Below are 52,902 nucleotides of genomic sequence, written 5' to 3' on the forward strand. Positions count from 1 at the left end.
CAGTCCGCCGGTATCGACTGCTGGAAAACGCTCAGTGAATCCGGTTCAGCCAGCGAGGCCGTTAACCGCAGTTCCTCAGCCATGGACATAAAAAACTCCCGTATCGGTATCCCGATACGGGAGTCTGATCTCATGCTCCGCTAATGTATACCGCTTAACTGATCGGTATTAACCCTTGCGGTGGCCTTTTTACTATGTCTGATACCGAAATCTAACAAGCGTAGACGGTGTTATCAGATGCCGATGTCCTCGTCACTGTCCTGTTCCTCATAGGACAGCCGTTCCGAATCGCCATCGCAGACAGGCTCCTTCAGGAACGTTTTGGTGACATCGATTGTGCCGAGATGCTGTATCGTACGGCGACCGATCAACAACGGGTAGGTCAGATCATCCCGGTTCTCGAGGCCGAACTGTTCCTCGTAAACCGTGTCACCGAAACAGATTTCCAACAGTACGACAGGGCGGGTGTCACGTCCTCCCGCACCTATGACCGTCAGGTCGCGAAACAAGGGCCGTTCCAGACGTTTGGTTTTCATTTCACCCTTGTCATTTTTTTCTAAGGCCAGTGTAAAGCGAACCCATTCTTCGTCATCGCGTTCGAAACGTTCAATATCAGTCGCGTGAATGGATGATGTCAGGGCGCCGCTGTCCAGTTTCGCCTTGGCCTCGATATCCAGGGACTCGACACGTGCATGCTCTATCCAGCCGTAGGTTTCCTTGCCCTGTACGTTGGCGGTAAACAGGCAAAACATTGCCAGTAGCACGCCGGAGCCGGTACCAAGCGATCTCATGCTAAAAGCTTCCTCATATTGAAAATTTCCCGTTTAGAAGCCAGCACCAATTGAAGGTTCCTCGATTAATTATCCAGCCACTGCAAATTTGACGAAATGCACAGAAACGCGCAGATATATGCTCAACCTGTCTGCTGCGCAGGCTTATACAGGCGGGTACGCAACCAAAACGCCGCGTTAACCAGTAGGATCAATACCGGCACCTCCACCAGCGGGCCGACCACAGCGGCGAAGGCGACGCCGGACTCGATACCGAACACGGCGATAGCCACGGCAATGGCCAGCTCAAAGTTATTGCCCGAGGCGGTAAAGGCCAGCGTGGTGCTGCGCTCGTAGTCGGCACCGAAGTACCAGGCCAGTATGAAACTGATGAAGAACATTAGTACAAAATAGAACACCAGCGGTACCGCAATGCGCAGCACATCGAATGGAATATCGACTATGGTGCTGCCCTTGAGGCTGAACATCACGACGATGGTAAACAACAGGGCGATCAGCGTCAGCGGGCCGACGCGCGGCAGATAGATTTGCTCGTACCAGTCCCGCCCCTTGGCACTCATCAGCCAGTGACGGCCGAAATAGCCGGCGGCAAAAGGAATACCGAGATAGACCAGCACGCTCTCGACCACCTGCCAGACGCTGACGTCCACGATCTGGCCGGCCAGACCGAACCACTGCGGCGCGACGGTAATGAACAGCCAGGCGTAAAAGCCATAGGTGACGATCTGGAACAGGCTGTTCATCGCCACCAGGCCGGCGCCGTACTCGCTGCTGCCGCGGGCCAGCTGATTCCAGACCAGCACCATGGCAATACAGCGCGCGATGCCCACCAGTATCAGGCCGGTCATGTATTCCGGGTAGTCGTGCAGGAACACGATCGCCAATACGAACATCAGCACCGGTCCGATGAGCCAGTTCTGGACCAGCGACAGGATCAGGATACGGCGATCCCGGAAGACCTCGCCCATGGCTTCATAGCGAACCTTGGCCAACGGCGGATACATCATCAGGATGAGGCCGATCGCGATCAGGATGTTGGTATTGCCGATTTCGAACTGGCCGATGATATCGGCGCTGCCGGGCACCAGCCGCCCCAGCAGCACGCCGGCCAGCATCGCCAGGAAGATCCAGAGGGTCAGGTAGCGATCGAGAAAACCCATGCGCTGACTGATGGCGGTATTCATGTGGGGGTCTGCTCCTTGATGATATCCGGTAGTGCCTGAACAAAATCGCGGATCTGATCGCGTACGCGGCGATAATGCTCGAGTGCTGCGTCTTCGCTGCCGGCGCCGCGTGCCAGGCGCGGCGGATCCTCGAAGCCCCGGTGCAGGACCGTAACCCGGCCGGGGAATACCGGGCAGGCTTCCGCGGCGCTATCGCAGACGGTCACGACCAGCTCGAAGGGAATATCACGAAGCGTGTCGACATGCTTGGAATAGTGTTCACTAATGTCGACACCGCTTTCCTGCATGACTCTGACTGCGCGCGGATCGACACCGTGTGGCGCGACGCCGGCGGACCAGACCCTGAATTGCTCCCCATGCAGATGCCGGGCCCAGCCCTCGGCCATCTGGCTGCGACAGGCATTGCCCGTGCAGAGAAAAAGAATATTCATGTCTATCAGGACGCCTTGTGTTGCTTGCGGCCCAGATCGCGGCAGACTTCGGGCTGGCCGCCGCAGCATTTATCGGTCAGGAAATCCACCAGGCTGCCCATGGCGCCAAAGTCCGCGCTATAGATAATCGAGCGTCCCTCGCGCCTAGAATGCACCAGGCCGGCGCGTTCCAGGTGGGCGATATGGAATGTCAGGCTGGACGGGCTGATCGCCAGCTTGTCGGCGATTCGGCCGGCCGCCATGCCTGCCGGACCGGCCTCGACCAGTCGCTGGAAAATCCCGAGGCGCACGTCGTGGGCAAGCGCGGCAAAGGCATTGATGGCGGTCTGACGTTTCATTATTTCAAATAATATTGAAATATAATGAACAGCGCAACAGCAGTGTCGACTGATCGGATTTCAGCGGGGAACGTTAAAACGCCACCAGGGCATGGCGGCTTGTCTTACGGGCCGGCGGTCGAGATATTGATTTTGTCGCTCCCCGGCAAGTCGATACCGCGTCGCTCCAGCAACGAACCTTCCAGCCGGTAGAGTTCAATCAACGCCTTGCGATGAGCCACGCGGGCCTCCACTTCACCAATCTGGCTTTCTATCAGATCACGCTGGGCCAGTGCGACATCGAACGAAGTCGATTCGCCGACGCGGAATCGCACCTGTTCGGTTTCCAAAACCTGTTCCTGCAGCTCGCGTGTCGCAGTACTGGCGCTGATCTGCTGGCGTGTCCGCTGGACTTCGACAAAGGCCGTGCGGATGTCCAGGGAAACGAGCTGGGCCAGATTCTTGAGGCTCAGCTCGGCCTGATCGCGCGTCGCCCGGGCACTTCGGTAGCGCGCCTCGGCGGCCCGGTTGCGCACCGGGAATTCGAAATTCACCCCCACGCCGCCATCATAGGACGGACCGTCAAAGTCGTCGAACGAGCGATTGAACGAGTTGGAAAAGCTCGACTTGCCAAGCGTCAGGAAGACATCCAGTTGTGGCAGCAGTCCATTCCGGGTCTCGACCACTTGCAATCGGCCGCGCTCGATATCCAGCCGCGCCTGGTTCAATTCCGGCCGCATGCGCATCGCCAGCGCCAGACGTTCGTCCGGACTGTCCAGCGGTACCGCCGTGATCTGTGGGTCAGCAGTGGCACGAATTCGCTGTTGCCAGCCCGTGGCGGTTTTGGGATTGGTCAATTGCAACAGCTGCAGGCGCGTCTTTTCCAGTTCGCTGCGCGCGTCGATGAGATCCTGTTGCCGCAGCGCCACTTCGGCCCTGGCCGAGGACTCCTCGGTTTCGGACAGCTGGCCGACCCTGATGCGCTGTTCGGTCTCATCAAGCTGCTGTTTGGCAACCTCAAGCGCCTTGTTAAAGATCTCTATACGTCGCTGAGCCAGTACATAATCCCAGTAGGTCGACTCGATATCGGCAACCAGGGTCTCCGTAAAGCCGTGCAACTCATAGACCGACAACAACGTATCGACTTCTGCCTGGCGAACTGACGCCAGATTGGCATCGATGCCGGCACCGCGCAGTAACGCCTGGGTCACCGTAATGCCGGCGCGTGTACCGTACTGGCGCTGGGTTCGATCGCTGTCCGTACGGTTCTGACTGAGACTGAGTTCAATATCGGTACCCGTTGGCAGACTCTGACGCACGCCGACGGCTGCATCACTACCGAAGCCTTCCACGGCAAAGGTCTGCTGTGTGGCGCGATCCGACTGCTGCACGGCTTCACGATCGTAGCCGAATTCAGCAAATACGACCGGATCGAATACCGCGCGCTCGATATCTTCAAAGGTCCCCGTGATCACCGGGTTGAGTTGTTCCACCAGCAGTCCCCGGTTGTTCTGCAAACCCTTCAGCACCGCCTGCTCGACCGACAGCTCGAGTACTGGCGCACCGGTTGCGTCAGCGGCAGCCATCCCGGCCGGCTCATGTTCAGGCAAGCCGGGCTTGAGACCCAGCCTGCGCAGATCCTGGCTCACGCCCAGATCCATTTCCGGGCCCAGGGCGTCCGTCTCGGGCTCGTACGCCGGCGGACTGTTGATGTCCACTGGTGTATTGCCCAGACGCTGGGTCGCGGCGGCACCCGGCCTGGCTCCGTCTTCGGCGACGGCTGTGCCGACTTGCAGAGTGAAAACGACCAGTACGTGGCAGACCGTCATTATTACGCACTTGAGATATTTCACCTTTATGCCTCAGCCTGACTGGATGCGTGTAATGCACGCGCGTTGCTGCGATGGACCAGTGAGTACAATACCGGAATGACAATCAATGTAATGAAGGTAGCACTCAACATGCCGCCAATAACCACCCGTGCCAGTGAAGCCTGCGTTTCGCCACCCTCACCCATGCCCAGAGCTAACGGGATCAAGGCAAGTATCGTCGTCAGTGACGTCATCAATACAGGACGCAATCTGTCACGACCGGAGATGCGCGCCACATCCATCGCATCCATGCCGCCTTCGCGATGCAAACGACCGGCATGGTCCACGATCAGAATCGCATTGTTAACAACAATACCCACCAGCATGACACAGCCTATAAATGCTTGAACATTGAAACTTGTGCCAGTCAAAAACAGTGCCAGCAAAACTCCGATTAATGCCAGCGGAACACACATCATGACAATGAGCGGATCGATCAACGACTCGTACAGACAGGCCATAACCATGTAAACCAGGATGATCGCGAGCACAAGGTTAAGCATCAGCTCACTGAATGCTTGCTGTTGCTCCTCGTAGTCACCGCTGATTAGCACCTCCGTATCATCCGGCGTCGGAATTCCCTGTAGCACCTTGCGCACATCGGCAACAACAGCATTCAGATCCCGGCCACCGATATTGGCATCGACATCAACGACCCGCTGCTGATCCTTGCGATCGATTTCGACGGGACGTTCACTGGACTCCGTTCGTACCACGTTACGCAAAACGACCTGTTCATCGTTATCATTCATGACGGTCAGATTGAGAACTTCCTCGATGCTTTTGTACTGGGCACCCTCGAGCTGCACACGTATGGCATATTCGTTACCCGTATCGCCGCGATAATAACCGGTTACACGACCGGCAATGGCCGTTTCCACGGCACGCGCGATCTTGTCAACGGATACACCCATATCCGCTGCCCGCGCCCGGTCGACGCGGAAGATGGTCTGCGGCTCCAGCTCCTCGCGGCTCAGGCGCACATCGGTAATACCCGCAACTGTCTGGATATGTTCACGGATGACGCCGCCCAGTCGATCCAGTGTGTCAAGATTATAGCCCCGAATTTCGATCTCCAGATTTTCCGCATCGCCGCCGGCAATACGTCGAAACAGGAACAGCCCCTGGCCGGCACGCGTTCGGATAACAGCACCGGGTATGCCCTTGAGCTCACGCCGCAGGTCTGCGGCGATATCCTGGCTGCTGCGTTTGCGTTCACTGGCCGGCACCAGGCTGATTTCGATTTCCGCCTCGCTGGGCCTGCCGCGGAAGGAGCTGCCGCCCACATCGACCACCGTGGCCGCTGCTTCCGGCACCTTTTCACGTATGATCGACTCGATCCACAGGGAACGCTCATTGAGGACTTCCAGGCGCGTGCCCGGCTCCATCTGCACTTCGACCCGGACTTCACCCTCATCCGTTTCCGGCATATAGCCGCCGCCGATATATGGCAATAACAGCATACTGGCCAACAGCAAAGCGAACGTCAGCAACAATGTCGCGGCAGGCAGGCGCAGGGCATTGTCCAGCAGGCGTGCATACAGCATCTCCACCCGACTGAAGGCCGCAGCACTGGTTCGCTGCAACCAGTTCTCACTCGTGGAATCCCCGCTGATTGGCTTATGAGCCCTGTTCAGATTAGCCACCAGCATCGGTATCAACGTCAGCGAAACAACCAGCGAACACACCAATGCAAAGCCGATGACGTAACCGATCTGGCGAAACAGTATGCCGGCCATATCCTGGGTAAAAAGCATGGGCAGGAATATAACCAGAGTGGTCAGCGTACTGGCGACGACCGGGGCAGCGACTCGCCCGGTGCCTTCTACGGCCGCTGAAACTGATGAGTACCCTTTTTTCTGACGCAATCGGGTTATGTTTTCTATGACGACGATGGCATTGTCCACCATCATGCCAACGCCCAGGGCAAGGCCGCCCAGCGTCATCATGTTCAATGTGAAGCCGCCAAAATAGATCAGAACGAATGTCGTTATGATCGATATGGGAATGGCTGTCGCCACCACCAGCGTGGAACGCAGGTCACGCAGGAAAAACAGCAGCACCAGTATCGCCAGCCCACCACCATAAAATATCGCCCGGCTGACATTGTTGATCGAGCGCTGGATATAGGCGGATGTATCCATGACCGGCATTATCGTCATCTGCGGATAATCGCGACGCAGCCGCTCCATTTCACGCTTGACGGCTGCGGCCACTTCTACCGTATTACTGCCGGACTGTTTCCTGATGGCCAGTCGAATACCCGATTCGCCGTTAATGCGGATCAGCCGATCCAGCCGCGCATGTGTATCAACAACATCTGCCACTTGATGCAGGTAAACGGGTATGCCGTCCTGAGTGGCAACGACGGTATCCCGTATTTCCTCCAGCCGGGTGAATTCCCCCGGTGTGCGCAGTGACAAATCAAACCGGCCACGCTGAATCTGGCCGGCAGGAACGACCACATTGGCATCCTGAATAGCGGTGCGGATCTGCTCCAGCGAAAGGCCCAATGCCTGAATCTTGTTATCCTTCAGATCAACATGGATCTCGCGCTCCAGACCACCCCATATATCGACCGCAGCAACGCCGGGTATGCGCTCCAACCGATAGGATATGCGCTCATCAACAATCTCACGCTGCTTTATAGGGTCCAGACGGCTGGAGATACCAAGCAACAGGATGGGAAAATCGGCCACATCAAATTTGCGGATACGGGGCCGCTGCATGTCATCGGGCAACTCGTCAATAATACGGTCCAGACGGTCGCGGATGTCATTGGTTGCCACATCCAAATCGGTGCCCCAGACAAAAGACACACGCACGGTGCTTACGCCCTCGCCGGACTCCGAGGATATCTCTTCCACGCCCGGCACTGCGACGACCGCCTCTTCCAGTGGCCGGGTCACGAGCAGTTCCATCTCCTCGGGGCCGACGTTGCTATACTCGGCGGATATGGTCAGCGTCGGATAGGTCACGTCCGGCAACAGATCAATGGGCAGTCTTTTAACGGCGACAGCACCGAGGGTCAGGGCTATCAGGGTGACCATGATCGTGAAGATCGGGCGCGCAACGGTCAGGCGGGCGGGATTCATCAATAATGCCCTCAGGCGCCCGGAACAGCGATCGGCGTGGCGTTTTCGCTTGTATCAGAAATGACAATGGCACTGCCGTCTTCCAGCAGGTGCTGGCCGAGAACCACGACCTCGCCGCTCAATGAGTGCTTCACGATCTCCACGTGTTCGCCCTCACTGATTCCCGTTTCCACGGCGACGAACCGGGCTTGATTGTTGTCCCGGTCAATCAGGAAAACGCCCTGCCTGTCATCGCGCTTTACCAACGCATCATAGGGCACTACGGTTGCCCCGGACTTGTCTTCCAGTTCGACACCGGCACTGATAAACATGCCGGGTTTCAATAAAAGATCAGGGTTCGGGATTGTCACCTCCACCCGGGCCTGGCGCGACGCTTCACGAAACAATGGCGCGATGCGCTTGACCGTACCCTCAAACTGCCGATCCGGATAGGCCTCGGCAACAATGGTGACCGGCTGGCCGATACTCAGCCGGGGATAATCACGCTCGGTTACGTAAATGGCACCAACCAGTTCGCTGATATCCAGCACCGATACGATCGGTGTATTGGCTGAAATCGTGGTGCCTTCGTCAACAAAGCGCTCCCCCACCACACGTTGCCGATCACCGTTTTCCCAGTTTGCGTTTATGTTGGTATACGACAGGCGCACCTGGGCGGTACGCAATGCGGCTTCGGCCTGGCCGACCTGGGCCTCGGCAAGGCTGACCCGGGCGCGCTGGGCAATGGCTTCGGCCTGGACACTATCGAGTTCCGCTTCCGAGGCGATTTTCTGTTCACGCAGTTGCCGGGTTCGTGCAAGTTCTTTCTGGCGGGCCTCCAGACTGCTGCGCGCTTCGGCAAGCGTGGCTTTTGCAACCGCCACCGCCGATTCGGCCTCCTGCACCTGCTGCTGGTGCTCAGCATCATCCAGTCGGGCTATCAGTTGCCCCTTCTCTACCCGATCGCCAATATCCACCAGCAGGCTTTCCAGCTGGCCCGCCACCCGTGGCGCAACTTCAAATTCTGCAGCGGCATGAAGCGAACCGCTATAATGACGGCGATCACTAATATCGGCCTGCTTCACCGGTGCCACTTCGACCGCGACCGCGGCCTTGGGGGTACCAGGCTTGATCACGCCCGGCGGCCCCGACTGTTCAGTTGCCAGCCACGACCACGCATGATAGCCAAGCAGCAGGACAACCAGTACTGCCAATAATCGGGTCAACGACTTGCCCATATGTTCCTCTGAAATGTCGGACCGGTTTGCCAACCGGAAACCGGAGCGCCTGATAATCTTTTGATTTTTCCAGTCTGGATCGATTGTGCCAGCAAAATTAACGACACAATGTGTAAATAAATAGGCAGGTGGCCAATATTTTCCCGGTGATCCGGCAGCCATTTCCCGTAACGTACCCGCGAGGGCAAATCCCGGATATCAGCGATTTAGAGTCGCAAAAATGGCAATCCAGCGCCCGGTCTGCTATTACTTACCTCTCGCAATCCGGATAATCCAAACAATAACATCGGAACTGCCATGGGTTTGTACTCGATACCCAATCTCACGGGGGATATTCGCCGCATCGCCGTCCTCAACTGGAAAGGGGGCTGCGGCAAGTCCATGCTGTCGACCAATCTGGCCAGCTATTTTGCAGCCAATGGCTCGAAAACGGCCCTGATCGACCACGATCCGCAGGGCAGCGCGTTACGCTGGTTGAGCCTGAGAGGTGATGAACGGCCCCTGATCCACGGCATAAATGCGACCGCACGCTCGGGCCAGTTGACCCGCAGCTTCAACATGCGGCTACCGCCGACTACCCAGCATGTCATTATCGACACACCGGCAGGCATGCGGGGTGTCGATCTTCAGGAACTGGTACGGGAAACGGACTATATTGTGATTCCCGTACTGCCTTCCGACGCCGATATTCACTCGGCAGCCGGCTTTATCGCCGAGCTCCTACTCGATGCGCGCGTCAAGTCCTCGGGTGCCAGGGTCGGCGTCATTGCCAACCGGGTTAAAAGAAACACATTGATCTTTCAGTCGCTGAATCGCTTTCTTCAGCAATTGCAGTTCCCCCTCATCGCGATACTGCGGGATACGCAACAGTACATTCGTGCTGCTGAACAGGGACTCGGCATACACGAATTACACCCGCCTTCCAGAGCCCGACAAGAACGTGAGCAATGGCGCCCCATAATTGAGTGGCTGGATAATGGCGCTACCCAACAGCCGGCATTCGATCTGAACCGGGCGTAGTGAAACCGGCAGTTATTTTCTACCAGACCGGCAAATAAAAAAGCCGCCGGTGTTGCCACCGGCGGCTTTCAGGCTGGATATACAGCTAGTTAAGCTTATTCACCAACCACCAGCTCGACACGACGGTTCTGTGCCCGCCCTTCCCTGGTGTCATTGCTGGCGATCGGGTCGTTTTCACCGCGACCCTTGACCGTCAGGCGTGAAGCATCGACACCATTATTGGTCAGGTAGTCCGCCACAGCCTGTGCCCGGCGCTGAGAGAGGCCCTGGTTATAGGAGGCGGGACCAGTGCTGTCGGTATGACCAATAACATCGACATTGGCCGAGCGATTATCGCGGAGTTTGCGAACACCCTTCTGTAACTGCTGTTCGGCTTCGGGCCGCAGCTTGGCACTGTCGAAAGCGAAGTTCACGCCTTCCAGAGTAAACAGCGTAGTGCCCACGACCGCACAGCCGTGCTCGTCAACGCGCGTGCCCTTGGCGGTATTCGGGCACTTATCCTTGTGATCAGCAACGCCATCACCGTCGGAATCCAGGGGGCAGCCACGTTCATCCACCTTCACACCAGCCGGCGTACCTGCACACCAGTCCTTGTCATCGGGCACACCGTCACCGTCGGAATCCAGCGGTTCCTTGGGTGCAGCCGGCTCCGGCTCGTCCGCCTTAGCCATATCCGGATTGCATTCTTCAAGGACCTCCTGGGAAGCGCCGTCGCCGGCATTCCAGCAAAGCCCGAATCCGCTCTTGACGACATTGCCGGATGAGCTGGTCAGATAGCCGACATCATCGGCTATGACCGGTGCGGAAATAGCCATCGCCATAACAGCGAAAGCTGACAGAATAGTTTTCGTTAATGCGTTCTTCATTATGTGCTTCTCCCAAACTTGGTTGCATCACTGCCGGTAGCCGGCCCGTGACGGGTTTCCCTACGTAAAACCTGTTTAATTTTGACTGCTAAGTCAGCGCTCCCATGACCTGTGATATCGAAATCGAACAAAACAGTCATTGAAGGTTTTTTTTCAGCTATTTATAGAAAAATAGCGCTGAATCGCGATTTTTTCTACCGGTTTTATGTGACTTGTGCTGGCAATGCTTTGTTCCCGCTCAAAGCCGGACAAACGCCGTCAAATTGTGACCCGGTTAACGCTATCATGACACCTTACGGCTATAGCGCCGCTCAACGTAATCATCGACAATTTGTTGAAATTCCTCGGCAATATGCTCGCCGCGCAGGGTCATGGCCTTCTTGCCGTCGATGAAAACCGGCGCCACGGGTGCCTCGCCGGTACCCGGCAGGCTGATGCCGATATCGGCATGCTTGCTCTCGCCCGGACCATTGACAACACAGCCCATGACCGCGAGGCTCATGTCCTCGACCCCCTCATACCTGTCGCGCCAGATTGGCATCTGGCTGCGGACATAGGCCTGGATCTGGTCGGCAAGCTTCTGGAAATAGGTGCTGGTGGTACGGCCACAGCCGGGACAGGCCGTGACCAGCGGGGTGAATGAGCGCAGTCCCATGGTCTGCAGCAATTCCTGGGCAACCACGACCTCCTTGCTGCGGTCGCCATCCGGCTCCGGGGTCAGAGAGACGCGGATGGTGTCGCCGATACCCTCCTGCAACAGCACGCCCATGGCGGCCGACGAGGCCACGATGCCCTTGGAGCCCATACCGGCTTCGGTCAGTCCCAGATGCAAGGGGTAATCGCAGCGCCCGGCAATATCACGATAGACCGCAATCAGCTGCTGGACGCCGCTAACCTTGCATGACAGCACAATGCGGTCACGCGACAGGCCCATTTCCTCAGCCTTCTCGGCGTTGCTGATGGCAGAGACGACCAACGCCTCGCGCATCACTTCGTCAGCCTCGCGGGGCTCAGCCAGCTGGGCATTCTTGTCCATGAGTTCAGCCAGCAGATCCTGATCGAGACTGCCCCAGTTGACGCCGATGCGCACCGGTTTGCTGTATTCGATGGCCTTTTCGATCATCGTCGCGAACTGACTGTCCTTTTTGCGCCCAAAGCCGACGTTACCGGGATTGATACGGTACTTGGCCAAAGCCTCGGCGCAATCCGGATACTTGGTAAGCAAGGTATGGCCGTTATAGTGGAAATCGCCGACGATTGGCACGCGACAACCCAGCTTCTCAAGCCGGTCCCGGATCGGCGCCACGGCGGCGGCGGCATCTTCACTGTTGACGGTGATACGTACCAGCTCCGAGCCGGCAGCGGCAAGTTGATGAATCTGGCGGGCCGTGGCCTCGATATCGGCGGTATCCGTGTTGGTCATGGACTGGACAACGATCGGCGCACCACCGCCAACCTGCACCGACCCGACTTTGACGCCGACGCTCCCGCGACGGCTGCGGGGACCAAATTCTGCGGACATAAGCTGTTCCAAACCTCCCGGGGATGCCCGGTTTCGCTGCGGGGAAGACCCGATTTGCTGTCACTGCGCCACATCTCGTGCGCGGACAACAATTATCGCATACGTTGCGGTGCACTAACAGGTACGCCTGCGGGGGTTGGTGCCGCTCAGAGATTCAATATGACACCAATAAAGCCGTTACATCGTGGTCTCAGGGGCCGGCAGCACCTCCATTAATACTGAACAGTCGTAACGGAATTGGGCGAACCGCCGGCTGGCCCCGACCCCGACAGTAGCCGGTCTGTGTGTCTTTCGCAGACTTGCCTGATGCAACCATCATGGTACGGTTCATATTGAAAACCGTCTGCTTGGCCAGTGGCTCAGGCGGCTGCGGTCCGGTTTGGGTGACCGGCGTAATCTCGACTGCGCATCCCTGCTGTCGGCAGACGGCGTATATCATTGCACACGCATAGCTATTGCCCGAACCGCCGTCTTTATCCACGGGCCCTGTCAGCCCTATCAATCACTGAGCAGAAGAACACCGCAAAAATGAAACAACCCTCTGGCCAGCTGTTGACCGTTTCGGGATTTTGCCCGTTCCTGATCCGCCTCATTGCCATCATCGGTCTCTACAGCCTGCTGCCTGCAACGGCTGATGACCATACCGCGCCGGAAGAGTACGCTATCCCGAAGCATGGCCAACTGCGTATGCATGTGCCTATCGACTGGCAGGTCAACTTTTATCAACCCGAGGATGACAGCTTTCCGGTCATCTCGTTTTTCCCGTTCGAGGGCCGGGAACGCTTCAAGGGTACCGAGGATTTCCAGTTATCAGTCGCCGTCTTCTGGACGGAAAATCCGCTATACGATCTGACCGATCCGGATACGCTGCGCGATTTTGTTGCGGACGTCGGCGAACAGGTCATACAGCAGTCCGATCAGCAAGACCTGGAACTTGAACAGATAAGCGGTAACTCGGGCGTGGGTTATGTCTTTGACCTCAGCGACGAAAGTGCCGCCGAGAATGAATACAAGTATCTGACACAGGGCGCTTTGAGCGTCGGTAATGTGATACTGGCCTTTTCACTCTTCAGTCGTGACAATCATGACAAGCTACGCACTGAAACGCTGGAAATGCTGACGACCGCCGTGCACATGCCTGGCAGGCGCGATGTTAACTTCCAGCCCGAATAATAATACAGCAAGGAACCACATCTATGACGGGTAACACTCTACTGACCCTGGCCTCAATTGGCGCAGCCGGTATCGCCTGCCAGTGGCTGGCCTGGTTCACTCGTCTGCCGGCGATCCTGTTTCTGCTGATTATCGGTATTGTCATGGGCCCAGTCAGTGGCTATATCGATCCGGACGCCCTGTTCGGTGATCTGTTGTTTCCATTCATATCGTTGTCGGTCGCCATCATTCTATTTGAAGGCAGCATGACACTGAAATTCAGCGAGCTACGCGGGCTGGCGCGTGTCGTGCGCAACCTGATAACGGTCGGCGCCGCCGTCACCTGGGTTATCAGCGCCCTGGCCGCCTATTACCTGCTGGATTTTTCCGTCGGGCTGGCGGCACTGTTCGGCGCTATCGTGATTGTTACCGGGCCGACCGTTATCGTGCCGATGCTGCGCAGCGTGCGGCCGAATGCCAAGATAGCCAACGTGCTGCGCTGGGAGGGCATTGCCATTGACCCGCTGGGTGCCTTGCTGGCGGTACTGGTCTATAACTACATCCTTTCCGGTCAGGGTGCCGACGCGTTCGGCAGTGTCATGCTAACCTTCCTCAAAACCGTCGGCATCGGCACCGTGGTTGGCATGCTGTCGGCCATGGCTACGGCCTTCGTATTGCGACATCACCTGGTTCCCGAATACCTGCGCAACATGTTTGTCCTGGCGCTGGTAATCGGTGCATTTTCAGTATCCGATCTGTTGCAGCATGAATCCGGTTTGCTGGCGGTGACGGTTATGGGCATGGCGCTGGCCAACACCCGTAACCTGGATATCGAGGATATTCTCAATTTCAAGGAAACCCTCAGCCTGCTGTTGATTTCCGCCCTCTTCATCATTCTTGCCGCGCGGGTCGAGCTGCATCAATTCGCGGTCATCGGCTGGCCGGCGCTGGGCGTACTGGCTGTTATCATGTTTATTGCCCGGCCACTGGGGGTGGCGCTCTCGGCCTGGGGTTCGGACCTCAACTGGCGCGAGCGCAGCCTGATCGCCTGGATCGGCCCACGTGGCATCGTCGCGGCCGCCGTGGCCGCGGTCTTCGCGCTGCGCCTGGAGGAAGTCGGCTATGACGGTGCTGCATTCATCATTCCGCTGACTTTCACGGTCATCATCGGCACGGTCATCATCCAGAGCGCAACCGCGGCACCCTTGGCCAAACTGCTCAAGGTAGCCGAACCTGAGCCGCGGGGCTTTCTGATCGTCGGCGCCGGCAATGTCGCACGCGTCATCGGCAAAGCACTGCAGGAGCGGGATTTCAAGATCATGCTCAGTGACAGTAACTGGGAAAATGTTCGCAGTGCGCGCATGGAGGGTCTGCCGGTCTACTATGGCAACCCGATCTCCGATCACGCCGACCGACACATGGACCTGGTCGGTATCGGCCGGCTGCTGGCGATGTCGGGCCGCGCCAATTTCGACGCCCTGGCCATCATGCGTTTTCGCCGGGAGTTCGAACCCAATCACCTGTACCAGCTGCTGACCTCGCGCGAACAGCGAGTGGATGACAAGCACAACATTGCCGATAAGCACCGCGGTCAGCCACTCTTTGGCGAGGATGTCACCCATGCCATGCTGGCCAGCTGGATACGGGCCGGTGCCGAGTTGCGAACAACCTCGCTGACCGACTCATTTGACTTCGACGCCTACCTCGATGAATACCGGGATCGCTGTATCCCCTTGTTTGCTGTGGATGAAAAAAATGTGCTGCATGTTTTTACCAGCGCAGATACAGTAGAACCGGAGTCGGGCTGGGACATAATGGGTCTGATCGCACCGAAAGATGCTGGCCTGAGCTACAGCCCCAAGCGACCTGAAGAGGCGGCCGAGGAGGAAAAACCACTGGCCGAGACATTGCCTGCCATCGACGATCAGTAAATTCTGTGATGTCTATCACAGTTCGAAAAAACAACAGTCACTATGTGCGCACGTTCACATCGATTAACGGGTCTATCCATTAGACTCACTTATGCGAGACATCAATTGGTACATCCCTGATGTTTTGTTTGTGGCTGGGCCCGGAGTCACCCTCGCCCTCCTCCCCCCCTGATAGGGTGGCTCCGGGCCTTTTTATTTAAGTCACTATTTAAGTTGCCTTCTGCCACTTGTAACCCGCCGGCTAGATGAATAATTCCATCTGCGGGTGATCCCGCGACTGTTGCATTCGCTTGCGCTTTTTCGCAGACGCCTTCAACGCCGAGTGAGTGTTTACTGACTTCACCAGAAGACCGCTGTCAGGCCGGTATGTGGATTTCTTCGGTGTCGTCTTGCGGGCTTGGGGTAACTTCCAGAACATGTTTACTTCCTCCGGGTAATCTCTCAGTAGTTGCTATTGCTCAGTGATAGCCGCGCAGCTGGCCAACGAGCACACCCTGTATCTGGACGCGCTCGGCCGGATAGACCAGCGGTGTCAGCGCGCTGTTCTCCGGCACCAGTTCAATCTGCTGACCGTTATGCCGGAAACGCTTCAGCGTTGCCTCGCCGCCATCGATGAGCGCAACAACGATATCGCCATCATTCGCTGTATCGGCGTGACGGATGACCACGTAATCGCCATCCAGAATGCCGGCCTCAACCATCGAATCACCTTTCACTCTGAGGACGTAGCGATTCGGTCCGGCGAACAGCGCCTGGATATCGAGTTCCTCCTCTCCCGGGATCGCCTCGATCGGGCTGCCGGCAGCGATACGTCCGGCCAGAGGCAATGTTAGTGAGTGCTTGCTTTGCTCACCCGTCAGCCGTATTGAGCGCCAGCTGCGGCCTTCGCGATAGATTTGGCCCTTGTTGACAAGTGACTCGACATAACGATGCACGGTCCCGCGCGAGCGGATTGCCAACCCCTGGCCAATCTCTTCCAGCGTCGGCGCATGACCGTGCTGGGCGATGTAGCGGGTAATAAACTGCAGCAGCTTTTCTTCCAGCCGGGTCAACATTAAAGTTCTCCTTAAATTCTCCATTTAACTATAGAAAACAAATGGAGAACTTACAAGCCATTGGGTGAAATATATACAACTTAAGGAGAACTTTTTCTCACCAGCTTTTCATAATGGGGGGCGGCACTGAAAAAACGCCCCGATCACAAAACAACCTATAATCCTGATAGTCTGTAATCTAGATAGACAACTTAACCAAAGAGCTGCCACCAAGCAGCCAGGATAATTACAAAAGGCAGGAGGATAGGTCGAGATGACGAACAGACGCGTCGAGAAATCCGAGACCCAGTGGCGTCAGGAACTCTCCCCCGAGCAATTCTATATTTGCCGAGAATGCGGTACCGAGCGAGCTTTCAGTGGCAAGTACTACGACTGTGACCAGGATGGTATTTACCAGTGCAGCTGCTGCGGGGTGCCGCTTTTCAGTTCCGAGGCCAAGTATGACTCCGGCAGCGGCTGGCCGAGTTTTTATGCACCGATTGATGAAAATCATGTGCGCACGCGTCACGATACCAGTCATGGCATGCGCCGCACCGAAGTGCTGTGTAACACCTGCGACGCCCATCTTGGACACGTTTTTCCGGACGGTCCGGAACCAACAGGTCTGCGCTTTTGCATCAACTCGGTGGCCCTGAAACTGGACACCACCAGAAACTGATAGTCTGCTGGCTGAGGTAATCAGTTTCCGGGCCGATATTCCCGGAGTAGCGTCTCAACCGCATCAGCGGGCAGCGGCGGGTTGAACAGATAGCCCTGGAACTGGTCGCATTTCAACTCTCGCAACAGGTTCAGTTGCTCGTTCGTTTCCACGCCCTCTGCAACCACCTTGAGATTGAGCGAGTGAGCCAGCGGAATCACCGCGGTTACAATAGCCGTATCATCCTTGTTATGCAGCAGATTGGCTGTGAAGGATCGATCGATCTTGAGTGCGGTTACCGGCAACTTGCTCATGTAACGTAAAGATGAATAGCCGGTGCCAAAATCGTCGATGCTGATGCCCATGCCACGCGCCCTGATAGCATGTAGTTTCTGAACATTTTCATCCAGCTGCTCCATGATCACGGTCTCGGTAATTTCCAGATCAAGCCATGGCGCGCGTGTTGCATTCTGGAGAATGATTTCGTCTAGCCGTTCTATAAAATCCGTTTGTGCCAGCTGCAGTGCCGAGATATTGACGGCTATCGGCGGCGGATTGAGCCCCCGGGATGACCATGATTGATAATCCTTCATGGCCTGACCTATAACCCAATGACCAACATCCAGAATAAGTCCGGTTTCTTCAAGTACGAGTATGAACCTGTCCGGGGGCACAAGACCATCATCGCTATTCCAGCGGATCAATGCCTCAAACCCGCAGATACTGTTGTCAGACAGATCGACCTTGGGCTGATAAAACAGCACGAATTCTTCCCTGCCAAGGGCCTTGCGCAATCTGTTTTCCAGTATCAATTTATCCGCGACACGGGTATTCATGTCGCTCGTATAAAACAGATATTTGTCACCGCTATTCTTGGCGTTTTTCAGCGCCGCTTCCGCATGATCAACCAGCTTTCCGGCTTCGGAACCATCAACCGGTGAAATAGCCACGCCTATCCGGACCGAGATATTGAGCTCATAGGTATCAATAAGTATGGGTCTGGAAACCTGTGGTAATAGTTCATGTTCTATAAAGTTGGCAATATCCGCTGCATCCCGAATATCACGCAAAAAGACAGCGAAAATATTGGCACCAAGCCTTGCAAGGTATCCCGTTTCTGCAACCACCTCACGCAGTCTCGTGGAAAGAGTTCTAAGCAAATCATCTCCTGCGCCACGACCATACACTTCGTTGACGGAAGAAAACCGCTCTATATCCATCAAAACAACACCCGCCATATGATTGCTGTCAACGGAGTGTAGATACTGGACCAGCCGATCCAGAAACAGGTCGCGGTTCGACAATCCTGTCAGGGCGTCGTAGTAGGCCAGGAATTTAACCTTGTCTTCCTTGTCCAGATACTCGAGCGCGAATGCCACGTCGGCTACCAACTCGGTCAGGAGTTCCACTTCTTCTCTATCAAAAATATCGGTTTGTTCGCCATAGAAGGAGATGGTGCCTATGGCATGGCCATCGACAAGTATGGGGAAGGCCGCCATGGATTGGTAGCCGCGCAGGACCAGTTCATCCTTGTAGATAACTTCGTCACCAATCTCGACGTTATTACAGACAATCGGCTTCAAGCTGCGTAATGCCTGGCCGGTTATAGTCTGTCCTTCACGCTTGTCCGGGTGCGCTGAAAAACCAACGCTATCCAGATAGCCCTTACTTTCGCCATGATGGGCAACGGGATGAATATCTTGACTGGCGTCATCCAGCAATCCTACCCATACCAGACCGAAGCCGGCATTTTCCACACTGATGCGACAAGCTTCCTGCAACAGTAATTCACGATCCCGCATGTGCACAATTGCGTAATTGATTTCGCTTAGAATCTCGCGAATACGACTGAGCCGTGTGATTTTTTCTTCCTGGGCACGGCGTTCCGTAATATCCGCCAATGAACCCAGCATGCGATAGGCTTCATTCTGTTCATTGCGGATAATGTAGCCATGATCCCGAACATAGGCATACGAGCCATCCTTGCGCAGGAAGCGATACTCATCCTGCCAATACTCCTTGTCAGCGGCGATGGCGGCTTCGATACCGTTAACAACCCTGTCCCTGTCATCCGGATGTATCAGGGTCTTCCAGAAATCTATGCTCCATTCAATTTCCTCTTGCCGGTAGCCGAACAGCATGCTGAACGATTCATTCCACCAGAGGGAATCGCTGCTCATATCCCAGTCCCATATAGCGTCACTGGTAGAGCGGGCTATAATCTCGAATCGTTCGATATTGTTCCGCAGCTCCGCTTCCATTCTTACATGCTTGGTGATATCGCTGGACACTCCCAGAACCATCTGCCGGCTACCATCTACCGAGGTAATTGGACGCATAATCACTTGCAGCCAGCGATCCTTGCCATGGTTGTCCCTGACAAAAACTTCCGGGATATGTTTTTCCCGCTTGTTTTGTATTACCTCCTGTTCATCCTGATGGAATTTATCGACCAGCGCTTTACTGGGAATAAAATCGCTATTGGTTTTGCCAACCATGTTCTCCACTGTTGTACCAAAAACGTCGGCTACAGCCTGATTGACCAGAACAAACCGTCCCTGATCGTCCTTGACAAAGATCATGTTTCTATCGATATCCATAACCTTGCGGAAGAAGGTCCACTGTTCTTCCAGTTCTTCCTGAAAACGACGGTTTTCACTTGCCTGCATGCGCTGTCGCAATATGCGGAGTAATAACAAGGCAATAAGTAATGCAAATGCCAGAACCAGACCGTAACCGGCAAGTACCCAGGTAAGCTGCTGGTTCCTGTACGCGAACGCTATTCGGGTCGGTTGCTGGACGACAATGCCCCAGCCATGGGCAACAGGCGCATAGGCCGATAGTTGCTCCTCTCCCGTGACAAGGGCCGGCCCAATATCGATTTCACCTTCGCCCTGCATGGCTTTCCGTACGATAGGCACGGATGAAAAATCGATGATGTCGCCCTGGTCGGGATAGGCCGGGTGATGTCCCAACCTGCCACGGCTATCAACCACATAGACGAAGCCATCGGTGCCAACATCCATATCCCTGACCCAGGAAAAAAAATCATCTAGTTCAATCTGTAGCACCAGTATACCCAGCACATCACCAGCATCGTGTCTTATGGGGATGGCGACAGCAAAAAGCTTGCGTGTGGGTCTGGCGGTTCTTTCATATACATGAGAAACATAGGGCTCCCAGTCCCTGGATACACCCTGATACCAGTCTCGAAACGCAAAGTTATTGCCGACACCGCCTTTCAATGCCGGCGTATCTGCTGTTTCGGTCCCGTCAGGATCCGTCAGAACCAGTCGCTCGATAAAAGCGAATTCACGGGGAATGGGTTTCAGGATACTGATGGCACGCTGCCATTCACCGGCCGCTGCCAATTCACGAAACCGGGACTCTGAAGCAACGGCGACACCGATGCTGGTCAGTCGCTCGAATTTCTCATTGAGGGTGGCGGCGGCGAGACGGGCCGTGGACCGATGATCGGCAAAAGCGGAGCGGGTTAACTCGCGGTCAATGGCCTGATAGGTGAACCATGTCAGGACGGAAAAGAGCAACAGGGCCAGCACCAGCGCCGAATAGACATGCCAGCCCTTTACGGATTGCAGAAACCGGTGCAGCCCGCTACGCCGGATTGTGTCCGCCGGGTTAATAAAAGTTCTCCCTCAACCACACCATGCCGAGCCCCTCCTCCCTGAACAGGCATCAATAACACCCTAATTCACAATCACTGGCAAGTGGTACTAAACATTCGACTTTGGCACTTAACAGTGGCCAAAAAATGTGACGGAGATCACAGTCTATGACTTGCGGTAAGTCAGAAGGACAGTAATCCGCAAACAGCTCAGGACTGCGGTTGCTATCAATCGTCAGCTTCGACGGGCTTATACCAGGCCAGCCGTTCGTGCAGCCTGACCACTTCACCGATAATAATAAGACTGGGGGGCCGGATATCATGTTCCGCAACGAGTCCTGGCAAGGTTGCCAGTGTTCCGGGGTAAACGCGCTGTTGCGGTGTTGTGCCTTTCTGTACCAGCGCCGCCGGCATGGTTTCCGCCATGCCGCGCGCAACCAGTTCACGGCAAAATACTTCCACTGCCTGCACCCCCATATAGACCACAATGGTCTGACGCGGCTGGATCAGGGCGTCCCAGTTGATATCCATGTCGCCGTCTTTCATATGCCCGGTGACGAAAATGCATGACTGGGCATGGTCACGGTGTGTCAGCGGAATACCGGCATAGCTCGCGCAACCGGCCGCCGCCGTGATACCCGGCACAACCTGGAACGGTACGCCGGCTTCGGTCAGATCCTCAATTTCCTCGCCACCGCGGCCAAAGATGAACGGATCACCGCCCTTGAGACGCAGCACCCGCTTGCCCGCCCGGGCAAGCTGAACCAGCAACTGATTGATGTCATCCTGTGGCAGGGTATGCTTGTCACGCGCCTTGCCGACGTAGATGCGCTCGGCGTCGCGGCGCACCAGTTCAAGAATCTGTGTTGGCACCAGCCGATCGTACAGAACCACATCGGCCTGCTGCATCAGACGCAGTGCCCGGAAGGTAAGCAGGTCCGGATCACCCGGTCCGCCGCCGACCAGGTAGACCTCGCCCCGGGGCCCGCTCAATGTACCGTCCTGCAAGCGCTGCTCAAGTGCTTCTAGGGCCGCCTTGTCCTGGCCGGCCATCAGCATCTCGGCGATCGGACCCTGCAACACTTCTTCCCAGAAGCGTCGCCGATCATGCTGGTCGGCAAAGCGTGCCTTGACCTTTTCGCGGAAATCGCGCATCAGGTCGGCCAGGCGCCCATAGGCTGACGGGATCAGCGTTTCCAGGCGCGCGCGCAACAGCCGCGCCAGCACCGGCGAGGCGGCACCGGTGGAGATCGCGATCTGCACCGGGTCACGTTCAATGACCGACGGCATGATGAAGCTGCACAGCTCGGGATTATCGGCCACGTTGACCGGTATATTGCGCGCCTGCGCCGCCGCGGCAACGGCCCGGTTCACAGCCGCGTCGTTGGTGGCTGCAATCACCAGCGCCTGATCGGTCAATTGTGCCGCTTGAAAATCGCTGTCGAGGTGCTGGATTCGCCCGGTCGCATTCAGTGACTGCAACGCCGGATCAATCTGCGGCGCGACTACAGTCACCTGCGCGCCGCTATGCAGCAAACGGTCAACCTTACGCCGCGCGACATCACCACCGCCGACGACCAGGCAGGGTCGGCCGGAAAGCTCAAGGAAGATCGGCAGGTATTTCATCGAATAGCGTCCCTTGCTCCTCGTCGCTCGTCCCTCGTAATCGCAATTTACTAACCCTACGAGAAACGAGGAACGAGCGACGAGGAACGCAAAATCACGTTTTCGGCAAGGTCACTCCGCGCTGGCCCTGGTATTTGCCACCACGGTCCCTGTAGGACACATCACAGGGTTCATCCGATTCCAGGAAAATCACCTGGGCAACACCTTCGTTGGCATAGATCTTCGCCGGCAGCGGCGTGGTATTGGAGAATTCCAGTGTCACGTGGCCTTCCCATTCCGGTTCCAGCGGTGTGACATTGACGATGATGCCGCAGCGCGCGTAGGTCGACTTGCCCAGGCAAATGGTCAGTACATTGCGCGGAATCCGGAAGTATTCCACCGTGCTCGCAAGCGCAAAGGAGTTCGGCGGGATCACGCAGACGTCACCCTGGAAATCGACGAAAGACTTCTCATCGAATTTCTTCGGATCGACGATCGTGGTATTGATATTGGTAAATATCTTGAACTGATCGGCACAACGCAGATCGTAGCCGTAGCTCGAGGTGCCGTAGGAAATCAGCCGTTCGGAACCGTTGTATTTAACCTGGTTCGGTTCAAACGGTTCGATCAGGCCCTCGTTCTCGGCCATGCGCCGGATCCAGTGGTCGGATTTAATTGTCACGTGCCTCGTCCCTCGTTCCTCGTCACTCGTTCTTCATAAAAGAGTCACGAGATGATCTTAATCAGTTTGCGCAGCATCCTGGACTCATGATCCAGCATATCCAGAATCTTGTTCTTCTCAGCATCAGCAATGAATTCAAGTTCCGAGCCGATTTCAAGCTGGGTTTCCAGTTCCGCACAGGAACTCAGGGCCATCAGAAGAAAGCGGCGATAATCCTTGTCATGCAGTCTGTTAAATCCCTCGGCAATATTGGAAGGTATGGATACGGCCGCCCTTCTCATTTGAGAGACAAGACCATATTTTTCTTCCAAGGGAAACAGGGCTGTTAATCGATAAATTTCTATTGTGAGATTCTTGCCTACTCGCCACACCTTCAAATCCTTGAAGTTCCTGGTTTCCATTCCGGCCTCCTGCCGCTGGTTTGATCTCGTCCTTACCCTGCGAGCGACGAGGAACGAGGGACGAGGGACGTCTACTCACGTATTCTCCACCACTATATTCGGGAACTTGCTGCTGTAGTCGCGCGCGCGCAGGGCCAGCTTGGCGGCCGAGCGGCGGGCGATGTTGCGGAATATTTCGGTGGTGCGTGACTTCGGCTGCAGCGCCACGGTCGGCTTGCCGTTGTCGACGCCCTCGCGGATGTCCATGGCCAGCGGCAGGGCACCGAGCATCTCGGTATCGTACTGTTTGGCCATGGACTCACCACCGCCCTCACCGAAAACGTGTTCCTCATGTCCACATTCACTGCAGATATGAATGCTCATGTTCTCGACCACGCCGAGCACCGGCACTTCGACCTTCTCGAACATCTTCAGCGCCTTGCGCGCATCCAGCAGGGCGATGTCCTGCGGCGTGGTGACGATGATAGCGCCGCTGACCGGGATCTTCTGGCACAACGTCAGCTGGATGTCGCCGGTGCCCGGCGGCAGGTCGATGACCAGGTAGTCGAGATCGCGCCAGTTGGTGTCGTTCAGCAGTTGTTCCAGCGCCGAGGTGACCATCGGGCCACGCCAGATCATCGGTGTTTCCTCATCGATGAGGTAGCCGATCGACATGGACTGGATGCCGTAGCTGACCTTGGGCTCGACGGTCTTGCCGTCGGTGGTTTCCGGCTTGCCCTGGCAACCGAGCATGCGCGGCTGGCTGGGGCCGTAGATGTCGGCATCGAGCACGCCGACGCTGGCACCTTCGGCCTGCAGCGCCAGGGCGAGATTCACCGCCACGGTGGACTTGCCGACACCGCCCTTGCCGGAGGCGACGGCGATGATGTTCTTCACGTTGGCCAGCGGCTTCAGACCTTTCTGGGTCGCGTGGGAAACCACCTTCTGCTGCAGGTCGAGCTCGATGGCGCGCTCGCCGGCAATACCGGCCAGACACTCGCGCACGCTCTGCTCGATGGCCTCGCGGGCGCCGGCGAACGGGAACCCGAAAGTCAGGCTGACGCGCACGCGCGCATCCTCGACCTGGATATCGCCTACAGCCCCGGCACTGACCGGGTCGGTCTGCAGGCTTTCGATCTGGCACGTGGCCAGTGCTTCCTGGATACGCTCTTTCGTCAGTTCGGACATGGGATAAATCTGGGCACTTCGGGATTGACTTGAACGGCCCATATTAGCATCTTGCAGGGCTTTGTGAGTGCCCGGATGCGTTACAATGCGCAACCAGCAGCCCGAAACCGACATTCATCCGCGATAAGCAGCCAGAGACCCGAGCCGTGCCGAATAATTCCAAAGCCCGTGACATCCTCGTCACCAGCGCCCTGCCCTACGCCAACGGCCCGATCCACATCGGCCACATGGTCGAGTATATCCAGACCGACATCTGGGTGCGGTTTCAGAAACTGCGCGGCCACCATTGCTACTACGTCTGCGCCGACGACGCCCACGGCACGCCGATCATGCTCAAGGCGCAGGCCGAGGGCATTTCGCCGGAGGAGTTGATCGGCCGCGTTTACGGCGAGCACCGTGCCGATTTCGAGGATTTCGGCGTCGTTTTCGACAATTACTACACCACCCATTCGCCGGAGAACGAGGCCCTGGCCACCGAGATCTACCGCCGCCTGGAAGCTGCCGGCCACATTGCCCGGCGCACGATCAAGCAGGCCTTCGATCCGGACAAGCAGATGTTCCTGCCGGATCGCTTCATCCGCGGTGAGTGCCCGCGCTGTGGTGCCGCCGACCAGTACGGCGACTCCTGCGAGATCTGCGGTGCCACCTACACGCCAATCGAACTGAAGAACCCGGTCTCGGCACTGTCCGGCGCCACACCGGTGGAAAAGGAGTCCGAGCACTATTTCTTCAAGCTGCCGGATTTCGAAAAATTCCTGCGCGACTGGGTGCCCGGGCACATTCAGGCTGAGGCCGTGAACAAGCTCGACGAGTGGTTCGAGTCGGGCCTGCAGGAATGGGACATATCGCGCGACGCGCCCTACTTCGGTTTCCAGATCCCGGGCACCCAGGACAAGTACTTCTACGTCTGGCTGGACGCGCCGATCGGTTACCTGGCCAGCTTCAAGAACCTGTGCAACCGCCAGGGCCTGGACTTCGAAGGTTACCTGCGCCAGGGTTCGGAGACCGAGCTCTATCATTTCATCGGCAAGGACATCATGTACTTCCATGCCCTGTTCTGGCCGGCGATGCTGGCTGGCAGCGGTTTTCGCACGCCGACGGCGGTGTACGCGCACGGCTTTCTGACCGTCAACGGCCAGAAAATGTCGAAGTCGCGCGGCACCTTCATCATGGCGCGCACCTACCTCGACCATCTGAACCCGGAATACCTGCGCTACTACTTCGCCGCCAAGCTCGGTGGCGGTGTCGACGATATCGATCTCAACCTCGACGACTTCCGCCAGCGGGTGAACTCGGACCTAGTCGGCAAGATGGTCAACATCGCCAGCCGTTGCAGCGGCTTCATCAACAAGCGCTTCGAGGGCCGGCTGGCCGACGGCATCTACGACGATGACCTGTGGCAGAAGCTTATCGGCCAGTCGACCAGCATCGCCGAAGCCTACGAGACACGCGAATACGCCCGGGCGATGCGCGAGATCATGGCCCTGGCCGATCAGGTCAACGAGTTCATCGACGAGCTCAAACCTTGGGTGATCGCCAAGGAAGAGGGCCGCGAGGGCGAGTTGCAGGCGGTCTGCACGATGGGACTGAACGCCTTCCGGGTACTGATGATCTACCTCAAGCCGGTGCTGCCGACGATGGCGGAAAAGGTCGAGGCCTTCCTCGACGTACCGGCATTGCGCTGGTCGGACCTGGGCAAACCGCTGCTCGGCCATACCATCAACGCCTTCACGCCACTGATGACGCGTATCGAACAGGCGCACATTGATCGCATGATCGAGGACAGCCGCCAGGACCTGGAACAGAAAAACCCGGCGGGCGCCAGCAACACCCGTCCGGCCACGCCGGCAGCCGACGCCTCGGAACCGCTGGCCGAGACCATCAGCATCGACGATTTCGCCAAGGTTGACCTGCGCGTGGCGCGGATCGTCAAGGCCGAACACGTTGATGGCGCCGACAAACTGCTGCAGCTGACGCTCGACATGGGCGCCGGCACACGCAACGTCTTCGCCGGCATCAAGTCGGCCTATACGCCGGAACAGTTGCAGGGCCGGCTGACTGTCATGGTCGCCAATCTGGCACCGCGCAAGATGAAGTTCGGCACTTCCGAGGGCATGGTGCTGGCGGCCGGCCCGGGCGGCGAGGATCTGTTCATCCTGTCGCCGGACAGCGGCGCCGAACCGGGCATGCGGATCAAGTAACGCCATGGCGGACACCAGTGTCGAACAGATCGATGCCCTGCTGCCGCAGATCCACTGCGGCCAGTGCGGCTACGATGGCTGTCGACCCTACGCCGAGGCCCTGAAAAGCGGCACTGCGGACATCAATCAGTGCCCACCGGGTGGCGAAACCACCCGCGACGCGCTTGCCGGACTGCTCGATCGACCGGCCCGGCCCATAGACCCGGAACGCGGCCACGCAATACCGCCGCAAATCGCGCGCATCGACGAGTCTGCCTGTATCGGCTGCGTGAAATGCCTGCGTGTCTGCCCGGTGGATGCGATCATCGGCGCGGCCAAGCAGATGCATACCGTCATCGCTGAAGACTGCACCGGCTGCGAACTATGCCAGCCAGCCTGCCCGGTCGACTGCATCAGCATGGAACCGGCCGGCGCCATGACGGCCGGCGAGCGGGCCCGGGCCCGCAGCCATTTCCAGCGCCGGCAACAACGCCTGCAACGTCAGGCAGCGGCCCGGCAGCAGCGCCGGGCGGCGGCCAGTCGCGCCGACAAACAGCGCGCCATTGCCGCCGCCGTGGCGCGGAACCGTGCCCGCCGCGGCCAGTCCGGCCACCAACCCGGCTGAGACCGAACCGGCTGAGCTAAGTCGTCCTCCTACCACCGTCGTGGACTATCCGTTAGTATCGAGAGCCACCTCGCAGTCAATGGCCAAGCGCAATGTCATCATCACCATCGTCCCCCACACCGAGCCCCGAGTCGCTGCTGCCGTTTGCCGATTTCGAGGCAGCCAGTTATGCCGTACTCGACTACTTGCGCGAACGGATCAACCTGCGGCTATGGATGGTAACGCGCGCCGAGGGCGACGACTGGCTCGTACTGGCTGCCCGCGACAAGGCCGGGCTGATCTGTCCGGGCAGCGTATTCAATTGGCAGGACAGTTTCTGCTATCACATGGTCGCCGGTCGCGGGCCCTCTATCGCCCCGGACGCCAGCCGGGTCGAGGTCTATAGCAACAGCCCGATCGCCCGCACGATCCGTATCGGTGCCTACATCGGCGTACCGATCATGCGTACCGACGGCACCCTGTTTGGCACACTATGCGGTATTGATCCCGAACCCCAGCCAGAAGAGATCGCTGCTTTCCAACCGGTTATCGAACTGTTGTCACGCCAACTGGCCACGTTGTTTGAATTCGAGAACCAGTTCGAACGCGAACAGCGACTGCGCGAGCGCATCGAGGCCGAAGCCATGATCGACGACATGACCAGTGTCTATAATCGCAACGGCTGGGAAAAACTGATCGAAAAAGAGGAACAGCGCTGCCGGCGTTACGGCCATACGGCCGGCATACTGATCATCGACCTCGATGATCTGAAGGACATCAACGACAGCGAAGGCCATGAAGCCGGCGACGTGCTACTGCACCAAGCTGCCAAACTCTTGCAGCAATGCAACCGCGCCAGCGATGTTATCGCCCGCCTTGGCGGCGACGAATTCGGCATCCTTGGTGTGGAAATGAACAGCAGGCAAACGGAAGCGCTCGGCGAACGCGTTCAGCAGTGTCTGGCTGACGGCGACATCAATGCCTCGGTGGGCTGGGCCACGCGCCATGGCGAGGTGGACATCAACCAGGCAATCAAGCAGGCCGATCGGATGATGTACGCACACAAGCGCCGTCGCAAACATGCCAGCACCGAGCGATAACCCGGCCGCTAGCGCCGATTCTCGGCCCCCGCTGCCCGTTTCAACAACGCGTCCATCCAGCTGGTCGGTAGCAAACGATTCAGCAGGGCGAACGCGTGGGTCGGTGCGGTCACCGCATAACGCGCACGTGGCCGCCGGCTTTCCAATGCCTGCACGACCTTTTTCAGCACCGCCTCCGGCGGCAGTGTGAACGGCACCTCGTCGGTCTGGTTCTCGAGCCGGGCCAGTACGGCTTCATAAGTCGCGCGATGCACGCTGAGCGTCGGATCGACATGACGCCGAAAGGCCTGCAAGGCATTGGCGCGGAACGCGCTGACGATCGGACCGGGCTCGATCAGGCTGACATGGATGCCGCTGCCGGCCAGTTCCAGCCGCAGAGTGTCACTCAGGCCCTCCAGCGCATGCTTGCTGGCGATATAGGCGCCGCGGTACGGCATGGCGATGAAACCAAGCACCGAACTGTTCTGGATGATGCGGCCAAGGCCCTGGCGGCGCATCGCCGGCAATACATAATGCGTCAGTTCATGCGTGCCGAACACGTTGGTCTCGAACTGCTCACGCAACGCCTGGCGACTGAGATCCTCGACTGCACCCGGCTGACCGAAGCCGGCATTGTTGAACAGGCCGTAGAGCCTGCCGTCGCAGGCATCCAGCACCTCGGTAACGGCCGCGCGAATGGACTCGCCGTTGGCGATGTCCAGGGCCACGGTTTCCAGCCCCTTTTGCCAGAGTTCATCCCGTGCCGCGGCGCTACGGGCCGCGGCAAATACCCGGTAGCCGCGCGCCTTCAGGCCAAGTGCCGTGGCATAGCCGATGCCGCTGGAGCAGCCGCTGACCAGAACACTACGTTGTTCCATTGTTCAACCTCATGCCTATCGTTGCATCACTGACCGCGCCAGACGGCGCATGCCTTCGCGTGCATCATCAACGATCAGATAGAGCCCCGGCAACACCAGCAGGATCAGCAGGGTTGCGAACAACAGGCCGAAACCGAGACTGACCGCCATCGGGCTGAGAAAGGCCGTCTGGCCGGTGGCAAAGAATATCAATGGCGATACACCGAGGAAGGTCGTGATCGTGGTCAGCAGAATCGGCCGCACACGCACACGGCCTGCTTCGACCACCGCACTGATGCGATCATAACCTTCGCGGCGTTTATGCTTTATAAAGTCGACAAGGATCAGTGAATCATTGACGATGATACCGGCCAGCGCCAGCATGCCGACCGCCGACAGGAATTGCAGGTTATAGTCGAAGATGGCATGGCCGACGACGACACCAATAATACCGAACGGAATGGCCAGCATGACCGCAAGCGGATCCAGTAATGACTTGAACAATCCTGTCAGCATGAAAAAGATCAGCACCAGTGCCAGAATCAGCGCCTGGAACATGCCGGCAAAGGATTCCTCGGCATCGCGCTTCTCACCGAGGAATAACAGACTATAGCTGCTGTCGTCCGCCGCCGGCTGGAACTCCCGGGCCAGTTGATCGGTGATATTCAACGGTGTATTGATCTCGCTGTCGACCTCGGCGGTGATCTTGGCCATGCGCTGGCCATCACGCCGGCGAATATCGTTCAGGCCACGGGCAATTTTGACATCGGCGACATCGGAGAGGTACACCGTGCCGCCGGATGGCAATACGATCGGTAGTTCGAGCAGGCTCTGTGAGGTTTTGCGCAGCGCTTCCGGATAGATGAGCCGTACCGGTATGCGCTTTTCGTTCCAGGTCACATAGACCACCTCATTACCAAGGTAACCGCTACGCACGGCAGTGGCGATCTGGGTCTGGGTCAGGCCCAGCCGCCGACCCTGTTCATTGAGCAGGTATTGGTATTCGAGTTTGCCCGGCTCCTGATCATTACGTACATCATGCACACCGGGTAATTGTTTCAGGTAATCCGTTATGGCAGCGGTCCTGGCATTGATGATATCGAGTTCATCGCTGACTACGCCGACTTCGATATCATTACCGGCCGGGCCAGCATCCGGCTTCAGTATACTCATGCGCTCAACGCCGGCAATACGCGCCAGTCGTTCGCGAACCTCGTTGATGATCGTCTCCGCATTGCGTTGCCGTGGACCGAAATCCTCGTAGCCGAAGTTGACCAGCGGCGAAACCCAGCGTTCGATGAAGCCCTCCGCTTGCGGTTTCTTCAGATCGACAATCAACTGAATGAGGTTGGAGCCGGTATTGGTGCGATTGAAATCGATCATGCTGACACCGACATTGGTCAGCATCGTGCCCAGTTCACGGTCTTCGTCAAGAATATCCAGCACTTCCTGTTCCAGCTGACCGGCCAGCTGCAGGCTTTTGTCCAGGCTATAGGTGTTCGGCGTCTCGATGTTGACGAAGAACTGGCCGATCTCGACATTACCAAACATCTCGAACGGCAAACGGGTATGAGCATAGGTCAGACTGACGACCAGAAGGCCGATGCTGGCCAATACCGCCAGGTATCGGTTCAGGCCGCTGACGGTCCAGCGCAACAGGCGTGCATAACGATCCAGCCAGGCCTGCCAGTCAACCCACGGACGCCGCTGCGGCGGCCGTGGCCGCAGGATATGGCCGGCGTGCGACGGCAGCACCATGAACGCCTCGATCAACGAACCGAGCAGCGTACAGGTCACCACGACCGGGATGACCTGGATAAAGGTGCCGAGCGTGCTGCCGATGGCGAACATCGGTACAAACGCTGCCATCGTCGTCAGCGTTGCAACGATGACCGGCCACATGACCTCGCGCGTGCCGATCATGGCAGCCTGTTTGGGCGCCATACCCGCCTCGATATGGCGATAGACATTTTCGGCAACGATGATGGCATCGTCGACGATCATGCCGAGCACGATCAGGAACGCGAACAACGATACCATGTTGATGCTGTAACCGAGATAGTACAGCAGTATGATGCCGACCAGGAACGATACCGGAATACCGAACGAGGTCACGGCTGCGGCGCGCAGGTTGAGTAGCACGCATAGCGACAACAGCACCAGTACCAGACCGATAAGGCCGGATGACTTGACCGTATTCAGCCGTGCCTCGACGTAGTTCGACATGTCGGTATGATGGCCGACCTGCAGACTCGGCGGCAGGGCAAGCCGCAGTTCACTTGCCAGCTGCTTGACCTGATCGGCCACCTCGATGGTCGAGGCCGAAGCCGTCTTGGTAACCGTCAGATTGACCGACGGCTGGCCGTCGAAGCGGGCATAGGTCAGCGGCTTCTCAAAGCGCCGCTCGACATGGCCGATATCACCGAGCCGTAACTGGCCGCCGGCGTCGTTGACCCGTATCGCAATCTGCTCGATCGCCGCCGGATCCGGCGGCACCCCCTGGCCACGCAGGCGGATATCTCCCTCCAGCGATTCAATATTGCCCCCCGGCTGGTCGCGCAGGTTATCGCGCAGGGCGACCATGATCTGTTCCAGCGTAACGTCGCGCGCGGCGAGCACGTGCGGGTCGACCACCGTCCAGATTTCCCAGTCACGATCACCGGCAACCGCGACGCTGGCAACGCCGTCGATCTGCATCATGCGCCGGCGAATCTGTTCGGCATGCTCATACAGCGCGGCATCGGCCACGTCGCCATACAGGCTCAGACTGATCACGGGAAAGCGCGCGCGGATGCGCGTCAACTCGGGCTGTTCCGCCAGCTCCGGCAGTTCAGTAATGCGATCCAGCAAGGTACGCGCATCGCGCATGAAATCGTCGACGTTGGCGCCGGGCTTGAGCTCGATATAGATGTTCGAAAAACCCTCGCTACTGGTCGAACTCATGTAGTCGATGTCTTCGTGGTTGCTGAATTCCTCCTCGATGGTGATCGTGACCTGCTGTTCGACCTCGGCCGGCGAGGCGCCCTCGAACTCGGTCTGGATGTGGGCCATATCCAGCTGCACCACCGGAAAAAGCTCCTGCGGCATGGCACGCCAGGACAGCACACCGACAATCAGCAGCAGCACCAGGGTCAGGTTGACCAGTAACGGATTGTCGATGGCAAAGCGAATCACCCAACCGGCTCCGGGCATGGCAGGTTCAATGCGATCACGTCACTGCACACTGACGGTCTGGCCGTCGGCCAGCGCGGCGACATCACGGGCCACGATGGTCGTGCCCACATCGACGCCATCGACTACCTGCCAATCTTCGCGGTAGCGCTGGCGCACGGTCACCGGCAGGCGCCGCAGTTGATCGTCCGCTACCGCAAATACATAGGTCTGGCCGTCGTCACGCAGGATGGCGCTCGCCGGCACGACGTGCGCGTCGGTGTATTTCCGCCCCGGTAGCCGGGCCGCAACCAGCTGGCCGGGATACAGGTCCTGGCCCGATAACCGGATGCGCAGATCATAGGTATGCGTCACCGGGTCCGGCGCCGCCGCGAGTGCCACAATGCGGCCCGTGCGTCGCGGCTGGTCGGGAATATCAAGTTCGATAGCCTGGCCCCGCGACAGGGTCGTCGCCACCGGCCCGGGCACCGCCAGCGCCAGGTCCAGTTCTTCCTGTTGCACCAGCTTGACCGCCCTGTCACCCGGTGTGACGTAGTCACCGATATCAACCGCCACGCTGTCGACAGTCGCGGCAAACGGCGCCCGCAACTCGGTCCGCGCCAGGTTCCGTTGTGCCCGGTCGTAATCAGCCTCGAGCTGTTGCAGGCGGGCAGCAGCCGTGCTGGTGCTATGCCGCAAACGCTCGGCCTCGGCCTGCAGCTGCAGCAGCGACTGCATGGCCGTATCGTAGTTCGATTTCGACGCCAGCGAGCGCTGTCCCAGCTGTTCCATGCGGCTGACCTCGGCTTCCTGCAGGCGCACCTGCGCCTCGATCAGATCCAGCAGGCGCCGATCCCGGGCCCGGGCTTCGCGCTCCTGCGTCAGCGCCGCTTCCGCCTCCGCCACGGCATCGGCATAGTCGCCGCGGTCGAGCTGCAGCAGCAGTTCACCCGCGGCCACCTTCTGCCCGGGTTCGACCCGCCGCTCGATCAACTGGCCGGAAACCTCGAAGTGGCGGTTTGTCTGGCGCATCGACTGCAGCTGACCCGTGATGCGGGTAATCGGCTGGAAATCGACACTGCGCACTTCGGTTGTCACAACCCGTTGCGGCGGCAGCGGCTGCAACGTGGCCCGGCTCTCCGGGCCGGTGCGGACGAGCATGATCGCCAACAATACCGTCAGAACCACGATGACGAACAGTGAAAACAGGAATCTGGGCATGCAGCAGAACCGTCGCGGTTTGTATTGAATACGAGGCACCATCCACCGGCGACGGCTTCAGGACAATTGAATCTCTTCAGATTCTATGCGATTTTTACTGTCTCGTGCCATTATGTTGCCGGATAATGGCACGTTCCGTGAAAGCACCTGCATCCGGTCAACGAATGCAGTAACATCACGGTTGCTGTCCACCGGGGAACGGACAGAACACACTAGATTGACAGCGGCCAGGCCACCATCTGTTCATAACAAGCCGAATATAATCACAGTGCAACCAACCACTCCAGCCCGTTGCTGCAGCCTCATACTGCTGAGCTTCATCCTGCTTATCCCGACCACTCGGGCTGCCGAGGAAACCGGTGGCCGTGATATGTGGAGATTCTGCGCGGTCGATTTCGGTATTCCCGAGCGGCCGGCCTATAACCCGGAGCTGGAACCCGGCCAGGTGGAGATCGAAGCCGACCGCGCCGACATGACCGAAGGCGAAGTATCCGATTTCTGGGGCAACGTCACCTTCATTGACCGGCAGCAGGCGGCACAGGCTGAGCACGCACGCTATTTCAGCGCCGATGAACGCGCCGAACTTGAGGGTAATGTGCAACTCTGGGATGACAGCCAGTATCTCAAAAGCGATACGGCCACCATCCAGCTGGATGAAGAGCACGGCACCTTTTACAACGCCCGCTACTGGTTCCCGTTACGCCACGGCCGCGGCGAATCGGACTCACTGTACCGCGAAGGCGACCACCTGACGCGGCTGAAAAACGCCGACTACACGACCTGCCCGGTCGACGGCGAGTTCTGGAAAATCTACGCCAGCGACCTGGACCTCGACCACGACGCCGAGCAGGGCACCGCCAAGCATGTGGTGTTGCGCATCAAGGACATCCCGGTTTTCTACACGCCCTATGCGTCGTTTCCGTTGAGCGACAAGCGCAAGAGCGGTTTCCTGCCGCCGAGCGTCGGCGTCGGCTCGCGCACCGGTTTTGACCTGAGTACACCGTATTACTGGAATATCGCGCCGCAGATGGACGCTACCTTCGGGCCGCGCGTGATGAGCGACCGCGGCATCATGGCAGTCGGCGAGTTCCGCTACCTGTTCGAAACCGGTGAGGGTGAGATTGACGCCGAATACCTGCCCTCGGACAACGGTTCGGACCTCGGCGATCGCGGCATTTTCAGCGTGCTGCACGAGCAATCCTTTTTCGACGGCCGCGGCTCCCTGGATATCGACTATGCCAACGCCAGCGACCGGTTCTACCTGGAAGACTTCGGCACCAGTCTCGATGTCACCAGCACACGTTACTTACTACAGCAAGCTCGTACCCGCTACAACGGCAGCTGGTGGTACGCCTCTGCCAACGTACAGGCCTACGATATCGTCGATAGCACGATCACTCGCGAACCCTACAAACGCCTGCCACAGCTGCGTTTCGGTACTAGCCACTATCCCGATAACTGGCAACTTTACCCACAGTTTGAGAGTGAGGCCGTCTACTTCACGCGTGACGACATGGGTATCAACCTGGATTCCAGAGCTGATATCGAAGGAGCGCGTTACGACTTCATGCCGTCTGTCAGCTTCCCAATGCGTGGTCTGGGCGGCTATGTGGAACCGAAAGTAGGCATACGACACACACAATATGACTTGCATGGCGGCGACTTCTTCACCGACAAGACCCCCAGCCGTACATTGCCGTTTACTTCGCTGGATGGCGGTCTGTTCTTTGAGCGCGACTTCAGCCTCGCCGACAGCAGTTTCAAGCAGACGCTGGAACCGCGGCTGTTCTATCTGTACGTGCCGTACGAGAACCAGGACGATCTGCCGATTTTCGACACCAACCTGTACGACGTCTCGTTCGCCCAGCTCTTTCGCGAGAACCGTTTCAGCGGCGCCGATCGCTTCGGTGATGCCAACCAGCTGACCCTGGCCGTGACCAGCCGTCTCATCGACAACGAGCGCGGCCGCGAGCTGGGCCGGCTTAGCCTTGGCCAGATCGTCTATTTCGAGGACCGCGAGGTCACCCTGCCAGGCCTTGTCGAGGAAGACGATACTGTTTCCCCCATCGTTGCCGAGGCCGCGACCACGCTGATCCCGAACTGGGAAGCGGTCGGCACGATATACTGGGACCCGGAAGAAAGCCGCACGGAAAAACTCGCCGCAAGGTTGAGCTACAACAACGATGGTCGCATCCTCAATCTGTCCTATCGCCAGCGCCGCGATCGGCGTCAGTTGCTACGCACCAATTTTGACCCGACAATCACCAACAGCAATCTGCTCAGCGTCGAACAGACCGATATTTCGTTCCGCTGGCCGGTCAGCCGCCAGTGGAGTGTAGTCGGCCGTTGGAACTACGCCCTGCCGGAGTCCAAGACGCTGGAACTGTTCGGCGGCGTCGAATACGAGGACTGCTGCTGGGCGTTTCGCGCCGTCGCCAGGCACCACATCAATAGTGTCAATATCAACCGCGATAGCACCGGTGCCGATGACGAATATTCGACCGGCATCTTCCTGCAGCTCGAGCTCAAGGGCCTGACCGGCATCGGCAGCAGGGCCAACCAGTTCCTGGAACGCAGTATCCGCGGCTACGACCCGGATCAGTTCTGATCCGCGAACCGGCGACCATTCAGCGTGTCCATAGAGTCTACCCGGCTGTCTGCTAGAATGGCGGCAGTCGAAGCCACAATAAAGCGTTCCTGACCGATTCCAATGATGAAGTTTAAACAGTTAATCTTATTCGTTTTACTGCTGAGTCCCCTGGCCGCCGCCCAGGCCGGGACGCCGCTGGATCGCATCGTCGCGGTCGTTAATGACGACGTCGTTCTGCAGAGCGAGCTGGAAGATGCGGCGCGTACCGCGGCCGGCCGCATACAGCAGCAGGGCGGCCAAATGCCGCCGCGCGACGTACTCGAGGAACAGGTGCTGGAACAGCTGGTGGTCAACAAGCTGCAGCTGCAGGCGGCGGAAAACACCGGCATCCGTATTGACGACGAGAACCTTAACCGCGCCATCAACGAGATTGCGGCCAGAAACAACCTGTCGCTGGCGGAATTTCGCCGAGTACTCGAACAGGATGGCTACGACTATGAGAATTTCCGCCAGAAGATCCGCGACGAGATGATCATCGCGCGCCTGCGCCAGCGCCAGGTGGAAAACCGCATCAACGTCACCGACGTGGAAATCGACAACTATCTCGCCAACCGCGAATTGCAGGGCAGTGGCGAGCGTCAGTATCGCCTGTCGCATATCCTCATCTCGCTGCCGCAGGACGCCTCGGCCGACGAGCGCGAGCAACGCCGGATGATTGCGGAAAAAGTGCTGGAAGACCTGGAAGCCGGGCGTGACTTCGCCGATCTCGCCCGCGAGCTGTCCGACGGCCAGCAGGCCGACGACGGCGGCGACCTCGGCTGGCGCAAGCTGAACGAACTGCCGTCGCTGTTCAGTGACAAGGCGCGGCGCATGGATGAAGGCGAGGTCAGCGACGTTATTGAAAACGAGAGCGGCTTTCACATTTTCCAGCTGACCGACACGCGCAGCGCCGACACCCACATGGTCACCCAGACCAAGGCACGGCATATCCTGATGAAGCCGGACGAGCTGAATAGCGAAGCGGATGTTCGCACCCGGCTCGAGCAGCTGCGCCAGCGCATCGTCAACGGCACCGACTTCAGCGAACTGGCGCGGGCACACTCGGCTGATACGGCCAGCGCCGCCCAGGGCGGTGAACTCGGCTGGATTGGACCGGGCGATCTGGTACCGGAGTTCGAGCAGGTCATGGACCAGCTTGAGCCCGGCGAAGTCAGCCAACCGTTCCAGACCAACTTCGGCTGGCATATCGTCGAGGTTCTCGACCGCCGCGAGAAGGACAGCACCCGCGAAAACCGCCGCTCTGAGGCGCGCGCCGCCATCCGCGAGCGCAAGAGCGAGGAGGCACTGCAGAGCTGGCTGCAGGAAATGCGCGAGGAAGCCTATGTCGATTTGCGGCTGTAGCTGCTGCCTGCCGCATCAATGACTGAACCGGCGCAGCAGTCACGGCTGGCGCTGACACCGGGGGAACCGGCCGGCATCGGTCCGGATCTGGTCATCGAACTGGCGGCCGACGGTCGCCTGCCGGATAACGTGGTCGTCGTGGCCGATCCGGAACTGCTGGCGCAACGTGCCCGGGCACTCGGCCGCCGGGTTTCGTTCAGCGACCACAACGCCCCGCCGCCGTCAGCCGACGGCTCGATCTGCATATCCCCGGTACCACTGCAGGCACCGGCCCACTGCGGCCAGCTCGATCCGGCCAATGCCGGCTATGTACTGGCCACACTGGACACTGCCAGCGAGGGCTGCCTCGACGGGCGTTTCACCGGCATGGTGACCGGCCCGGTCAACAAGGCGATCATCAACGAGGCCGGCATCCGCTTCAGCGGCCATACTGAATACCTCGCCCAGCGTTGCCACGTCGAGCGCACCGTCATGCTGTTGACCGACGGCAATCTGCGCGTCGCCCTGGCCACCACACACCTGCCGCTGCGTGCCGTGGCCGATGCCATCGATACCGACTGCCTTGAGACCACGCTGCGGATCCTGCATGACGACCTGCAGCGGCACTTCGGCCTGGCGCAGCCGCGCATCCTGGTGCTCGGCCTCAACCCGCACGCCGGCGAGAGCGGCCATCTCGGCCGCGAGGAAATCGACATCATCGCCCCCGTGGTCAACCGGCTTGCGGCGCATGGCTGGTCGCTGCACGGCCCGGTGCCGGCCGACACCGCGTTCACCGCCGACATGCGCCAACGCTACGACGCGGTGCTGGCGATGTATCACGACCAAGGCCTGCCGGTACTCAAGGCCGGCGGTTTCGGCCATACCGTGAACGTCACGCTCGGCCTGCCGATCATCCGCACCTCGGTCGACCACGGCACGGCCCTGGATCTGGCCGGCAGCGGCCGTGCCGACAGCGGCAGCCTGCTGTGCGCCATCGAAACCGCACAGGCCATGGCGGCGCGCGCGCGGCTGTCATGAGCGCAACCGGCCGCCCGCGCGCGCGGAAACGCTTCGGCCAGCATTTCCTGCACGATCGCCGGGTCGTCGAGCGCATTATTGCGCACTTCGATCCCCGACCGGGCGAGCGCATTGTCGAGATCGGCCCGGGCCACGGTGCCCTGACCGGCGCCCTGCTCGACGCCTGTGGCCGGCTCGATGCCATCGAACTGGACCGCGACCTGGTCAGCGCTCTGCCGGGACGCTACCTCGATCACGGCGAACTGGTCGTCCATAGTGCCGATGCCGTGGATTTCGATTTCCGCCAGCTGGCCGTCCGCGGTACGGCGCTGCGCATCATCGGCAATCTGCCTTACAACATTTCAACGCCGCTGATTTTTCACCTGCTGGAACAGCGATCGGTCATCAACGATATGCTGTTCATGCTGCAGCGGGAAGTTGTCGAACGCATGACCGCCGGCGCCGGCAATAAAACCTACGGCCGACTCTCGGTCATGGTGCAATTCGCCTGCGAGGTCGAGAACCTGTTCACCGTCCGGCCCGGCGCCTTTCAGCCACCGCCGAAGGTCGATTCCGCCATCGTCCACCTGCACCCGCGCCGGCAGTTACTGCATGAAGTCGACCCGGCCGATCTGGCGCAGGTGGTGAAACAGGCCTTCGCCCAGCGCCGCAAGACCCTCAGAAACACGTTGCGCGACCTGCTGCCGGCGGCGGCGATCGAAGCAGCCGGCATCGACCCCGCGCAGCGCGCCGAGCAACTCGGCCTGGACCAGTTTGCGGCGCTGGCCAATGCCTTGACCGCCCGAAAAAGTACGTTCTAGCCTGTGGATAAGTCCGTGGACAGAATTCCTCTCAAGGCGGCATACGAGCCTGGCAGGGTCTGCCAACGGCCGGGCCGGACTTCATAACTTATTTAAAAATCAATTAGATGATAGAAACAATCAAGGACTTAACGGGTGCGGTCGTCAATTAGATAGAGTCCATTTCATTGTGCATAATTGGCGCCATCGCTCCCGAAGCCGCGCTGCCGGGCGGCACCCGTCAGCCCCGCAGCTGTGCAATCACGGGGCGGCTGTCCGGACGCACGCCGCGCCACAGCGCAAAAGCCTCGGCGGCCTGTTCCACCAGCATGCCCAAGCCATCGGCGCTGGCCGCGGCGCCATGCTGTTCGGCCCAGCGCATGAAGCAGGTCGGTTCATGCTGATACATCATGTCGTAGACAAAGCCGCCCGGCGCCAGTACCCGTTCCGGCAGAGCCGGTAGCTGGCCCTGCAGGCTCAGCGAAGTGCCGTTAATGATCAGCGGAAACGCGCGCTCGCCGAGTTCCGCATAGGCGAGCGCCTGAATGCGGCCGCGATCGGCAAAGCGCGCGGCAATCTGCCGGGCCTTGTCGAGACTGCGATTGGCAATCGTGATACTGGCGGGCCGGGCGTCAAACAGCGAATCGATGATACCCGCGACCGCGCCGCCGGCACCGGCAATGAGGATGTCCCGATCAGCGAGTTCGACGCCCTGGTTGTCGCGCAGGTCGCGTAGCAGGCCGATGCCGTCAGTGTTGTCGCCGTCGAACAGGCCAGCATCGCTACAGCTCAAGGTATTTACGGCGCCGGCACGTTCGGCACGGGCACTGCGTCGATCACACAATGCCCACGCCTCATGCTTGAACGGCAGGGTGATATTCGCGCCGCGCAGACCCTGATCGCGTAGCGCCCGCACGCTGTCGGCGAAGGCGTCCGTCTCGACCAGCACGGCCTGGTAGTCTATGGCCTCGCCGGTCTGTTCGGCAAACGCGCGGTGGATCTGTGGTGACAGACTGTGGCTGACCGGGTTGCCGATGACGCAATAGTGATCGACGTCAGGGTGTAATAGCAGCTGTGGTAACGCGTGTGGCATGGCCCGCCGCGCTCAACCGGCGCTATCGGACTCGACCAGACCGCCCTGCAGGCAATAGGCCTGTAAACCGCGCTCGCTGAGCAGGAAGGCCGCGGCGGAACTGCGCCGGCCAGTGTCACAATAAGCAATGTAGGTTTTGCCGGGATCGAGATTGTCGACCTTCAGGCGCAGCATGAACAGCGGGATATTCAGACTGTTCTCGAGGCCGTTGTTCTGGTATTCGCTTTCCAGACGTACATCCATCATAACGGCCCCCTGCCGAACCATTTCCTCGGCCTGCTGACGGCTGACCCAGCTGAGCATGGGTGCTTTCAACAGCGAATTGAAATCGTCTTTCGACAAACGCATCAGGGTACCATCCGTGGTCATGACCACATTGGCGTTGCGCTTGGCCTCGGACAGCAGGGCTTCCTCGCCGAACGCGTCACCGTCACCGAGCTGCGCCAGGGTCAGCTCGCTGCCTGTCTTGGAAGTCCGGGTCACCTTGCACTTGCCGCTTTTTATAATGTAATAGCAGTCGCCTTCCTCACCCTGTCGAATGACGCTCTCGCCGGCACGCACCGGCACTTCCTGCATGCGCATGAACATCGCCTGAATATTGGCCGGCGGCACCTGTAAAAATGCCTTGGACTGCAGGATACGGGTCATCCAGTCCGCGCTGTCGTCTTCTTCCTCGTCATCACTGTCGGAAATCTCGTCGACCTCGATGCCGGACAATTGGTCCCAGGTCAGCAGAATATCGAGCAAATCGCCGTCGAGCCGGGCGATCTGGCAGGCTGTTGCGGCCACCGCGGTCTCGTTGCGCGGCTGATGGTTGGCAAGCGGGTGGCGTGCCTCATCGCTGCCGGCGGCGACACGGCGCTTGCCACCCTGCGCATCAGTCAGTTCGACTTCGCCATCGAGCACGTAAGCATTGGTTTTATCGCGATCGCCCTGCTTGAAGATAACCTGGCCGGCAGCCACCTCTTCCTGAAAGGCCTTGGCCGCCAGTTCTTCGAAATTCTCCCCGTTGAGGGCGCTGGCCGGCACCAGCTTTTTTAACAAAGCTTTATCGACTGGCTTTTTTGACATGATCAATCTCTTTCAACTGCGATACAGGAAGGTCATCCGTCGCTACCCTGCCCCTGTGGGACGACGTTTGTGGCTGGTAGTTGATTGTATGCCGTAGCACACCGATACCACAAATCATTACAGACATTCAGTGAGAGAATCCAACTGCCAGTCTGTAAGCTGCCAGACGTGCACAGCCTGCCCGAACTATGACTCCCGCCGGACATTCAAACCGGGCTTACAGGGCCTCGGAGCCGGTTTCGCCGGTACGAATGCGGACAGCCTGCTCCAGGGCAGTCACGAAAATCTTGCCGTCGCCGATCTTGCCCGTGTTGGCGGCCTGGGAGATCGCCTCGAGGGCAGCGTCAACCCGCTCGTCATCGATGGCGAGTTCGATCTTGACCTTCGGCAGAAAGTCGACGACGTACTCGGCACCGCGATACAACTCGGTGTGGCCTTTCTGGCGACCGAACCCTTTGACCTCGGTGACCGTGAGTCCCTTGACGCCGACCTCCGACAGGGCGTCACGCACGTCGTCCAGCTTGAACGGTTTTACGATTGCGGTAATCAGCTTCATGGGGGTATAGCCTCCAGTCCCGACATTGCTTGCGCCAGCAGACCTGGCGAGTTTGTATTACTTTGCCCGTGGATTGTAGTCGCCTTTGTGGCCGGCTGGAACCACCCGACCCATGGACATAAAAAAAGGCGCCCCCGCTGACGGGGACGCCCTTGTTGTCAGACTTCTGACCGGCTTACTTGGAGGCCGGCTGGAAGTCCGGGTAGGCTTCCATACCACACTCGGTGATATCGAGACCTTCCATTTCTTCCTCTTCGCTGACGCGAATGCCCATGATCGCCTTGATGATGACCCAGAAAATCAGGCTCATGATAAAGACGAAGGCGAAGATGGAAACGATGCCGATAAGCTGGGCCGACAGCGTCGCCTCACCGTTCGACAGCAACACGGCGAGCACGCCCCAGATACCCGCGGTACCGTGGACCGAAATGGCACCGACCGGATCGTCGATCTTCAGCTTGTCGAGACCGATGATGGACAACACCACGATGATACCGCCGATACCGCCGACGATGACCGCCAGTCCCGGGCTCGGCGACAGCGGATCCGCGGTGATCGCCACCAGACCGGCCAGTGCACCGTTAAGGGCCATGGTCAGGTCGGCCTTGCCATACAGCATCTTGGCAAACATCAGCGCGACCACGGAGCCACCGGCGGCAGCCAGGTTGGTGTTCACGAACACCATCGCCACGTTATTGGCCGAGGAGACATCGGAGACCACCAGCTCGGAACCACCATTAAAGCCGAACCAGCCCATCCACAGGATGAAGGTACCCAGAGTCGCCAGCGGCAGGTTGGCACCCGGCAGGGCATTGATCTTGCCATCGGCGCCATACTTGCCCTTGCGCGGGCCCAGCACGATAACCGCGGCCAGGGCTGCCACTGCACCGGTCATGTGGACGATACCGGAACCGGCATAGTCGGAATAACCGAGCTCGCTCAGGAAACCGCCACCCCAGCTCCAGTAGGCCTGCAGCGGGTAGATGAAGGCGGTCATGACTACCGCAAACAGCAGGAACGACCACAGCTTCATGCGTTCGGCCACAGCACCGGAGACGATCGACATCGCCGCCGCTGCAAACACGACCTGGAACATGAAGTCGGACAGGTTGGAGTAATAAATGTCGCCATCGCTGGCCAGCACGTCCTCAACGGTGTTGTCGCCACCGAGGAAGAAGCTGACGCCGGACCAGAACGAGTTGACACCCTCGCCCGGGTACATGACGTTGTAGCCCATGAACATGTACACGATACTGGCAACCGAATACAGCGCGATATTCTTGGTCAGAATTTCGGTTGTGTTTTTCGAGCGCACCAGACCTGATTCCAGCATGGCGAAGCCGGCGGCCATCCACATGACCAGGGCCGCGCACATCAGGAAATAGAACGTGTCCAGCGCGTACTGAACTTCGATAATTGAGTTGACTGCGTCCACTGTTAGTTTCCTCCCGGATTTCTAGATTGCAATCGACAGACGTTTGGAGATAAAAGCGCGACAGTTACAGCGCCGCATCGCCAGTCTCTCCGGTACGGATGCGTACTGCCTGCTCGAGACTGAATACAAAGATTTTTCCGTCGCCAATCTTGCCGGTCTTGGAGGCCGAGGTAATGGCTTCCAGTACCTCATCCAGCTTGGCATCCTCGATTGCGACTTCGAGCTTCATCTTGGGAAGAAAGTCGACGACATATTCGGCACCACGATACAACTCGGTATGCCCCTTCTGGCGGCCGAAACCCTTGGTTTCGGTCACCGTCATACCCTGCACTCCGATCTCCGACAGTGCCTCGCGCACGTCATCGAGCTTAAAGGGTTTAATGATCGCTGAGACCAGTTTCATTGAATTAATCCTCCCGATTGCTTGGGTAGAGTGACTCCGCCCCGGCAGGGCGGAGTCTTAACTGTTTCCTTGATGGGTTGGCTTAGAAGCTGCTGGAAACACCCAGAACGAGTCGGCCATCGCAGTCATCCTGGAAGCCGGCACAGAATTCTTCCTCGTCAAAGGTGTCGATCCAGTCCAGGGACACGGAGAACATGCCGACATCCTTGGAAAGACCCACGCTATAGGTCGAGTAATTACCGCCATCATCGACGTCCTGGAAGCCGTAACTCGCGCTCAGACCGAAACCATGCGGTAACGACAGGCCCAGCGACGGGCTGATCCAGTGGGCATCGCCGGTATTACCGAAGAAGTCCGGTGAATAGGCATAATCCACAGCGAACGTCGGCTCATACGTACCGGCAAAGGTGTAGCCCAGGCTACCGTAGGCTTCAAAGTACTCGGAGCTGCCCGCACCGCCCGGATAGTCGTAAAACAGGCCGCCGACATCCCAGCTGATGCCGTTGCCAAATTCACCAGTGGCACCGCCGTAGTAGTCCGCCTCGACGGAACCGTCAAAGGCGATATTGGAGGCCCAGATGCCAGCATACAGATCGGCAAAACTGCCGGTGTCGTAGGAATAGTCGAAACCACCCTGCACGGCCGGGTTGCCCGACGTCTGCGAGATACCGCGGAACATGTAATCGGTAAATAGACCGACATTGGCGCTGAAAGTATGCGGCGACTCGGCCTGGGCGACCATCGGCGTGGACAGGGCCAGCGCACCGGCAACGAGACACTTGGAAGTATTTTTCATGCTGTTAATCCCCTCTGAAATAGATGTATTGCCATGACCTAAAACCAAGAAACCGTTTCTTGATGCGCTGATACATCGCACGTTCCGTGCCATTTCATGAAAAGCCTTTTTAATCATTAAGTTAAATTATTTATTCGGTTTTTGTGGCAACTAAACAACGTCGACGACTGGATACAACGCACGTCTTTGGTGCAGTAGATTTGCGCCATGCACTGTTAACGTGCTCTTTCTGCACCCAATCACGGCAACACCAAAGTCATCGGGAGCGGGCTTGCGGTCTGCATCCGGCGTGTTAGTCTCACGTCTTTGTAACGGAACGGATGAAAGAGCTGCCATGACAGAGACCAAGCGCCCGTCCATCGACGAACTGATCGAGGGCGTCATGTCGGCACTGCCGGCCGACATGCGCCAACTGAAAAGCGATTTTGAACAGCAACTGCGCCAGGCCATGCACGCGGCATTCAGCCGCATGGATCTGGTCACGCGGGAAGAATTCGACGTCCAGGCGGCACTGCTGGCACGCACCCGTGAGCGGCTGGAAGAGATGATCCGGCGCCTCGACGAACTCGAGCAAAACGACCCGCAATAAGCCAGCCCGGTCGCCTGGAAGGCGGCCACAGCGAGGACACAGGGATGAGTGTCGCTACCGTCTACAGCCGCGCGCAGTGCGGCATCGAAGCACCGCTGGTAACCGTCGAGGTCCACCTGACCAGCGGTTTGCCCAATCTGTCCATCGTCGGCCTGCCGGAGACAGAGGTCCGCGAAAGCAAGGACCGCGTACGCAGCGCGTTGCTGACCAATCGCTTCGAGTTTCCGCTCAAGCGCATTACCGTCAACCTGGCACCGGCCGATCTGCCCAAGGAAGGCGGCCGCTTCGATCTGGCGATCGCTGTCGGCATTCTCGCCGCCTCGGAACAATTACCGCGTGCGGCACTGGAATATACCGAGCTGCTGGGTGAACTGTCGCTGCGCGGCGCATTGCGTGGCATCCGTGGCAGTCTGCCGGCGGCGCGTGCTGCCAGCACGGTTGGACGCACCCTGATCGTGCCCGCGGCCAGCGCGGCCGAGGCGGCACTGGTCAGCGACGCCAGCGTCCACGCCGCCGATCATTTGCTCGCTGTCTGTGCCCACTTGCAGGGCATGGAAACCCTGCCGGCAGTGAGCCACGCCGACATCGACAGCGACGATGCCGGCCCGACGCCGGATCTGGCCGAGGTACGGGGCCAATCGCATGCCAAACGGGCACTGACCATTGCCGCTGCCGGCGGTCACAACCTGCTGTTCATCGGCCCGCCGGGCACTGGCAAGACCATGCTCGCCGAACGCCTGCCGGGGCTGTTGCCGGAATTAAGTGAAACCGAGGCACTGTAGAGCGCCGCCGTCGCCTCGGTCAGTTCGCGCGGTTTTCAGCCCGGCCAGTGGCGACGCCGGCCGTTCCGTGCCCCGCATCACACCGCCTCGGCGGTAGCCCTGGTCGGCGGTGGCAGTCAGCCGCGACCCGGCGAGATATCGCTGGCCCACAACGGCGTCCTGTTTCTCGATGAATTGCCCGAATATGACCGGCGCGTGCTCGAAGTGCTGCGCGAGCCGTTGGAGTCCGGCCATATCATGATCTCGCGGGCCGCGCAGCAGATGACGTTCCCGGCACGCTTCCAGCTGGTCGCGGCAATGAATCCGTGCCCGTGCGGTTACCTGGGCGACCCCAGCGACCGCTGCCACTGCACCGAGGAGCAGGTACGCCGCTACCGCCAGCGCTTATCCGGAACACTGCTGGACCGTATTGATCTGCACATCGAGGTTCCCAACCTGCGCAGCGAACTGCTTGACCGCGACAACCGGCCGGCCGAAGCCGACAGCCAAACGGTACGCACCGAGGTGGAACACGCCCGCGCCCGCCAGCAGCAGCGCGCCGGCAAGTGCAACAGTGCGCTTACCAACCAGGAAGTCAGCCGCGACTGTGCGCTGGATAACGCCAGTCGCGAACTGCTGGAAACCGCCCTGGTCCGCTTTGGCCTGTCGGCCCGCGCCATGCACCGGATCCTCAAGGTCAGCCGCACGATCGCCGATCTCGACGCCATCGACGCCATCAACAGCCGCCATATCGGTGAGGCAATTGGCTATCGCCGGCTTGAGCGCCAGTCATGAAACAGGCACCGATCAAGATGATCGATCATTCACGCGAAAATATTGCCGCGCACCTGGATGGGTCGGCGATTCATCCAGGTACCCTGCCGGCCACAGCGAGTCGCGCATGACGGCCGGCAAAGGACTGTGCGCTTGCGCCGGGATGGTGATTCAGTTACAAAACCGGCATGGAAGCCCACACCCCTAACCCCATCGAAATCCAGGTCGAAACCACCTACGTCGAGGAACAATCCCGGCCGGAACAGGATCGCTATGTGTTTGCCTACACGATAACGATCATCAATCAGGGCAGTCTCGCAGCCAAACTCCTGTCCCGTCACTGGGTCATCACCGACGCCAACAGCAAGGTCCAGGAAGTCCGTGGCGAGGGTGTTGTCGGTGAACAGCCGCATCTGCAGCCGGGCGAATCCTACACTTACACCAGCGCCGCCATGCTGGAAACGCCGGTGGGCTGCATGCAGGGCAGCTATCAAATGGTGGCCGATGACGGCACGCACTTCGACGCACCGATCCCGGTATTCAACCTGTCCACGCCCAACATTCTTCATTAATTTCGGGCCGGACGCGACGCCCGACGCAAACGATACGAAATCCATGTCTACTTACGCCATTGGCGATCTGCAGGGCTGTTACCAGGAACTGCTCGATCTACTGGACCTGATCGAATTCGATGACAGCCACGACCGGCTGTGGTTTGTCGGCGATATCATTAACCGTGGTCCGGAGTCACTGGAAACCCTGCGCTTTGTGCACGCGCTTGGCGACACGGCGGTGACGGTGCTCGGCAATCATGACCTGCATCTGCTGGCTGTGGCCTGCGCCAATGCCGCGACGAAAAAAAAGGACACGCTTGCGGCTATCCTGGCGGCGCCGGACCGCGAGCTATTGCTGGACTGGCTGCGCCACCGGCCACTGCTGCACCACGACGCCGAACTCGGCTATGTCATGGCCCACGCCGGCCTGCCACCCGCCTGGGACCTGGCCCGGGCGCAGACCTGTGCCGCCGAGGTCAGTGACGTTCTCGCCGGCAGCGGCCACGTCGACTTCCTGAAAAACATCTACGGCAACAAGCCCGATCAGTGGGATGATGCGCTGACAGGGCTGGAACGCTGGCGTTACACGGTCAATGCGCTGACCCGCATGCGTTACTGTCACATCGACGGCCGCCTGGCGCTGGAACAGAAAGGGCCGCCCGGCACGCAGGACCACAGCCTGAAGCCCTGGTTCGAAATCGAACAGCGACACAGTCGCGATCTGAAGATCGTTTTCGGTCACTGGTCAACATTGCGTCTGTATCAGGACGACTACTCGACCTACAACGTTTTTCCACTGGATACCGGCTGCGTCTGGGGCGGCGCGCTGACGGCCATGCGGCTGGAGGATGAAAAGGAATTCAGCGTGCCGTCACGGCAGCCTGCCATACATGACTGATAACGATCGGCAGCGCTATTGAAGCTGGCCGGTCGCTTTACCAGTCAGCCGCTTGCTGAGAACCACCATCAATCCGTCTGCCACTGGTATTTTTTTAACGGCACGCGACCACGGTGATCGAATACGACACCTTCGTCTTCGAGCAGCAGACGCTGCCATTCAACAGCACCGGGACGGGCACGCTCGCTGATGACGCCCTGACTGTTGATCACGCGATGCCAGGGCACGCTATCGTCGTTCAGTGCCGCCAGGGCATAGCCGACCTGCCGGGCATGACGCGGGAACCCGGCAAGCGCGGCGATCTGGCCATAGGTCGCGACGCAACCTTTTGGAATGGCACGGACCAGGCTGTATATTTGTTCATGATTCAATCGGTGTGCACACATTAGTCCCATGCCAGTCTGACGATATCCATTATGACCATGCACTGTTATGCACGCTATCGGCAAGCCAGTATCGATAACGGGCACAGCGTTTACCGACTGTTGACCGCCGCATTGCTGCTCGCTCTGCTCGCACTGCAGCCCGGAACGGTACAGGCCGATGACGTGCCCATCGTCGCCGCGGCTTCCGATCTGCAGTTTGCGCTCGAGGAAATCGCGCAGGATTTTACCGCGACCAGTGGCCGCCGCGTACGCCTCAACTTCGGTTCAAGCGGCAATTTCCGCCGCCAGATCGCCCAGGGGGCACCGTTCGAGGTTTACCTGTCTGCCGATGAAGCCTACGTCAGGGCACTGTACCGTGAGGGGCACACCCGTGACGCGGGCGATTTGTACGCCATCGGCCGTGTCGCCATGATCGCCACCGAAAAAAACGCCAGCGTGGTCGACCCCGATCTGGTCGGCCTCGGCCGCCAGCTGGCAAGTGGTCTGCCGCTGCGCTTTGCGATCGCCAATCCCGAACACGCCCCCTACGGCGTCGCCGCCCGGCAGGTCCTTCAATCGCGGGGACTCTGGTCGGCGATCCAGCCGCGGCTGATCCTCGGCGAAAACGTCTCCCAGGCAACACAGTTCGCGCTATCGGGCAACACGATTGGCGGGCTGGTTGCCTATTCGCTCGCACTGGCACCACCGCTGCGCGAACGTTCCGTCCACGCGCTGATACCGGCGAAATACCATGAACCGCTGCGTCAGCGTATGGTGTTGCTGAAAGACGCCGGCACCACGGCGCGCGCCTTTTATGCCTACCTGCAATCGGCGGCGGCACGCCGGATCTTCAACCGTTACGGCTTCGTGCTGCCGGACGAAGATGCAACGGCACAGTAGCCGCGCCGCGTGAACCAAGGGCCAAGACACTAGGCATGGACTGGACCGCACTCAATATCTCGCTGCAGCTGGCCGCCTGGGCCAGCGCCCTGCTGCTGCCGATCGGTCTGCTGCTCGGCCGCTGGCTCGCTGCCACGCCCATGCGCGGCCGCGGCTTTGTCGAGGCCGCCGTCGCCCTGCCGCTGGTACTGCCGCCAACCGTGCTCGGCTTTTACTTGCTGGTATTGTTCAGCGACGACAACCCGGCCGGTTGGCTGTGGCGCACGCTCACCGGCAGTGGTCTGAATTTCAGTTTCAGTGGCATCGTCATCGCCTCGGTGATCTTCAACCTGCCGTTCGCGGTACAACCGATCCAGCGTGCGTTCGAGTCGATACCGCCGTACGTTCGCGAAGCAGCCTGGTGCTCGGGTCTGTCGCACTGGCGTACCTTCTGGCGCATCGAGCTGCCACTCATCTGGCCCGGCGTCATCTCGGCCATGATCCTGACCTTCATCCACACGCTCGGTGAGTTCGGCGTCATTCTCATGGTCGGCGGCGCCATCGACGGCGAGACCCGGACGATCGCCATCGCCATCTATGACCGCATGCAGGCCTTCGACGAAAGCGCCGCCGCGACGATGTCACTGACACTACTGATCGCCTCGTTCGCCGCCATTGGCATCGTCTACAGTCTTACCGGCCGGAAACCGCTCCATGTCCGCTGACTGGCTGTTCCTGCAGCTGCACCAGAATGCGCCGATACCCCTATCGCTGCAGATCAGCGTGCGCGCCGGCGAACTGCTGGCACTGGTCGGCCCCTCGGGCAGCGGCAAGACCACCGTCCTGCGCAGCATCGCCGGGCTGTACCGGCCGCAATACGGCACCATCCATTGCCGCGACGATGTCTGGCTGGATACACGCGCTGCTATTGATCACCCACCGCAACAACGCCGTGCCGGCCTGGTGTTCCAGAACTACGCGCTGTTCCCGCACCTGACCGTACGCGACAACCTGACCGTTGCCATGGACCAGGGCACGGCTGCCGCACAGCGAACCGAGGCGCTGCGCCTGCTGGAGACCGTGCATCTGAAAGGCCTGGAGGATCGTTACCCGCACGAACTGTCCGGCGGCCAGCAGCAACGCGTCGCCGTCGCCCGGGCGCTGGCACGGCAACCGCGCGTGTTACTGCTCGACGAACCATTCTCGGCGGTCGACCAGATGACGCGCAAGCGCCTGCAGAACGAACTCGCCCGGCTGCGCCGGCGCATCGAGGTACCGATCATTCTCGTCACGCACGACCTGAACGAGGCCAGCGCACTGGCGGATCGCATCTGTGTGCTGCACAACGGTCGCGCCCTGCAGACCGACCACGCCGACAGCCTGTTCCGGCGCCCTCGCAGTCCCCAGGTCGCACGCCTGCTCGGTCACAACAACGTTTTTAACGGCCGGCTGCTGACAGTAAACGGCCAGCCACGACTGCGGTGGGGCGACCAGCAACTCGAGCTGGCAACCTCACCACCGCTGCCCACAGGCAGCGACGTCGACTGGTTCATTCCCGATTCGGACATCCTGCTACACCGCCGCGGCCGACCGTCACTGGGCGAACGCGAAAACCCGGTCACCGGCCGCGTGACCGAATGTGTGCCACTGGGCGCCCAAACCGAGATCACCATGCGCTGCCAGGGCGGTGCACAGCCGCTCAGGCTGCAGATCAGCACCCATGCCGCGCGCCGTAATGACATCCGTATCGGTGCCGATATCCGGGTTTCATTGCTGGCCGAAGGCATCCACGTCATGAACCCGGTGGATTACCGTGCCGATCAGTCATTGAATTTTTCCGCATGAAACAACAGGCTTTGCCGCGTTCCTGCATAGAGACTAAGCTGACGTAAACACAGCAACGGTTCCGGCAAACGCGCCTGCAACACGTCTGTCGAATAACCCGACACTGTCAGTAACCACACGCATGCAGGAGGCCTGATGCACTACGCGATTTCCACCACCTGGGGCGGCAGCGACACCACCCGCGCCGCCATTCCCTTCATCTTTGCCGCCACCGCGCTGGAAAAGGGCGACACGGTCATGATCATGCTGTTCCATGACGCCGTGACCATTGCCGTCGACGGTGCTGCCGACAAAATGATCCCGTTCGGTCCGCCACCGAAATTCAGGGAAGTCCTGGCACACCCAAATGCCACGGTCATGGTGTGCAAGCCATGCGCCGAGGTCCGCGGTATTTCTGATGACATGCTGCATACCAACTGCAGCATGGGCGGCATGGGCGATTATCATGCCGAGGTGTCGCGCGGGGACTGCAAAGCCGTTACGTTCTAGCCAGCGCCGGCGGGAGCGGCAAACGATTAACGTGACCAACAAGCGCAAGAACTGGTCGCAACAGGTTACCGGGAACAGCTCGGCGCTCGAGCTCGAGGACGGGGTCTTTACGCTAGGCAGCGCGCGTAAAATTGCCGAATCGCTGAAGCGTTCCGCTGACCAAGCCAAACCTGATGCGAACGCCGCCTACCGCTCCGCCATGTCCATGCTAACGTTTTATATCAACCGCGCCGGCAAGAAACTGCCCGATGATGAGCGGCAGAAGCTCGAGACGGCCAAGGATGAACTACGCCGCCTGTACGACAGACCGGCGCGGAAACGTTAGCCGCCAACGCTAAGCGTCCGGTGCATCAGCGCCGGATCAGCTCGACAAAGCTGTAGGCGTAATCATTCTGCTCGTCGGCCGGATACGCTTCGCGGCTGACTTCCTGCCATTCAGTATCATCAAATTCGGGGAAAAAGGTATCCGCCTCGACCTCGGCATGGATCTCGGTCAGATAGATCTTCTGCGCGCGCGGCAAGGTTGCCGCGAAAATGTCCGCACCGCCGATGATCATGATCTCGGCGCTGTCAGCCACCATCAGCGCGACATCCAGATCGTGCACCACCGTGCAGTCGTCTACCGGCTCATAACTTTCATCCCGGGTCAGAACGATGTTATGCCGCCCCGGCAATGCCCGGCCGATCGAGTCGTGCGTTTTGCGCCCCATAAGGATGGGCTTGCCCATGGTGATCGTTTTGAAATGCTGCAGATCGGCACGCTGGTGCCAGGGCAGATCGCCGTTGTTGCCAATGGCGCGATTGCGGTCCATGGCGACGACAAGCGAGAAAAAGGGCTGTGGGTTCATGTCTTCTCGTATCTCGTATCTCGTATCTCGTATCTCGTATCTCGTATCTCGTATCTCGTATCTCGTATCTCGTATCTCGTATCTCGTATCTCGTATCTC

Annotated in this window: 45 protein-coding genes and 1 pseudogene; 20 read left to right on the plus strand and 26 right to left on the minus strand. The window is 59.0% G+C overall.

The window, feature by feature from the left end; genetic code table 11:
• Window positions 1-233: 233 nt before the first annotated feature.
• The 7 genes from rloA3 to J2T55_RS11420 form a co-directional block, all read right to left on the minus strand.
• Window positions 234-791, minus strand: coding sequence for a retropepsin-like aspartic peptidase RloA3 (rloA3, locus tag J2T55_RS11390; RefSeq protein ID WP_259056870.1), 558 nt, complete (start codon window positions 789-791; stop codon window positions 234-236).
• A gap of 122 nt (window positions 792-913) precedes the next feature.
• Window positions 914-1,975, minus strand: a complete 1,062-nt coding sequence (gene arsB, locus J2T55_RS11395) for an ACR3 family arsenite efflux transporter (RefSeq protein ID WP_259056872.1) — start codon at window positions 1,973-1,975, stop codon at window positions 914-916.
• On the minus strand, window positions 1,972-2,406 hold the full coding sequence (locus J2T55_RS11400) for an arsenate reductase ArsC (protein WP_259056874.1): 435 nt from the start codon (window positions 2,404-2,406) through the stop codon (window positions 1,972-1,974). Before J2T55_RS11400 ends, arsB begins: the two co-directional genes overlap by 4 nt.
• Before the next feature lie 5 nt (window positions 2,407-2,411).
• Window positions 2,412-2,744: an ArsR/SmtB family transcription factor gene (locus J2T55_RS11405; RefSeq protein WP_259056883.1), complete on the minus strand. Its 333-nt coding sequence runs from the start codon at window positions 2,742-2,744 to the stop codon at window positions 2,412-2,414.
• Window positions 2,745-2,848: 104 nt separating this feature from the next.
• Window positions 2,849-4,552 carry a TolC family protein gene (locus J2T55_RS11410; protein ID WP_259056890.1) on the minus strand — a complete coding sequence of 568 codons (1,704 nt, stop codon included), beginning with the start codon at window positions 4,550-4,552 and terminating at the stop codon, window positions 2,849-2,851.
• A 26-nt stretch (window positions 4,553-4,578) separates the two neighbouring features.
• Window positions 4,579-7,689, minus strand: coding sequence for an efflux RND transporter permease subunit (locus J2T55_RS11415; RefSeq protein ID WP_259056895.1), 3,111 nt, complete (start codon window positions 7,687-7,689; stop codon window positions 4,579-4,581).
• An 11-nt stretch (window positions 7,690-7,700) separates the two neighbouring features.
• Window positions 7,701-8,906, minus strand: a complete 1,206-nt coding sequence (locus tag J2T55_RS11420) for an efflux RND transporter periplasmic adaptor subunit (RefSeq protein ID WP_259056897.1) — start codon at window positions 8,904-8,906, stop codon at window positions 7,701-7,703.
• A 297-nt stretch (window positions 8,907-9,203) separates the two neighbouring features.
• On the opposite strand from J2T55_RS11420, the gene J2T55_RS11425 reads away from it, so the two are divergent.
• Window positions 9,204-9,926, plus strand: coding sequence for a ParA family protein (locus J2T55_RS11425; RefSeq protein WP_259056899.1), 723 nt, complete (start codon window positions 9,204-9,206; stop codon window positions 9,924-9,926).
• Window positions 9,927-10,021: 95 nt separating this feature from the next.
• On the opposite strand, the gene J2T55_RS11430 is transcribed toward J2T55_RS11425, so the two are convergent.
• Entirely contained in the window at window positions 10,022-10,792 is a 771-nt protein-coding gene (locus tag J2T55_RS11430; RefSeq protein WP_259056901.1) for an OmpA family protein, read from the minus strand.
• 283 nt (window positions 10,793-11,075) lie between these two features.
• Window positions 11,076-12,314 (minus strand): flavodoxin-dependent (E)-4-hydroxy-3-methylbut-2-enyl-diphosphate synthase, encoded by a 1,239-nt coding sequence (gene ispG, locus J2T55_RS11435; protein WP_259056902.1) that lies wholly within the window; start codon window positions 12,312-12,314, stop codon window positions 11,076-11,078.
• 528 nt (window positions 12,315-12,842) lie between these two features.
• Here ispG and J2T55_RS11440 point away from each other — a divergent pair.
• A complete protein-coding gene (locus J2T55_RS11440) occupies window positions 12,843-13,487 on the plus strand; it encodes a hypothetical protein (protein ID WP_259056905.1) in 645 nt (214 codons plus the stop codon).
• 23 nt (window positions 13,488-13,510) lie between these two features.
• Entirely contained in the window at window positions 13,511-15,397 is a 1,887-nt protein-coding gene (locus J2T55_RS11445; RefSeq protein WP_259056906.1) for a cation:proton antiporter, read from the plus strand.
• Window positions 15,398-15,855: 458 nt separating this feature from the next.
• Here J2T55_RS11445 and lexA read toward each other — a convergent pair whose 3' ends face one another.
• Entirely contained in the window at window positions 15,856-16,452 is a 597-nt protein-coding gene (gene lexA / locus J2T55_RS11450; protein WP_259056908.1) for a transcriptional repressor LexA, read from the minus strand.
• Window positions 16,453-16,705: 253 nt separating this feature from the next.
• Here lexA and msrB point away from each other — a divergent pair, with 253 nt between their 5' ends.
• On the plus strand, window positions 16,706-17,110 hold the full coding sequence (msrB, locus tag J2T55_RS11455; protein WP_259056910.1) for a peptide-methionine (R)-S-oxide reductase MsrB: 405 nt from the start codon (window positions 16,706-16,708) through the stop codon (window positions 17,108-17,110).
• A gap of 20 nt (window positions 17,111-17,130) precedes the next feature.
• Here the strand turns inward: msrB and J2T55_RS11460 are convergent, their stop codons facing one another.
• The 5 genes from J2T55_RS11460 to apbC form a co-directional block, all read right to left on the minus strand.
• Complete coding sequence (locus tag J2T55_RS11460) at window positions 17,131-20,649, minus strand: bifunctional diguanylate cyclase/phosphodiesterase (protein ID WP_259056913.1); 3,519 nt, start codon at window positions 20,647-20,649, stop codon at window positions 17,131-17,133.
• 293 nt (window positions 20,650-20,942) lie between these two features.
• Window positions 20,943-22,340 (minus strand): siroheme synthase CysG, encoded by a 1,398-nt coding sequence (gene cysG / locus J2T55_RS11465; RefSeq protein ID WP_259056915.1) that lies wholly within the window; start codon window positions 22,338-22,340, stop codon window positions 20,943-20,945.
• Window positions 22,341-22,434: 94 nt separating this feature from the next.
• Window positions 22,435-23,001, minus strand: coding sequence for a dCTP deaminase (gene dcd, locus J2T55_RS11470; protein WP_259056918.1), 567 nt, complete (start codon window positions 22,999-23,001; stop codon window positions 22,435-22,437).
• A gap of 44 nt (window positions 23,002-23,045) precedes the next feature.
• A complete protein-coding gene (locus J2T55_RS11475) occupies window positions 23,046-23,402 on the minus strand; it encodes a four helix bundle protein (RefSeq protein ID WP_259056920.1) in 357 nt (118 codons plus the stop codon).
• Window positions 23,403-23,477: 75 nt separating this feature from the next.
• A complete protein-coding gene (gene apbC / locus J2T55_RS11480; protein ID WP_259056922.1) occupies window positions 23,478-24,569 on the minus strand; it encodes an iron-sulfur cluster carrier protein ApbC in 1,092 nt (363 codons plus the stop codon).
• A gap of 146 nt (window positions 24,570-24,715) precedes the next feature.
• Between apbC and metG the strand changes: the two genes are divergently transcribed.
• The 3 genes from metG to J2T55_RS11495 all read left to right on the plus strand — a co-directional run bounded on the left by metG (window position 24,716) and on the right by J2T55_RS11495 (window position 28,453).
• Complete coding sequence (gene metG, locus J2T55_RS11485; protein ID WP_259056933.1) at window positions 24,716-26,770, plus strand: methionine--tRNA ligase; 2,055 nt, start codon at window positions 24,716-24,718, stop codon at window positions 26,768-26,770.
• Window positions 26,771-26,774: 4 nt separating this feature from the next.
• Window positions 26,775-27,374: an RnfABCDGE type electron transport complex subunit B gene (locus J2T55_RS11490; protein WP_259056935.1), complete on the plus strand. Its 600-nt coding sequence runs from the start codon at window positions 26,775-26,777 to the stop codon at window positions 27,372-27,374.
• Between the two features lie 92 nt (window positions 27,375-27,466).
• Window positions 27,467-28,453 carry a GGDEF domain-containing protein gene (locus J2T55_RS11495; RefSeq protein WP_259056941.1) on the plus strand — a complete coding sequence of 329 codons (987 nt, stop codon included), beginning with the start codon at window positions 27,467-27,469 and terminating at the stop codon, window positions 28,451-28,453.
• Window positions 28,454-28,461: 8 nt separating this feature from the next.
• Here the strand turns inward: J2T55_RS11495 and J2T55_RS11500 are convergent, their stop codons facing one another.
• The 3 genes from J2T55_RS11500 to J2T55_RS11510 are packed head-to-tail and all read right to left on the minus strand — an operon-like array spanning window position 28,462 to window position 33,660.
• A complete protein-coding gene (locus tag J2T55_RS11500; RefSeq protein ID WP_259056943.1) occupies window positions 28,462-29,310 on the minus strand; it encodes an SDR family NAD(P)-dependent oxidoreductase in 849 nt (282 codons plus the stop codon).
• Window positions 29,311-29,325: 15 nt separating this feature from the next.
• On the minus strand, window positions 29,326-32,481 hold the full coding sequence (locus tag J2T55_RS11505) for an efflux RND transporter permease subunit (RefSeq protein WP_259056945.1): 3,156 nt from the start codon (window positions 32,479-32,481) through the stop codon (window positions 29,326-29,328).
• A 21-nt stretch (window positions 32,482-32,502) separates the two neighbouring features.
• Window positions 32,503-33,660, minus strand: coding sequence for an efflux RND transporter periplasmic adaptor subunit (locus tag J2T55_RS11510; RefSeq protein WP_259056947.1), 1,158 nt, complete (start codon window positions 33,658-33,660; stop codon window positions 32,503-32,505).
• A 370-nt stretch (window positions 33,661-34,030) separates the two neighbouring features.
• On the opposite strand from J2T55_RS11510, the gene J2T55_RS11515 reads away from it, so the two are divergent.
• The 4 genes from J2T55_RS11515 (at window position 34,031) to rsmA (ending at window position 39,468) form a co-directional block, all read left to right on the plus strand.
• The gene (locus J2T55_RS11515; RefSeq protein ID WP_259056961.1) at window positions 34,031-36,268 is read left to right on the plus strand and encodes an LPS-assembly protein LptD; all 2,238 of its coding nucleotides are present in this window, start codon (window positions 34,031-34,033) and stop codon (window positions 36,266-36,268) included.
• Between the two features lie 102 nt (window positions 36,269-36,370).
• Window positions 36,371-37,651, plus strand: coding sequence for a peptidylprolyl isomerase (locus tag J2T55_RS11520; RefSeq protein WP_259056965.1), 1,281 nt, complete (start codon window positions 36,371-36,373; stop codon window positions 37,649-37,651).
• 18 nt (window positions 37,652-37,669) lie between these two features.
• The gene (gene pdxA / locus J2T55_RS11525) at window positions 37,670-38,668 is read left to right on the plus strand and encodes a 4-hydroxythreonine-4-phosphate dehydrogenase PdxA (RefSeq protein WP_259056971.1); all 999 of its coding nucleotides are present in this window, start codon (window positions 37,670-37,672) and stop codon (window positions 38,666-38,668) included.
• Window positions 38,665-39,468, plus strand: coding sequence for a 16S rRNA (adenine(1518)-N(6)/adenine(1519)-N(6))-dimethyltransferase RsmA (gene rsmA, locus J2T55_RS11530; protein ID WP_259056973.1), 804 nt, complete (start codon window positions 38,665-38,667; stop codon window positions 39,466-39,468). The genes pdxA and rsmA overlap by 4 nt, the downstream gene beginning before the upstream one ends.
• Window positions 39,469-39,688: 220 nt before the next feature.
• Here rsmA and aroE read toward each other — a convergent pair whose 3' ends face one another.
• From aroE to J2T55_RS11560, 6 genes are all read right to left on the minus strand, one after another.
• On the minus strand, window positions 39,689-40,540 hold the full coding sequence (aroE, locus tag J2T55_RS11535) for a shikimate dehydrogenase (RefSeq protein WP_259056975.1): 852 nt from the start codon (window positions 40,538-40,540) through the stop codon (window positions 39,689-39,691).
• A 12-nt stretch (window positions 40,541-40,552) separates the two neighbouring features.
• Window positions 40,553-41,611 carry a cyclic nucleotide-binding domain-containing protein gene (locus J2T55_RS11540; protein ID WP_259056977.1) on the minus strand — a complete coding sequence of 353 codons (1,059 nt, stop codon included), beginning with the start codon at window positions 41,609-41,611 and terminating at the stop codon, window positions 40,553-40,555.
• A gap of 217 nt (window positions 41,612-41,828) precedes the next feature.
• Complete coding sequence (gene glnK / locus J2T55_RS11545) at window positions 41,829-42,167, minus strand: P-II family nitrogen regulator (protein ID WP_259056981.1); 339 nt, start codon at window positions 42,165-42,167, stop codon at window positions 41,829-41,831.
• 175 nt (window positions 42,168-42,342) lie between these two features.
• Window positions 42,343-43,602: an ammonium transporter gene (locus J2T55_RS11550; RefSeq protein WP_259056982.1), complete on the minus strand. Its 1,260-nt coding sequence runs from the start codon at window positions 43,600-43,602 to the stop codon at window positions 42,343-42,345.
• A gap of 64 nt (window positions 43,603-43,666) precedes the next feature.
• The gene (gene glnK, locus J2T55_RS11555) at window positions 43,667-44,005 is read right to left on the minus strand and encodes a P-II family nitrogen regulator (protein ID WP_259056989.1); all 339 of its coding nucleotides are present in this window, start codon (window positions 44,003-44,005) and stop codon (window positions 43,667-43,669) included.
• Window positions 44,006-44,087: 82 nt separating this feature from the next.
• Window positions 44,088-44,801 (minus strand): TorF family putative porin, encoded by a 714-nt coding sequence (locus J2T55_RS11560; protein WP_259056993.1) that lies wholly within the window; start codon window positions 44,799-44,801, stop codon window positions 44,088-44,090.
• Between the two features lie 334 nt (window positions 44,802-45,135).
• Between J2T55_RS11560 and J2T55_RS11565 the strand changes: the two genes are divergently transcribed.
• The 4 genes and pseudogenes from J2T55_RS11565 (at window position 45,136) to J2T55_RS11580 (ending at window position 48,377) form a co-directional block, all read left to right on the plus strand.
• On the plus strand, window positions 45,136-45,390 hold the full coding sequence (locus J2T55_RS11565; protein WP_259056995.1) for an accessory factor UbiK family protein: 255 nt from the start codon (window positions 45,136-45,138) through the stop codon (window positions 45,388-45,390).
• 44 nt (window positions 45,391-45,434) lie between these two features.
• Window positions 45,435-46,946: pseudogene (locus J2T55_RS11570) on the plus strand (YifB family Mg chelatase-like AAA ATPase).
• Window positions 46,947-47,113: 167 nt separating this feature from the next.
• Entirely contained in the window at window positions 47,114-47,497 is a 384-nt protein-coding gene (gene apaG / locus J2T55_RS11575) for a Co2+/Mg2+ efflux protein ApaG (RefSeq protein ID WP_259056998.1), read from the plus strand.
• A gap of 43 nt (window positions 47,498-47,540) precedes the next feature.
• Window positions 47,541-48,377, plus strand: coding sequence for a symmetrical bis(5'-nucleosyl)-tetraphosphatase (locus tag J2T55_RS11580; protein ID WP_259057000.1), 837 nt, complete (start codon window positions 47,541-47,543; stop codon window positions 48,375-48,377).
• A gap of 68 nt (window positions 48,378-48,445) precedes the next feature.
• Here the strand turns inward: J2T55_RS11580 and J2T55_RS11585 are convergent, their stop codons facing one another.
• Window positions 48,446-48,748 (minus strand): MGMT family protein, encoded by a 303-nt coding sequence (locus J2T55_RS11585; protein WP_259057003.1) that lies wholly within the window; start codon window positions 48,746-48,748, stop codon window positions 48,446-48,448.
• Window positions 48,749-48,793: 45 nt separating this feature from the next.
• Between J2T55_RS11585 and modA the strand changes: the two genes are divergently transcribed.
• The 5 genes from modA (at window position 48,794) to J2T55_RS11610 (ending at window position 52,280) form a co-directional block, all read left to right on the plus strand.
• Complete coding sequence (gene modA, locus J2T55_RS11590) at window positions 48,794-49,642, plus strand: molybdate ABC transporter substrate-binding protein (RefSeq protein WP_259057005.1); 849 nt, start codon at window positions 48,794-48,796, stop codon at window positions 49,640-49,642.
• Window positions 49,643-49,677: 35 nt separating this feature from the next.
• A complete protein-coding gene (gene modB / locus J2T55_RS11595) occupies window positions 49,678-50,346 on the plus strand; it encodes a molybdate ABC transporter permease subunit (RefSeq protein ID WP_259057014.1) in 669 nt (222 codons plus the stop codon).
• A complete protein-coding gene (locus J2T55_RS11600) occupies window positions 50,336-51,466 on the plus strand; it encodes an ABC transporter ATP-binding protein (protein WP_259057015.1) in 1,131 nt (376 codons plus the stop codon). Before modB ends, J2T55_RS11600 begins: the two co-directional genes overlap by 11 nt.
• Before the next feature lie 135 nt (window positions 51,467-51,601).
• Window positions 51,602-51,955: a DsrE family protein gene (locus J2T55_RS11605; protein WP_259057018.1), complete on the plus strand. Its 354-nt coding sequence runs from the start codon at window positions 51,602-51,604 to the stop codon at window positions 51,953-51,955.
• Window positions 51,956-51,986: 31 nt separating this feature from the next.
• Window positions 51,987-52,280 carry a DUF3175 domain-containing protein gene (locus J2T55_RS11610; protein ID WP_259057021.1) on the plus strand — a complete coding sequence of 98 codons (294 nt, stop codon included), beginning with the start codon at window positions 51,987-51,989 and terminating at the stop codon, window positions 52,278-52,280.
• 25 nt (window positions 52,281-52,305) lie between these two features.
• On the opposite strand, the gene J2T55_RS11615 is transcribed toward J2T55_RS11610, so the two are convergent.
• Window positions 52,306-52,803: a dihydrofolate reductase gene (locus tag J2T55_RS11615; RefSeq protein ID WP_259057022.1), complete on the minus strand. Its 498-nt coding sequence runs from the start codon at window positions 52,801-52,803 to the stop codon at window positions 52,306-52,308.
• Between the last annotated feature and the right edge of the window lie 99 nt (window positions 52,804-52,902).

It is taken from the genome of Methylohalomonas lacus (assembly GCF_024808875.1).
Classification (GTDB): Bacteria; Pseudomonadota; Gammaproteobacteria; order Methylohalomonadales; family Methylohalomonadaceae; genus Methylohalomonas; species Methylohalomonas lacus.

Excerpts from the sequence above, each read along its gene's own strand:
- rloA3 (WP_259056870.1), bottom strand. The coding sequence starts at position 791 with ATGAGATCGCTTGGTACCGGCTCCGGCGTGCTACTGGCAATGTTTTGC.
- arsB (WP_259056872.1), bottom strand. The coding sequence starts at position 1,975 with ATGAATACCGCCATCAGTCAGCGCATGGGTTTTCTCGATCGCTACCTG.
- J2T55_RS11400 (WP_259056874.1), bottom strand. The coding sequence starts at position 2,406 with ATGAATATTCTTTTTCTCTGCACGGGCAATGCCTGTCGCAGCCAGATG.
- J2T55_RS11405 (WP_259056883.1), bottom strand. The coding sequence starts at position 2,744 with ATGAAACGTCAGACCGCCATCAATGCCTTTGCCGCGCTTGCCCACGAC.
- J2T55_RS11410 (WP_259056890.1), bottom strand. The coding sequence starts at position 4,552 with ATGACGGTCTGCCACGTACTGGTCGTTTTCACTCTGCAAGTCGGCACA.
- J2T55_RS11415 (WP_259056895.1), bottom strand. The coding sequence starts at position 7,689 with ATGAATCCCGCCCGCCTGACCGTTGCGCGCCCGATCTTCACGATCATG.
- J2T55_RS11420 (WP_259056897.1), bottom strand. The coding sequence starts at position 8,906 with ATGGGCAAGTCGTTGACCCGATTATTGGCAGTACTGGTTGTCCTGCTG.
- J2T55_RS11425 (WP_259056899.1), top strand. The coding sequence starts at position 9,204 with ATGGGTTTGTACTCGATACCCAATCTCACGGGGGATATTCGCCGCATC.
- J2T55_RS11430 (WP_259056901.1), bottom strand. The coding sequence starts at position 10,792 with ATGAAGAACGCATTAACGAAAACTATTCTGTCAGCTTTCGCTGTTATG.
- ispG (WP_259056902.1), bottom strand. The coding sequence starts at position 12,314 with ATGTCCGCAGAATTTGGTCCCCGCAGCCGTCGCGGGAGCGTCGGCGTC.
- J2T55_RS11440 (WP_259056905.1), top strand. The coding sequence starts at position 12,843 with ATGAAACAACCCTCTGGCCAGCTGTTGACCGTTTCGGGATTTTGCCCG.
- J2T55_RS11445 (WP_259056906.1), top strand. The coding sequence starts at position 13,511 with ATGACGGGTAACACTCTACTGACCCTGGCCTCAATTGGCGCAGCCGGT.
- lexA (WP_259056908.1), bottom strand. The coding sequence starts at position 16,452 with ATGTTGACCCGGCTGGAAGAAAAGCTGCTGCAGTTTATTACCCGCTAC.
- msrB (WP_259056910.1), top strand. The coding sequence starts at position 16,706 with ATGACGAACAGACGCGTCGAGAAATCCGAGACCCAGTGGCGTCAGGAA.
- cysG (WP_259056915.1), bottom strand. The coding sequence starts at position 22,340 with ATGAAATACCTGCCGATCTTCCTTGAGCTTTCCGGCCGACCCTGCCTG.
- J2T55_RS11475 (WP_259056920.1), bottom strand. The coding sequence starts at position 23,402 with ATGGAAACCAGGAACTTCAAGGATTTGAAGGTGTGGCGAGTAGGCAAG.
- apbC (WP_259056922.1), bottom strand. The coding sequence starts at position 24,569 with ATGTCCGAACTGACGAAAGAGCGTATCCAGGAAGCACTGGCCACGTGC.
- J2T55_RS11490 (WP_259056935.1), top strand. The coding sequence starts at position 26,775 with ATGGCGGACACCAGTGTCGAACAGATCGATGCCCTGCTGCCGCAGATC.
- J2T55_RS11495 (WP_259056941.1), top strand. The coding sequence starts at position 27,467 with ATGTCATCATCACCATCGTCCCCCACACCGAGCCCCGAGTCGCTGCTG.
- J2T55_RS11500 (WP_259056943.1), bottom strand. The coding sequence starts at position 29,310 with ATGGAACAACGTAGTGTTCTGGTCAGCGGCTGCTCCAGCGGCATCGGC.
- J2T55_RS11505 (WP_259056945.1), bottom strand. The coding sequence starts at position 32,481 with ATGCCCGGAGCCGGTTGGGTGATTCGCTTTGCCATCGACAATCCGTTA.
- J2T55_RS11510 (WP_259056947.1), bottom strand. The coding sequence starts at position 33,660 with ATGCCCAGATTCCTGTTTTCACTGTTCGTCATCGTGGTTCTGACGGTA.
- J2T55_RS11515 (WP_259056961.1), top strand. The coding sequence starts at position 34,031 with ATGTGGAGATTCTGCGCGGTCGATTTCGGTATTCCCGAGCGGCCGGCC.
- J2T55_RS11520 (WP_259056965.1), top strand. The coding sequence starts at position 36,371 with ATGATGAAGTTTAAACAGTTAATCTTATTCGTTTTACTGCTGAGTCCC.
- pdxA (WP_259056971.1), top strand. The coding sequence starts at position 37,670 with ATGACTGAACCGGCGCAGCAGTCACGGCTGGCGCTGACACCGGGGGAA.
- rsmA (WP_259056973.1), top strand. The coding sequence starts at position 38,665 with ATGAGCGCAACCGGCCGCCCGCGCGCGCGGAAACGCTTCGGCCAGCAT.
- aroE (WP_259056975.1), bottom strand. The coding sequence starts at position 40,540 with ATGCCACACGCGTTACCACAGCTGCTATTACACCCTGACGTCGATCAC.
- J2T55_RS11540 (WP_259056977.1), bottom strand. The coding sequence starts at position 41,611 with ATGTCAAAAAAGCCAGTCGATAAAGCTTTGTTAAAAAAGCTGGTGCCG.
- glnK (WP_259056981.1), bottom strand. The coding sequence starts at position 42,167 with ATGAAGCTGATTACCGCAATCGTAAAACCGTTCAAGCTGGACGACGTG.
- glnK (WP_259056989.1), bottom strand. The coding sequence starts at position 44,005 with ATGAAACTGGTCTCAGCGATCATTAAACCCTTTAAGCTCGATGACGTG.
- J2T55_RS11560 (WP_259056993.1), bottom strand. The coding sequence starts at position 44,801 with ATGAAAAATACTTCCAAGTGTCTCGTTGCCGGTGCGCTGGCCCTGTCC.
- J2T55_RS11565 (WP_259056995.1), top strand. The coding sequence starts at position 45,136 with ATGACAGAGACCAAGCGCCCGTCCATCGACGAACTGATCGAGGGCGTC.
- apaG (WP_259056998.1), top strand. The coding sequence starts at position 47,114 with ATGGAAGCCCACACCCCTAACCCCATCGAAATCCAGGTCGAAACCACC.
- J2T55_RS11580 (WP_259057000.1), top strand. The coding sequence starts at position 47,541 with ATGTCTACTTACGCCATTGGCGATCTGCAGGGCTGTTACCAGGAACTG.
- modA (WP_259057005.1), top strand. The coding sequence starts at position 48,794 with ATGACCATGCACTGTTATGCACGCTATCGGCAAGCCAGTATCGATAAC.
- modB (WP_259057014.1), top strand. The coding sequence starts at position 49,678 with ATGGACTGGACCGCACTCAATATCTCGCTGCAGCTGGCCGCCTGGGCC.
- J2T55_RS11600 (WP_259057015.1), top strand. The coding sequence starts at position 50,336 with ATGTCCGCTGACTGGCTGTTCCTGCAGCTGCACCAGAATGCGCCGATA.
- J2T55_RS11605 (WP_259057018.1), top strand. The coding sequence starts at position 51,602 with ATGCACTACGCGATTTCCACCACCTGGGGCGGCAGCGACACCACCCGC.
- J2T55_RS11615 (WP_259057022.1), bottom strand. The coding sequence starts at position 52,803 with ATGAACCCACAGCCCTTTTTCTCGCTTGTCGTCGCCATGGACCGCAAT.